We start from the raw sequence: 55469 nt of genomic DNA, 5'->3' as shown, positions 1-55469 counted from the left end.
GGACAGACCGGCCGAGCGGGCGGCCACCGTCTTGTTGCCCGCGGCGTCCAGATAACCGCGCAGGGTCGCCACCAGGTCGGTGCCGTGCCGGGCGTCGTGGTCGAGCAGCGGGCCCAGCCGCCGTTCCGCGTAGTCCTGGACGCGGAAGTCGTCGCGCAGCGCGTACAGCAGGCGGCGCAGCCCGATGTCGGACCGCTCGTGGAAGGAACGGCCGGACGGGAGGGGCCGGCCCGGTTCGGTGGCCTCGGCCACCCGGGCCGCCTCACGGAACGAGCGCGCCGCGTCGGCGAGGTCCTCGGTGGGCGAGCCCACGCTCACCGTCGCATCCGGGGCCGCGTCCAGGGCGGTGCGGCCCACCCGCTCGACGGCCTCGCGCCACGGCCGGGACGGGCACAGCGCCAGCAGCACGCCGAGGCGGGTAGGGGACAGCAGCCCGACGAGGGCCCGCGCCCCCGTCCCGGACAGTTCCTCGGAGAGCCGGGTCTCGGCCGCCCCGGTGTCCGGCTCGGACGGCAGGTCCGCGAGGACGGCGACGAACCGGACGTGCTCCGCGGGCAGTCCCAGCGCCGCGACGCGGGCCCGCGCGTCCGCGGGGGAGCGGTGCCGCCGCTCGACCAGGTCGCGCAGGGCGTTGCGGTGGGCGGTGCGCTCCCACGGCGTGGGACGGGTGAGACGGGAGATGGTGAGCGCCATCGCGGTCCGCTCCAGCACCGTGACGTCCTCCGGCCCGAGGGCCCGGCCGGGAAGCGCGGCGGGGAGCATGACCACCCGGCCCCACCGCTCGCCCTGGTACTCCACCGGCGCCACGAGCCAGCCGCCGGGGCCGGACACCTCGGCGCGGTCGGTGGCCGGCGTGGTGCGTGAGCGCCGTTCCCAGTCCGCGAGCGCGGCGCGGACCGTGGTCCCGGAGGGCTCGCAGACCAGCGCCCGGTGGACCAGGTTCTCCAGCACGACCGTACGGCCGCTCATCTCCGCCGCGACGCGCAGCACCTCCTCGGGCCCCGCGCCGCGCAGGGTGAGCGCGGTGAACGCCTCGTGCACGCGCTGGGTCCGGCGGATCGCGTCCGCCTGGTGGCCGACGATCAGGGTGTGCACGACCTGGGTGACCTCCAGGAAGTTGACGTCCCTGGCGAGCGTGACGAGGGGCAGTCCGTGCGTACGGCAGGCGTGGACCAGGGCGTCGGGCGGCCGATGGTAGCGGCGTACCAGCTCGATGACGAGGGCGGCGGCACCGACGGCGGCGAGCTCGTCGACGTAGCGGCGGACACCGGCGGGGTCGTCGGGCAGGGGCATGCCGGTGGTGAGGACCAGTTCACCGCCCTTGAGGAAGGAGGCGGGGTCCGTCAGTTCGGTGACGTGGACCCAGCGGACCGGACGGCCGAGGTGCTGCCCGCCGGTCACCACCCGCGGCTCCCCGCCCGCCAGCACCGGCAGGGCCAGCACGTCGGCCACGGTGGGCGAGCGGCCCGCCGGGCCCGGTTGCCGGTTCTCGCTCACGGTGCCTCCCTGTGTACTCACGTTACGCCGAACGCCTGACACATCGTCCGGACACGCTGCCCCGGCCGGACAGATCACGCGTTGGCGCGTCCGCCGGGGCGGGAAGGCTCCCGGGACCGCAGCAGTCCGACGAACAGGCCGGGAGACGAGCATGACCGCACTGTCGCCGCACCTTCGCCAGGCCACCCCCGTGGTGGCGGTCCGGGGCGAGGGCGTCCACCTCGACGGCGAGGACGGCCGCCGCTATCTGGACTTCACCGCCGGCATCGGCGTCACCAGCACCGGCCACTGCCACCCCAGGGTGGTGGCCGCCGCCCAGGAGCAGGTCGCCACCCTGATCCACGGCCAGTACACGACCGTCATGCACCCGCCGCTGCGGCGTCTGGTCGACAAGCTCGGCGAGGTACTGCCCCAGGGCCTGGACAGCCTGTTCTTCACCAACTCCGGCAGCGAGGCGGTCGAGGCCGCGTTGCGCCTGGCCCGCCAGGCCACCGGACGGCCCAACGTGCTGGTCTGCCACGGCGGCTTCCACGGCCGCACCGTGGCCGCCGCTTCCATGACCACCTCCGGCACCCGCTTCCGCTCCGGGTTCTCGCCGCTGATGAGCGGCGTGGTCGTCACCCCCTTCCCGACCGCCTTCCGCTACGGCTGGGACGAGGAGACCGCCACCCGCTTCGCCCTGAGGGAACTCGACTACGCCCTCCAGACGATCTCCCCGCCCGCCGACACCGCCGCCGTGATCGTCGAACCGGTCCTCGGCGAGGGCGGGTACGTCCCGGCGAACCGCGCTTTCGTCCAGGGACTGCGCGAGCGCGCCGACCGGCACGGATTCCTGCTGATCCTCGACGAGGTGCAGACCGGCGTCGGCCGCACCGGCCGGTTCTGGGGCCACGAGCACTTCGGCGTCACCCCCGACATCCTCGTCACCGCCAAGGGACTGGCCAGCGGCTTCCCGCTGTCCGGCATCGCCGCCCCCGAGGAGCTGATGCGCAAGGCCTGGGCCGGCTCGCAGGGCGGGACGTACGGCGCCAACGCGGTCGCCTGCGCGGCGGCCTGCGCCACGCTGGACGTCGTACGCGACGAGAAGCTCGTCGAGAACGCCGAGACGATGGGAGCCCGGCTGCGTCACGGCTTGGAGGCGGTGGCGTCCAGGACCCCGGCCATCGGCGACGTACGGGGCATGGGACTGATGCTGGCCAGCGAGTTCGTCACCGCGGACGGCGAGCCGGACCCGGAGACCGCCGCCCGGGTGCAGCGGGCCGCCGTCGGCGAAGGTCTGCTCCTGCTGCTGTGCGGGGCCTGGAACCAGGTGGTCCGGATGATCCCGGCCCTGGTGATCGACGAGACGGCCGTGGACGAGGGACTCCGGGCGTGGGCCGCCGCCGTCGAGGCCGGCACGGGGGCAGCGGAATGACGACGGCCGCGTACCGCCGCACGACCCGCCCCGTACCCACGACGCACCGGCGATCAGGAGGCACCCCATGACCGACACCCCGGCCGACACCCCCACGCGGCTGTTCCTCGGCGGTGCCTGGGTGGACGCCGCGGACGGCGCCGTCATGCCCGTGGACGACCCCGCGACCGGCGAGATCCTCGCCCACGTCGCCGACGCGGGCCCCGAGGACGCCCGGCTCGCCGAGGAGGCGGCGGTCCAGGCGCAGCACGAGTGGGCCCGGACGGCACCGAGGGCGCGCAGCGAGATCCTGCGCCGCGCGTACGAGATCGTCCTGGAGCGCACCGACGAGCTGGCCCGCCTGATGACCTCCGAGATGGGCAAGCCGCTGGCCGAGGCCCGGGGCGAGGTCGCCTACGCCGCGGAGTTCCTCCGCTGGTTCTCCGAGGAGGCCGTCCGGATCGACGGCGGGCACGGGATCCTGCCCGACGGACGCAACCGCATGCTCCTCTCGCGGCGCCCGGTCGGACCCTGTCTGCTGATCACCCCGTGGAACTTCCCGCTCGCCATGGGCGCCCGCAAGATCGGCCCCGCGATCGCGGCCGGCTGCACGATGGTGCTCAAACCGGCACCGCAGACCCCGCTCTCCAGCCTGGCGCTCGCCGCGATCCTCAAGGAGGCGGGGCTGCCGGACGGGGTGCTGAACGTCGTGACCACCTCCAGGGCGGGGGAGGTGTGCGAGCCGCTGCTGCGCGGCGGGCGGATCCGCAAGCTGTCCTTCACCGGTTCGACGGCCGTCGGCCGGCTGCTCCTCGCCCAGTGCGCGGACACGGTCGTGCGGACCTCGATGGAGCTGGGCGGCAACGCGCCGTTCGTCGTCTTCGACGACGCGGACCTGGACGCCGCCGTGGACGGCGCGATGGTCGCCAAGATGCGCAACATGGGCGAGGCCTGCACCGCCGCCAACCGCTTCTTCGTGCACCGCTCGGCGGCCCGGGAGTTCGCCGACCGGCTGGCCCGGCGGATGGGGGCGCTCGTCGTGGGCCCCGGTACGAGTGACGGCGTGGACGTCGGCCCGCTCATCGACGCCGCCGGGCGCGCCAAGGTCGAGGAGCTGGTCGCCGACGCTGTGGAGCGCGGGGCCCGGGTACTGGTCGGCGGCCGTACGCCGAAGGGCCCCGGCTGCTTCTACCCGCCCACGGTGCTCACCGACGTCTCCCCGGACAGCCGCCTGATGGCGACGGAGATCTTCGGTCCCGTCGCCGCGATCCTCACCTTCGACGACGAGGACGAGGTGGTCCGCCGTGCCAACGACACGCCCTGGGGGCTCGTCGGCTACGTCTTCACCGAGGGCCTGGACCGCGCCCTGCGGGTCAGCGAGCGCCTGGAGGTCGGCATGGTCGGCCTCAACACCGGTCTGGTCTCCAACCCCGCCGCGCCCTTCGGCGGCGTCAAGCAGTCGGGCCTCGGCCGGGAGGGCGGGCGGGCCGGGATCGAGGAGTTCCTGGAGTACCAGTACGTGGCGCTGCCGACGGGGTGACGCAGGCGACCCGGGACGGGGCTTTGCATGGTCATGCGTAATCATGCATACTCTTCCTATGTCCAAGGTCCTCACCTCCCTCCCCACCGGCGAGCGCGTCGGTATCGCCTTCTCGGGCGGCCTCGACACCTCGGTCGCGGTCGCGTGGATGCGTGACAAGGGCGCCGTCCCCTGCACGTACACCGCCGACATCGGCCAGTACGACGAGCCCGACATCGCCTCGGTGCCCAACCGCGCGAAGACCTACGGCGCCGAGGTCGCGCGCCTGGTCGACTGCCGCGCGGCGCTGGTCGAGGAGGGCCTGGCCGCGCTCACCTGCGGGGCGTTCCACATCCGCTCGGGCGGGCGTGCCTACTTCAACACCACGCCGCTGGGCCGCGCCGTCACGGGCACCCTCCTCGTCCGGGCGATGCTCGAGGACGACGTCCAGATCTGGGGTGACGGCTCCACGTTCAAGGGCAACGACATCGAGCGGTTCTACCGGTACGGCCTGCTCGCCAACCCGCAGCTTCGGATCTACAAGCCGTGGCTGGACGCGGACTTCGTGACCGAGCTGGGCGGCCGCAAGGAGATGTCGGAGTGGCTGGTCGCCCACGACCTGCCCTACCGGGACTCCACGGAGAAGGCGTACTCCACCGACGCCAACATCTGGGGCGCCACCCACGAGGCCAAGACCCTCGAGCACCTCGACACCGGCGTGGAGACCGTGGAGCCCATCATGGGCGTGCGGTTCTGGGACCCGTCGGTCGAGATCGCCCCCGAGGACGTGACCATCGGCTTCGACCAGGGCCGCCCGGTGACGATCAACGGCAAGGAGTTCGCCTCCGCGGTCGACCTGGTGATGGAGGCCAACGCCGTCGGCGGCCGGCACGGCCTGGGCATGTCCGACCAGATCGAGAACCGGATCATCGAGGCCAAGAGCCGCGGCATCTACGAGGCGCCCGGCATGGCCCTGCTGCACGCCGCCTACGAGCGCCTGGTCAACGCCATCCACAACGAGGACACCCTCGCCCAGTACCACACCGAGGGGCGGCGCCTGGGCCGGCTGATGTACGAGGGCCGCTGGCTCGACCCGCAGTCGCTGATGATCCGTGAGTCGCTGCAGCGCTGGGTCGGCTCGGCGGTCACCGGAGAGGTCACCCTCAGGCTGCGGCGCGGCGAGGACTACTCGATCCTCGACACCACGGGGCCGGCGTTCAGCTACCACCCGGACAAGCTGTCCATGGAGCGCACCGAGGACTCCGCGTTCGGCCCGGTGGACCGGATCGGCCAGCTGACCATGCGCAACCTGGACATCGCCGACTCCCGCGCCAAGCTGGAGCAGTACGCCGGGCTCGGCCTCATCGGCGCCGCCAACCCGGCCATCGGTGCCGCCCAGGCCGCCGCGACCGGGCTGATCGGCGCCATGCCAGAGGGCGGCGCGCAGGCCATCGCCTCCCGCGGCGAGGTCTCCGCCGACGACGAGCTGCTGGACCGCGCCGCGATGGAGTCCGGCACGGACTGATCCCCGCGTCCCCACTCCGGGGACCACGCACCGGCGAGGGCCGGCTCGACGCCTCAGGGCGCCGGGCCGGCCCTTGTGTTTGTCGCGTCTGTTGCTCCACCTCGTGCACGGCTTGCGCGACTTGCGGGCTTCGAACGGTCCTTCCGGCACCGTCCGGCCCTTTGTTGCCAGTTCACATGCAGCGCAAGTGCGTCGCAAACAACGTAAGGCGTTTGCGTGCCAATTCCCGCCTCAACCGCGACCGTTGACAAACCGGTGACGCGCTAGAAACCTGATGACGCACTTTCCGCAAAGAATCGACTGTCCTGCTCAATTGGCGCGCAGAGTCGGTGCTTCCCCCCAACTGCCGGACCGTCGCGCCCTCCCCGACTCCCCACGGAACAGAGGACCCCATGAGACGGAGATCTCTCGGCCGACGGACGCTCACGGGCGCCGCCGTCGCCGGGCTGATGACGGTCGGGCTGCTGCCACTGCCCCTCGCCGCCACCGCGCGGGCGGCGACGGCGCCGGTGACGGCCGCCGCCGACGTCAATCTGGCCCTCGGCCGCCCCGCCAAGGCGGGCGGCTCGCACGGCGCCTACCCGGCCGGCAACGCCACCGACGGGCAGCAGGCCACCTACTGGGAGGGACCGGCCGGCTCCTTCCCGCAGTGGCTGCAGGTCGACCTCGGCACCGCCCGCGAGGTGGACCGCGTGGTGCTCAAACTGCCCGCGGGCTGGGAGAGCCGGACCCAGACACTCTCCCTGCGGGGCAGCGCCGACGGCTCCACGTTCCGCAGCCTCGACGCCTCGGACGGACGGGCGTTCGGACCGGCGCAGGCCGGCACCGTCGCCATCGACCTCGACTCGCCCTCCGAAGCCCGCTACGTCCGCGTCGACATCACCGGCAACACCGGCTGGAACGCCGCGCAACTGGCCGAGGTCGAGGTGTACGGCGACGACGTGGACACCGGCCCGCCGCCCACCGGTACCAACCTCGCCCGCAACAAGCCGGCCGAGGCCACCTCCACGACCCAGAACTACGTCGCCGCCAACGCCACCGACGACTCCACCTCCACCTACTGGGAGGCCGCCGGCAACCCGGCCGACCTCACGGTCGAACTCGGCGCCGACGCCGACGTCAGCGGGGTGGTGGTCAAGCTCGATCCGGACCCGGTGTGGTCCGCCCGCACCCAGAGCATCCAGGTGTTCGGACGGGCGCAGGGCGAGAGCGGCTTCACCTCGCTGCGCGACCGCGCCGACTACGCCTTCAGCCCGGGCCAGGACAACGCGGTGACCATCCCGGTCAGCGGCCGGGTCTCCGACGTACGGCTCCGGTTCTTCTCCAACACCGGCGCACCCGGTGGCCAGGTCGCCGAGTTCCAGGTGCTCGGCAGCGCCGCTCCCGCGCCCGACCTCACGGTCACCGGCCTCGACTGGTCGCCCGCCGCGCCGAACGAGCGCGACGAGGTCACCGTGAACGCCACGGTCCGCAACGCCGGCACCGCGGCCTCGGCCGCGACCACCACCGAGGTCACCGTGGAGGGCCGGGCGGCCGGCAGCGCCGCGGTCCCCGCACTGGACCCCGGCGAGTCCGCCGAGGTCGCCGTCGCCACCGGCGCCCACGCGGCCGGCAGCTACGCGGTCGCCGCCGTGGCCGACCCGCGGGACACCGTCGCCGAACTGGACGACACCAACAACAGCCGCTCGGCCACCGACCGCCTCGTCGTCGACCGGGCGCCCGGACCCGACCTCGAAGTGCGCTCCGTCACCACCAACCCGGCCAACCCGGCGGTGGGCGCCGAGGTCTCCTTCACCGTCGCCGTGCACAACCGCGGCACCAGCGCCGTCGAGGCCGGCTCGGTGACCCGGGTCCAGGCCGGCTCCAGCACCCTGGACGGCACCACCGGACAGGTCGCGGCGGGCGCCACGGTGAACGTGCCGATCAGCGGCACCTGGAAGGCGACCGGCGGCGGGGTCACCCTCACCGCCACCGCCGACGCCACCGCACGGGTCGCCGAGACCAACGAGAACAACAACGTGCTCGCCAAGTCCCTCGTCGTCGGACGCGGCGCCGCCGTGCCGTACACCGAGTACGAGGCGGAGGACGGCCGGTACGACGGCACCCTGCTCACCACCGACGCCAAGCGGACCTTCGGGCACACCAACTTCGGCACCGAGTCCTCCGGCCGCGAGTCCGTCCGGCTCGACTCGACCGGCGAGTACGTCGAGTTCACGTCCACCACACCCACCAACTCCATCGTGGTGCGCAACTCCATCCCCGACGCCCCGGGCGGCGGCGGAGCCGAGGCCACCCTCAGCCTCTACGCCGACGGACGGTTCGTGCAGAAGCTGAACCTGTCGTCCAAGCACAGCTGGCTCTACGGCAGCACCGACGACCCGGAGGGCCTCACCAACCGGCCCGGCGGCGACGCCCGGCGCCTCTTCGACGAGTCCCACGCGCTCCTCGACCGGACCTTCCCGCAGGGCACCGAGTTCCGCCTCCAGCGCGATGCGGGGGACTCAGCGGCCTTCTACGTCATCGACCTGATCGACCTGGAGCAGGTCGCGCCCGCCAGGACCAAGCCCGCCGAGTGCACCTCCATCACCGAGTACGGTGCCGTCCCCGGCGACGGACTCGACGACACCGACGCCATCCAGCGTGCCGTGACCGACGACCAGAACGGCAGGATCGACTGCGTGTGGATCCCCGCCGGACAGTGGCGCCAGGAGCAGAAGATCCTCACCGACGACCCGCTCAACCGCGGCCAGTACAACCAGGTCGGCATCAGCGACGTCACCATCCGCGGCGCCGGCATGTGGCACTCCCAGCTCTACACCCTGACCCCGCCGCAGGAGGCGGGCGGCATCAACCATCCGCACGAGGGCAACTTCGGCTTCGACATCGACGACAACACGCAGATCTCCGACATCGCCATCTTCGGCTCGGGCACCATCCGCGGCGGAGACGGCAACGCGGAGGGCGGCGTCGGCCTCAACGGCCGCTTCGGCAAGGACACCAAGATCAGCAACGTGTGGATCGAGCACGCCAACGTCGGTGTCTGGGTCGGCCGCGACTACTCCAACATCCCCGAGCTGTGGGGCCCCGGTGACGGCTTGGAGTTCACGGGCATGCGCGTCCGGGACACCTACGCGGACGGCATCAACTTCTCCAACGGCACCCGCAACTCCAGCGTCTACAACTCCTCCTTCCGCACCACCGGAGACGACTCGCTCGCGGTCTGGGCCAACAAGTACGTGAAGGACACCTCCGTGGACGTCGGCCACGACAACCACTTCCGCAACAACACCATCCAGCTTCCGTGGCGGGCCAACGGCATCGCGGTCTACGGCGGCTACGGCAACACGATCGAGAACAACGTCGTCTCCGACACGGTGAACTACCCGGGCATCATGCTCGCCACCGACCACGACCCGCTGCCCTTCTCCGGGCAGACCCTGATCGCGGGCAACGCCCTGCACCGGACCGGGGGCGCGTTCTGGGGCGAGGCGCAGGAGTTCGGCGCCATCACCCTCTTCGCACAGGGCCAGGACATCCCGGGCGTGACCATCCGGGACACCGAGATCCTCGACTCGACCTACGACGGCATCCAGTTCAAGACGGGTGGCGGCACGATGCCGGACGTGAAGATCGAGAACGTCCGCATCGACAAGTCGAACAACGGCTCCGGCATCCTCGCGATGGGCGGCGCCCGCGGCAGCGCGACCCTGACCGACGTCACGATCACCAACTCGGCGAAGGAGGACATCCGGATCGAGCCCGGCTCCCAGTTCAAGATCAACCAGTAGGCCGGTCAGGCAGGAGCCGGTCGGGGGGAGACCGCCCGGCGGCGCGGAACACCACCGCGCCGCCGGGCTTCCGCCGCGCCCGGGAGCCGGCCGGGGGTGCGATCGACGGGGACGCGCGTGTCGTCCTCCAGGCGTTCGGCGTTGAGTTCGTTCACCGCTCCGATCGCGTCGCCGATCGTCGCGTAGTCCACCGCGATGAAGTTGACCGGTCTGCCGCGCTGCCGTTCACAGGTGTGCGCCCGCTCCAGCACCCGCTGCCGGGAGTTGACGACCCCGGCGTCGAGCCGCAGCCCGCCGCCCGCCGTGACGAAGTGGTTCAGCAGGAACAGCCGCTTGTCCGAACCGCCCCGGTTGGGCAGGCAGGACATCTCGTCCGGGCTGCGGAAGGCGAAGGGCGTCTCCATGCCGTACCGGTAGAGGTTCCGGTACCACGGCGCGGGCCCGTCCGCCTTCTCCGCGAAGACGACCAGCCGCCGACCGCTGTCGATCATGTCCCCGAGCTTCGGCCACGGACGGTCCGGGTCCGGTTCCGGCTCATAGAGCAGATCCGACAGCCCGGCCCGGACGAAGGCGTCCTGGGTCGTCGCCGCGTCCACGCCGTCCTGGAGGATCAGTGTGACGACCTCCGTGGGGTTGTCGCGCAGCCACTCACCGATCTGCCGCAGTGTCGGCTCCAGTTCGAGGGCGCCGGCGCCGCACACCGAGTGGCACAGCCACAGGCCGGGGTGGGGCGGGTTCACCCGTTTCAGGATGGTGGTCAGCCGACGGCGTTCGGCGGGGGAGAAGTCGGAGGTGCTCAACCGCTCCGCCACCTCCTCGGGCCGCTCCCAGCGGTGGGTGTCGAGCAGCAGGACCCGCGACCCGGCGCCCAGCTGGCCGACGATGTCCGGGTCCTGGAGGGGGCCGATGAACCGGTCGGCCGTCGTCGCCATCGCGTTGTGCGACGCGAGCTGGGCGATCTCGTCGTAACGGGCGTCGCACAGCTCGGCGCTGCCCTGGCAGATCCGCGGGGAGGAACCGGTGATCGCCACCGGCGCCAGCATCGTCCCGACGAGGGCGACGGCGGTGACGGTGAAGGTCAGCGCCGGGACGTGCCGCGGATCGGTGAGGACCGGCACGCTGGGCCGGGTCTGCCAGACCCAGCCGACGGTGATCAGCAGGGCGCCCGCGGCGAGCAGGATCACCGCGACGACGACGGCGGTGGTCAGCAGCCGGTCGAGCGCGGCGGCCTGGACGTCGGCGAGCAGCCCCGTGGCCGCCGGCGGCCACGACGTGGGGGTGCCGAACAGTGTGTCGCCCAGCGTGAGCCGCAGCACGAGCACGGTGAGCGCCAGGAGAGCGGCGGCGGCCGCCGGCACCCAGCCCAGCGGAATCAGCCGCCGCTTGGCGGGCGACGGCGTCAGGAACCACAGCAGGGTGAGCGCGGCGGCGCACAGCACGGCCGCCGCCGGTTCCACCACGTCCTGGAAGAGCCGGGTGACGTGGCGGGCGCGGTCCAGCGGGGCCAGCGCCTCGGTCCCGGGCTCGACGTCGACGGTGACGACCCAGGTGCCCTGCCTCGCCTCCCGCAACAACTCCTCGGCGGCGTCCCGGACCTGGTCGGTCAGGGCGACCGGGGCGATCGCGGCCAGGGCCGAGGCCACGTCGCCCCGGTCCAGCGCCGTCAGGACGGTGGATCTGACCGCGTCCTGCGCCGCGCCGTCCGGCACCAGCCGCATCAGGGCGTCCGTGGCCGCGACCGCCTGGCCGTGGGAGAGCGGCAGCGTCGGCAGCTCCTCCAGCGGCGCCTCGCCGGCCACCACCCGCGCCACCAGTTCCGACACGCGTTGCACGAAGGCCTGGAAATCGGGCTCGGACCGCTTCTGCAGCGCGGCGACGGCGTCACCGAAGTACGCCTGGCTGAGCCGTTCGACGTTCGCGACGACCGGCTCCAGATCGACCGTGATCCGCAGCCGGTCGGAGTCGCCCTCCAGGTAGTGGACCATCTCCGCGATCTGCCCGTCGCCCATGGTCCGCAGCGTCTCCGGCGGGATCACCACCTTGAGGTTCGAGGTGATGGTCGACTGCGGAACGGGCAGCCGCTCCAGCAGGTCGCTGGTGAACGGCGTACTGCCCGGGTCCACCAGCACCTCGTCGTAGAAGCGCTGGTAGGCGCGCTCGTCCTCCAGCACCTGACCGTAGAACCCGGGGTCCAGCACCGTACTGCGGACGACGGCCGCCGCGGCCAGGACGGTCAGGCTCAGCACCGCCACGCACCAGACCAGCACCTCGACCCAGCGCGGGTGCCGGACCAGTGCGTTCATGGACCCATTCTCGTGTCAGCCGGCCGCCGTGCCGCACGGCGTCGGGAGGGGCGTGCCCTCACACGCATGCCCCGCCCCGGGCCGGCCGATACGTGTCGGCCTGCGCACGCCGTCCGCCTTCCGGCGGCGGGTACGGCTCCTCACGGACCCTCCGGCACCCGGAACCGGCAACGGGACCCGATCAGGCCGCCGGAGCCGGGTACGTCGGGTACTCCACCCCGGAGACGTGCTGCACGACGCGGACGACCTGGCAGGAGTAGCCGAACTCGTTGTCGTACCAGAGGTAGAGGATCGCGTTGTCGCCCTCGACCTTCAGCGCGCCGGCGTCCACGATCGAGGCGTGGCGCGAGCCGATGAAGTCGCTGGAGACGGCGTCGGGCGCGCTGATGAAGTCGATCTGGCGCTTGAGCGGCGAGGTCAGCGACACCTCGCGCAGGTGGTCCACGACCTCTTCGCGGCTCGCCTCCCGGGCCAGCTGGAGGTTGAGGATCGCGATCGACACGTCAGGCACGGGCACCCGGATCGAGCTGCCGGTGATCCGCGCCTTCAGGTCGGGCAGCGCCTTGGCGACGGCGGAGGCGGCGCCGGTCTCCGTGATGACCATGTTCAGCGGCGCGCTGCGGCCGCGGCGGTCCGACTTGTGGTAGTTGTCCAGCAGGTTCTGGTCGTTGGTGAAGGAGTGCACCGTCTCCACGTGACCGCGCAGCACGCCGTACTCGTCCTCCATCGCCTTCAGGGGCGGGACGATCGCGTTGGTGGTGCAGGACGCGCAGGACAGGATCCGCTCGTCCGGCTTGACGGTGTCGTGGTTGACGCCGTGGACGATGTTGGGGACGTCGCCCTTGCCCGGCGCGGTCAGCACGACCTTGTCGATGCCCGGACGCAGGTGCTTCGACAGGCCCTCGCGGTCGCGCCACTTGCCGGTGTTGTCGATGAGGATGGCGTCCTTGATGCCGTACGCCGTGTAGTCGGCCTGGGACGGGTCGTCCGCGTAGATCACCCTGATGGCGTTGCCGTTGGCGAGGATCGTGCTGTTGTCCTCGTCGACGGTGATCGTGCCCTGGAACTGGCCGTGCACGGAGTCGCGGCGCAGCAGCGAGGCCCGCTTGACGATGTCCTCGGCTGCCCGGTCGCCCCCACCGCGGACGACGATGGCGCGCAGGCGCAGGCCGTTGCCCGAGCCGGCCTTCTCGATGAGCAGCCGGGCGACGAGGCGGCCGATGCGGCCGAAGCCGTACAGGACGACGTCGCGCCCCTCGCGCCGGTCGATCTTGTTGGCGCCGGTGGCCCCGGCGACGGCCTCGGCCGTGAACTCCTCGACCGACAGACCCCGGTCGTCGGTCCGGTAGGTCGCGGCGAGCATGCCGATGTCGATCTGCGAGGGCCCGAGGTCGAGCGTGGTGAGTGCCCGCAGGAAGGGCATCGTCTCGGTGACCGACAGCTCCGCCCCGGCGATCTGGCGGGCGAAGCGGTGGGTCTTGAGGATGCTGACCACCGACTTGTTCACCAGGGAACGGCTGTGCAGCAGGATCGTGACGTCCTGCTCCCGGTGCAGCTTCCCGATCATCGGGATCATCGATTCCGCGGTCTCTTCGCGGTGCTTCCAGTTGGTGAACGAGTCGTCGTTGACAGTCACGTCTCTATCTTTCGAGCTAGGCGGCGCTCATATGCTAACCCCACCGCGTTGATGATCGATCAAGTGGGCCCCCGGCCGATCAGATGAGTACGCAACCGGGAGTGCGTCTCGAACAGGATTGCGCCGTGGACGTACCGGGTACGCGAGGCTGGACCGTGTCCGCGCCGATCGTCCGCGTGGGCCGCAACACCGCCGCTACCAGGGAATCTGCCATGGAGACACCCGCGAACGACCACCCCGTCACGCCCGCCCAGCGGGCGCTGGACACGCTGGCCGAGGCCCCCGAGGCCGCCGACAACACGTCGGCGCTCGACACACTCGCGAGCAGCGACGTCCTCGTGCCGGTGCCCGACGACGCGAACGACCAGGACGCCGCCGACCCGGGCATGCTGGCGCTGCCGGTCCTGGAACAGCAGGGCGGCCGCCAGGTGGTGCCCGTGTTCACCTCGGAGCTGGAGATGGCCGACCTGCTGCCGTACGTCTCCCGCTACCGCATGGTGCCGCTGGGCGCCCTCGCCGCGCAGTGGCCTGCCGACGACCTGTCGCTGTCCATCGACGCCGGCTCGGAGCACCGCCTCACCCTCACGTCGGACGGCGTCCGCACCCTGCTGGCCCGCCCCTAGGAGCGAGGCCGGTGGCGAGGGCCTCCGCTTCCCGTCAGGGGCGGGGGCCCTCGTCGTCGTCGCCGAGCGTGCGGGCCAGCGCGGCCCGCTGCAGCGGCAGTATCTCGGCGTGCAGGTCCCGGCCCCTGGGGGTCAGCGTGACGTACACGCCGCGCCGGTCCTCCGCGCACATCGAGCGCTGCACCAGCCCGTCCTTCTCCAGCCTGGCGATCAGCCGGGACAGCGCGCTCTGGCTCAGGTGGACCCGGCCGACCAGGTTCTGCACCCGGCACCGGTCGCCGGCCTCGGGCCCCTCGGCCACGAGGAGGTCGAGCACCTCGAAGTCGCTCGCGCCCAGGCCGTACGGGTGCAGTGCCCGGTCGATCTCGCACACCGTGCGCGCGTGCAGCGACAGGATGTCCCGCCACCGTTCCTCGAGCCGCGCACCGGCCGTCCTGGCTCCCATGTGTGAACGGTAGCACCGCGAGCGATATTGGTTGAATGTGCAAATGGCCCGGTCGGCGGAGAACGGGCCCCGGCTGCGGGAAGGTGGAGGGCAACGGCAGGGCCGGGCTCGCGCGGAGGGAGGACGAGATGCTCAGGACCCCCGTGCACGGCACGCGTCTCGACATCCTGGAGTGGCTGGAGGACCCGGCCGCGCACTTTCCGCCGCAGCGTCACGTCGACCCCGTCGAGCACGGCGTCCACGCGGGTCCCGTGGCCGCGAAGCTCGGGGTGCCGCGCCGGGTGGCCGAGCCCACCTGGGCCTCCTCGCCGCCGTCGGCCTGCTCCGGGCCAGGAGGGTCCGGCGCCGCACGTACTACCGGCGCGACGAGGTGCGGATCGCCGAGGTGGCACGGATGTTCGAGAAGGGCTGGCAGGGCGGGTCCCCTCCCGGATGACCCGGATGCCGCCCCGGCGTTACGCTGAGCACCGGCCGCGGCCCGCAGGGGCGCGGCGCGGCGGTGGGGCCCGCCGTACCCGAACCGCGGCTCAGGCGCCGCCAACGGTCCCTACTTGACTTGCGCACGGGGGCACCCCCCTGCCCGGCGAGTAGGAGACGCACGACCATGACAGTCCCGAGGACCGGGCGTCCCGGCGGGATCCGGGCCACCGCCCCGACACGGTCCGGGTGGCGTACCCAGGCACCGGTCGTCGCGGTCGTGGCCCTCGGCGGCGGCACCGGCGCCGCCGCCCGCTACGCGGCCTCCCTGTGGTGGCCGACGCAGAGCGGGGGCTTCCCATGGACGACCTTCGGGGTCAACGTCACCGGCTGTGCCGTGATCGGGGTGTTCATGGTGGTCATCACCGAGATCCGGGCCGCCCACCGCCTGGTCCGGCCCTTCTTCGGCACCGGCGTGCTCGGCGGCTTCACCACGTTCTCCACCTACGCGGTCGACAGCCGCTCCCTGTTCGCCGACGGCCGGGTCCCCACCGGCCTGGCCTACCTCGCCGCGACCCCGCTCGCGGCACTCACGGCGGTGTGGCTCGCCGCATGGGCGGCCCGCCTGGTCCTGAAGTGGAGGCAGTCATGACGAGACTGACCGGCAGCGCCCTGCGCCTGACCGTCTTCGTCGGCGAGAACGACACCTGGCACCACCGCCCCCTGTACTCGGAGATCGTCCACCGCGCCCACGCGGCGGGGCTGGCGGGTGCCAGCGTCTTCCGCGGCGTCGAGGGCTTCGGCGCCTCGTCGCTGATCCACACCACCAGGCTGCTGTCCCTGAGCGAGGACCTCCCGGTGGCCGTGGTCGTCGTCGACACCGAGGAGCGGGTCCGGGACTTCCTGCCGCTGCTCGACGAACTCGTCACCGAGGGCCCGGTCACCCTCGACCCGTGCGAGGTCGTCAGGTACGAGGGCCGGAGGCCTTCGTGAACTGGCTGCTGGTCGTCGTGGGCGGCATGGTCGGCGCGCCGCTGCGCTACCTCACCGACCGGGCCGTGCAGTCCCGGCACGACTCCGTCTTCCCCTGGGGCACCTTCACGGTGAACGTGCTCGGCAGCCTGGTCCTCGGCCTGCTGACCGGCGCCGCCCTGGCCGGAGCGGCCGGCTCCGGGGCGCGGCTGCTGCTGGGGACCGGGCTGTGCGGCGCCCTCACGACCTACTCGACCTTCTCCTACGAGACCCTCCGGCTGACCGAGACCGGCGCGCGGCTGCAGGCCGCCGTGAACGTGGCGGGCAGTGTGGCGGCCGGCCTCGCGGCGGCGTTCGCGGGGGTGACGCTGGCCGACGCGCTCTGGACCTGACGCCGGGCACACAGCTTGGTGTAGTAGGAACTGGATGCCATGAGCGCCATCAGCATCGGTCAGGCCGTCGTCCTCGGAGCCGTCGAGGGGGTGACCGAGTTCCTGCCCGTCTCCTCCACCGGACATCTCAAGATCGTCGAGGGGCTGATGGGCATCCCGGTCGACGACGACGCCGTCATCGGCTTCTCCGCGGTCATCCAGGTCGGCGCGATCGCCGCCGTGCTCGTCTACTTCTCCAAGGACATCGCGCGGATCGTCTCCGCCTGGGCGCGCGGGCTGCGCGACCGCGAGGAGCGGTACCACCACGACTACAAGTTCGCCTGGTGGGTCATCTTCGCCACCGTCCCGATCGTGCTCGTCGGCCTGGCCGCCAAGCCCCTGATCAAGGGCCCCCTCGCCTCGCTGTGGGTGGTCGCGGGCTCCCTGATCGTCGGCAGCGGTGTGATGTGGTGGGCCGACCGCACCGGCCGGCACAAGCGGGGCGAGGACGACACGTCCTTCAAGGACGCGATGCTGGTCGGCGGCTCCCAGATCCTCGCCCTGCTCTTCCCGGGCTTCTCCCGCTCGGGCGCCACCATGTCCACCGCCCTGCTGCTCGACCTCGACCGGGTCGCCGCCACCCGGCTGTCCTTCTTCCTCGGCATTCCCGCCCTGACCGGGGCGGGCCTGTACGAGCTTAAGGACGCCCTGGGCACGGGAGCGGGCGCCGCGCCCCTGGCGGTCGGCACCCTGGTCTCCTTCGTGGTGGCCTACGCCTCCATCGCCTGGCTGCTGAAGTTCGTCGCCAAGCACTCCTTCAACGCGTTCGTGATCTACCGGATCGCGGTCGGCGTCCTGCTGTTCGGTCTGCTCGGCGCGGGAGTGCTGCACAGCTGACCGCCGAGCGCCGGCGGCCCGCCGCCTGCCGTTCAGCGGGCCTCGCGCAGCGGCTCCCCGACGCTCCTCATGTGCCGCAGGGCCTCGCGGTGCGAGGCCAGCAGCCCCGTCTGGTGGTACGGCACGCCCAGCTCGGCGCAGTACGCCTCGGTGATGGCCTGGGCGCGGCCGAGGGCGGGGGTCGGCATGCTGGGGAAGAGGTGGTGCTCGATCTGGTAGTTGAGACCGCCCATGAAGGCGTCGACGAGCCCGCCGCCCCGCACGTTGCGGGAGGTCAGGACCTGGCGGCGCAGGAAGTCCAGCCGCATGCCCTCCTCGATCATCGGCATGCCCTTGTGGTTGGGCGCGAAGACCGAGCCCAGGTAGATCCCGAACAGGCCCTGGTGCACGGCGAGGAAGACGAGCGCCTTGCCCGGGGAGAGGACGGTGAACAGGCCGCCGAAGTACAGGGCGAAGTGGGTGACGAGCAGCGTGCCCTCCAGAACCGGCCGCTTCACGGCCCGGCTGCCCAGGGCCTTGAAGCTGTTGAAGCTCAGGTTGAGGCCCTCCAGCGTCAGCAGCGGGAAGAACAGGGCGGCCTGGTGCTTGCCGACGAACCGCGGCAGCCCGGTCGCCCGGGCAGCCTGACCCCGGGACCACACCAGGATGTCGGGGGAGACGTCCGGGTCCTTCTCCTCGTGGTTCGGGTTCGCGTGGTGGCGGGTGTGCTTGTTCATCCACCAGCCGTAGCTCATGCCGAGCAGCAGGTTGGCCGTCAGCAGGCCGCCCGTCTCGCTGGGGCGGCGGCGCGAGAAGACCTGCCGGTGGGCGAGGTCGTGGGCCGCCAGCCCGAGCTGTCCGAAGACGACGGCGAGCGCCACCGCGACGAACAGCTGGCCCCAGCTGTCCCCCAGGGAGACGAACGCGGCGACACCGCCGGCGAGCGCGAGGGCGACGGCGCCGAAACGGACCGTGTAGTACAGCGGGCGGCGCCGGAGCAGCCCCGCGTCGGCCATGCGCCGGGAGAGTTCGGAGAAGTCGCTCCCCTTCTCGCGTCCCTTTTCCTGTGCGGGTGTGGGCAGGCTCTCGACGAGCACCGTTGATTCGACCATGTACTCGAGTATGTGAACGGCCGCCCGGCCGCAGAATGGCGTCCGCCCCCGAAACGGGGGTGAGGCCAGCACCACCCCTCAGCGGGGGTCCACCCGCCGTGAGCCCCGTGCCGCCCGGACCGGCCCGGAGGGAGAATGGCGATCATGAGCACACCGACGACCTTCCGGCCGGTCCTGGAACGCATCGCCGAGGAGATCGAACGGACCCCGGGCAGCGGCCGGCCCGCCGACTACATCCCCGCGCTCGCCGCCCGCGACCCGCGCCGCTTCGGCATGGCCGTCGCCGAACCGGACGGCACGGTCTACGGGGTGGGGGACTGGCGGGAGCCGTTCTCCGCGCAGTCCATCACCAAGGTCTTCACCCTCGCCCTCGACCTGGCCAGGGAGGGCGACGCCCTGTGGGAGCACGTGGGCCGCGAGCCGTCCGGCAACCCGTTCAACTCCCTGGTGCAGCTGGAGTACGAGAACGGCATCCCGCGCAACCCGTTCATCAACGCGGGTGCCCTCGTCGTCACCGACCGGCTGCACACCCGCACCGGTGACGCGGCCGGCGAACTGCTCGCCTTCCTGCGCGCGGAGAGCGGCAACCCGGACCTCACCCACGACGAGGAGGTCGCCGCCTCCGAGGCCGCGCACGGCGACCGGAACGCCGCGCTGGCGCACTTCATGGCGTCGTACGGGAACATCGACAACCCCGTGCCGGTGCTCCTCGAACAGTACTTCCGCCAGTGCTCCGTCACCGCGTCCTGCGCCGACCTCGCCCTGGCGACCGGGTTCCTGGCCCGGCACGGGATCCGGGCCGACGGCACCCGGCTGCTCAGCCGCAGCCGGGCCAAGCAGATCAACGCGGTCATGCTGACCTGCGGGACCTACGACGCGGCCGGCGACTTCGCCCACCGGGTGGGCCTGCCGGGCAAGAGCGGGGTCGGCGGCGGCATCATCGCGGTCGTGCCGGGGCACTGCACGCTGTGCGTGTGGAGCCCCGGCCTGGACGAGCGGGGCAACTCGGTGGCCGGAGTGGCGGCCCTGGACCGCTTCACGACGCTGACGGGGCTGTCGGTGTTCTGAACGTGTGCGACGCTCCCGTCAACTGCCGTCGTCCCGGACGATCTTGAGCCGCAGGGCGAGCGCCGTGACGCCCGCGCCGAGCGCCGCCACGCCCAGGATCGCGCCGGTCTCCGGCCAGCCCGGACCGTCCTCGGCCGGTTCCGCCGCGGTCGCCGCCGCGGGTACGGCCTGGGGCCCCTGCCGGGCCCGGACGCCCTCGTGGGCCAGCGATCCCACCGGGTCGACCTCCCCGTCCGCCTCGAAGCCCCAGTCGAGCAGCGCGCGGGCCTCCTCGTACACGGCGTGGCCGCCGCCCTCCTGAGGGTTCATCACCGTGACGACCAGAGTCCTTCCGTCGCGGCGGGCGGCGGCGATGAGCGTGTTCCCGGCGTTGCTGGTGTAGCCGTTCTTGACCCCGATCAGCCCCGGGTACGGCTTCACGCCGTCGGCCCCGGTGAGCAGCCGGTTGGTGTTCATGATCCCGTACGAGCTCCCGTCGCGGCCGGGGAAACTCGCGTCGACCTTGGCGCAGTACCGCGCGAAGTCGGGACGGCGCAGTCCCTCCCGGCCGAAGACGGCCAGGTCGTACGCCGACGAGACCTGGCCCGGGGCGTCGTAGCCGTCGGGCGAGCTGACGTGGGTGTCGAGGGCGCCCAGCGCCCGGGCCCGGGCCTGCATCCGGGCCGCCGTGGCGCTCCAGCCGCCGGTGAGCGAGGCGAGGACGTGCACGGCGTCGTTCCCGGAGTTCAGGAAGACGCCGTTCCACAGGTCGGAGACCCGGTACGTCTGGCCCTCGACGACGCCGACCAGGCTGCTGCCCGGCCCGATGCCGGACAGGTCCTCGGCGCCGACCTCGTGGCGGATGCCGCCCGGCAGGGCGGGCAGCACGGTGAGGGCGAACAGCGTCTTGAGGGTGCTGGCCGGCGGCAGCCTGCGGTGCGCGTCGTCCGCCGCCAGCACGTCGCCCGTCCCGGCGTCGGCCACGACCCAGGACAGGGCGGAGACATCGGGAACCCGGGGCGCTCCGGGATGCGGCCGGACCTGGGTGCCGGAGCGGTACAGCGGCGACGTCCGGGCCGCCGGGGCGCCGTCGGTCGGGCCGGGGTCCGGCCGCTCCGCACGGGCGGCCGCGGCGGCCGGCGCGAGCGTCAGCAGTCCTGCCACGCAGAGCATGCAGGTGGATCGCGCCGCCCGGGATGAGAATCCGATAGTCATACCGCAAACGTAGGAACGGCCCCCCGCACCGCCACGCTGACCGGGCCGGGTCCGCCGCGCAAGCACCCGGATGCCGTAGCGGAGGCCGACGGCCCGTGCCTGTCGGTGACCTCGGCGGGAGGGGGAGAACACCTCGGCGGAAGCGTCAGTCGGCGGGCAGCGTCGGCTGCACCTGCCGCAGGAACGTGGCGTTGTCCGGCGTCCGGCGCAGCCGCTCCAGCAGGGTCTCCAGGCCGGACAGCCCGTCCCGGGTCCCCAGGGCCCGCCGCAGCCCGCGCACGGCGTTCGCCTCGGCGGCGGAGAGCAGGAGCTCCTCGCGCCGGGTGCCCGAGCCGACCGGTTCGACGGCCGGGAAGACCCGGCGGGAGGCCGGCTCCCGGCTCAGCCGCAGTTCCATGTTGCCGGTGCTCTTGAGCTCCTCGAAGTAGAAGTCGTCGGCACGCGAGCCGGTCTCCACCAGCGCGGTGGCGAGGATGGTGAGGGAGCCGCCCTCCTCCGCCTTGCGGGCCGCGCCGAAGAATCGCTTGGGACCCAGCAGCGCCCCGGCGTCGACGCCGCCGCTGAGCGTGCGGCCACCGGAGGAGGCGGCGTTGTTGTGCGCCCTGCACAGCCGGGTGAGGGAGTCGAGGAGGATGACGACGTCCTCCCCGGCCTCGACGAGCCGCTTGGCCCGCTCGATCACCAGCTCGGCGAGCGCGATGTGCTGCTTGGCGCTCTGGTCGAAGGTCGAGGAGTACACCTCGCCGCGCACCGAGCGCCGCATGTCGGTGACCTCCTCGGGGCGTTCGTCGAGCAGCACCACCATCAGCCGGGACTCGGGGTGGTTGCCCGCCACCGCGGCGGCGATCTGCTGGAGGAGGACGGTCTTGCCGGTCTTCGGCGGAGCCACGATCAGGCCGCGCTGGCCCTTGCCGACCGGAGCGAGCAGATCGGTGACGCGTCCGGTGAGGCCGGCCGCCGGGTGTTCGAGCCGCAGCCGCTCGTGCGGGTGCAGCGGGGTCAGGTCGGCGAAGTGCCGCCGCGCGCCCCGCCGGTCGGGCGTACGGCCGTTGACGCGGACGACGTCGGTCAGGGCGTGCCGGTCGCCGCACACCCCCTCGACGAGGTCGCCCTTGCGCAGCCCGTGCCGGCGGATCAGCGCGGGGGAGAGGGCGGGGTCGGAGGGTTCGGGCTGGAGGTTCCTGCCCCGTAGGCGGCCCTTCCCGCCCGCTTCGATGTCGAGGACACCGCTCGCGATCTCGGTCGGGGACTGCTGCACAGGGGGGTGTTCGAGTGTGGTGGTCATGTTCGGTCCTTTCGAGGACACGGGCATGGGACATGCGGAGGGAAGGGGGGAAGCCGCGCGAGGGGTCGGACGACACGCCTCCGGACGGCGAGGAACAGCACCTCGGACACGGCGGGGATGAAGTCCCTGCTCACGAGGTTGTGCTGAGAAGCGGACACGCCGGTCGCACCAGGACGGGCGGGTCCGCGAACCGAGGGGAAACTGGCACCGGCGCCCCGATATCTGGAGGGGCGTACACAAGTGCTGACTGCACCCTACCACGGGACCGTGCGCCGTGGGCGGTGGTGGGGCGGGAGGGGTGACGTCCCACCCTCTCCAGCGTGGCCGGCGCGCAACCTGTTCCGTCTCGCGCTCTCCGTCTTCCGTTCCGCGATGTGCCCCTGCCGGGCTCAGCCGCCCGAACGTGCCCGAGGGGCCTTCGCTGCCTCCTGCGCGATCCGTTCGAACTGCGCGGCCATCGCGGCCTGAAGGGCCTGCGCCCCCGACAGCGGGCGCACCATCACCGTCAGTTCGTCGATCCGGCCGGACGCGTCCAGGTGCAGGAAGTCGCAGCCGCCGATCTCACGGTCGCCCACGCGCGCCGCGAAGACCAGTGCGTGGTCGCGGCCGTCCGCCTCGCCGATGACGCGTTCGTAGCGGAAGTCCTCGAAGACGCGCTCGACCGCGCGCAGGATCGCCGCCGTGATCGCCTTGCCGTGGTAGGGCTTGAAGACGACGGGGCTGGAGAACACCACGTCGTCGGCCAGCAGTGCTTCGACGGCGTCCATGTCGTGTGCCTCGACCGCCGCGCGGAATGCCCGCATCGCCACTCCTTCATACTGAACTATTTGAATAGGTGTGGAGTAGAGTAGTCGTGGTGGTCCGTGCTTGCTAGCGTGTCGACATGTCTCTCAAGTACGCCGTCCTGGCCGCCCTGCTGGAGGGCGAGGCCTCGGGCTACGAGCTGTCCAAGGTGTTCGACGTGTCGCTCGCCAACTTCTGGCCCGCCACGCCGCAGCAGCTCTACCGGGAGCTGGAGCGCCTCGCGGGCGACGGACTCATCGAGGCCCGGACCGTGCAGCAGGAACGCCGGCCCACCAAGCGGCTGTTCTCGCTCACCGGAGCGGGCCGGGAGCAGTTGGGCGCCTTCGCCGCCGAGCCGACCCGGCGACCCACCGCCGTCCGCGACGAGTTCCTGATCAAGATGCAGGCCCTGGACGGCGTCGACCCGGCGGCGGTGCGCGCGCTGGTCGAGGAGCGCAGGGCCTGGGCGCTGGGCAAGCTCGCCCGCTACGAGCGGGTGCGGGAACGCCTCCTGGACGGCCGCACCGAGGAGGAGCACCTCCGGGAGGCCGACCGTGTCGGGCCCTACCTGACCCTGGCGGCCGGGATCGCGTTCGAGCGGGAGAACGCCCGCTGGTGCGACCACGTGCTCACCGTGCTCGCCGAGCGCCGCGCTCCCGCGGGGCCCGCAGGACAGCCCTTAGGCTGACCGGATGTTCAGCCCCGAAGGCCCCACCCTGCGCGAACTCGCCGTCCAGGCGCTGTCGTCGGTCGAGCGCGGCTACGACCTGCTCGCCCCGAAGTTCGACCACACCCCGTACCGGACGCCGGACCGGGTGCTGGACGCCGTGGCCCGCGCGCTGGAGCCGCTGGGCCCCTTCACCACCGGACTCGACCTGTGCTGCGGCACCGGCGCGGGCCTGGACGTGCTGGCCCGGGTGTGCGAACGGGGCGTGACCGGGGTGGACTTCAGCGCCGGGATGCTGGAGGTCGCGCGCGGGCGCACCCTGCCGCCCGGCCCGGCGGTCTCCTGGGTGCGCGCGGACGCCCGCGCCCTGCCGTTCGGCCCCGCCTTCGACCTCGTGGTGAGCTTCGGGGCGTTCGGACACTTCCTGCCCCGCGAACTGCCGGGCCTGTTCGGCCAGGTGCGCTCCGTGCTGCGGCCGGACGGCTGCTTCGCCTTCCCGGTCGTCGCCCCGCCCCGGCCCGGCTCCCCGGGATACTGGACGCTGCTCGGCTTCGACGCCGCGATGCGGGTGCGCAACGCGCTGTGGCGGCCGCCGTTCGTCATGTACTACCGGACGTTCCGGCTCGGGGGCGTGGGCCGCGAACTGTCACGGGCCGGCTTCCGGACGGACCTGCACGCCCTGCCGGAGTTCGGACGCCGCCCCGACGGCAGCCCGCGGGTGCGGCTGGTCGTGGCCCGGCGGCTCCCGTAGGGCGCCGGGTCAGCCGGCCGCCGGCAGGGTGAACTCGTAGACCAGGGCGTCCTGCCGGGTGTCCACCAGGAGGTCGGTGATCTCCAGCGGCCGCGCGTACTGGTCGTGCACCCGCCGCACGACCCGGACCGACGCGATGTCGGGCTGGAGCGTGATGGTGTCCCGGTGGTGCAGCGTCAGGCCCGCCCGGCGCATCCAGTCGTAGGCCCGCCGCAGCTGCGCGCAGGCGGTCCCGTCGGCACGGTCGCGGTAGCGGGCCAGTTCCTCGACCTCGGCGAGCGCCACGGCGGAAAACGATGTCACGGCCGTGCGCCTGCCGTTGCCCCCGGCCGCCGCCGACGTGTAGCGGTGCATCAGGGTCGGCCGGCCCGGCACCAGTCCCAGCGCCGCGGAGTGCTCCGGCGGCGGCGCCCCCCAGACCACCGTGGCGCGGTCGCCGGCGCGGGGCTCCGCCGCCCGGGCGCCGACCGGGAAGACCAGGGGTGCCGGGCTCCCGGCCGGCGTCCCGGGCAGGGCGACATGGCTGCCCCGCCGGTCGGTGCTGAGCAGACCGTCCCTGCGCAGCACGTCCAACGCCTGCCGTACGGTCTCCCGGCTGACTCCGAAGTGCTCCGCCAGCCGGCGCTCGCCGGGCAGCCGCTCACCCGGTGGGACGGTCCCGTCGCGCAACTCGCCGAGCAGCTGGTCCGCCACCCGCCGGTACAGGGGCGGCCGGGTGGCGACGGGCGGCGGGCCGACGCGGGCCAGGTCGACGGGGGACGGGTCGTGCGGGGTGGTGCGGGCCATGCCGCGCCTCCTGTTGATGACGTACGGTAGCCGTGCGGGCTCGGTGCGCCACCAGGATTACCATTGGTCTAAACCAGCTGGGAAGACCGGTCCGCCGGTTCGGCCGAAACACCACCCACGTGCCTCAGGCCCGGCGGCTCAGCCAGCGCAGCTTGGCGGCCTCCTGGTACGGCCCGCCGCCCTCGTGATCGTTGAAGTCGTACACCTCGATCGTCTTGTCCTCGTGCGTCCAGGCGTTGAACGCGGCGAAAACGGTCGACGGCGGGCAGGTCTGGTCCTCCAGGGCTGCCGAGAACAGCGCCGGAGCCCGGCCCCGCGCGGCGAAGTGCGCACCGTCGAAGTAGGACAGCGTGCGCAGCGCGTCCTCGGTCCGGCCGCGGTGCGTCTTCAGGTACAGGCCGACCTCGCGGTAGGGGTGCCGGTCGGTGAGCGTGGTCGCGCGCGGGAAGTCGCACAGGAAGGGCACGTCCGGTGCGACGGCGACCAGGTCCGGCACGAGTCCGCCCACCGCGATCGTGATGCCGCCGCCCTGGCTCGCGCCCAGCGCGACCGTGCGGGACGGGTCGGTCAGCGGGTGGGAGCGGGCCGCCTCGACGGCGCGCACGGCGTCGGTGAAGACCCGGCGGTAGTAGTAGTTCTCCGGGGCGTCCAGGCCGCGGGTCATGAAGCCCGGGTACGCGGGCGTGCCGCCGACGGGGTCGGGGGTCCCGCCGCCGCCGCCCCAGGCGCTGCCCTGGCCGCGGGTGTCCATCACGAAGTGCGCCCGGCCGGTGGACGCCCACAGCAGGTGCTCGTGCGGCAGCCCGCGCCCGCCGCCGTACCCGACGAACTCCACCACCAGCGGCAACGGCTCGGCCGCCGCGGCCGGCAGGGTCAGCCAGCCCTTCACCGGGTGACCGCCGAACCCGGCGAACGTCACGTCGTACACCCGCACCGTGGACAGTCCCGTCTCGACCGGTTCGAAGCGGGCGTCCAGGTCGTGCTCGCGGGTCTCGGCGAGCGTCTTGCTCCAGAACGCGTCGAAGTCCTCGGGCTCGGCCGACGCGCTGCGGTAGGCGCGGAGTTCGTCGAGCGGAAGGTCGAACAGGGCCATCGATAACCGCCTTTGCGGGGAGACGCGTCAGACCGTACGGGTGATCACACGGTACGTGAGCGCCTCGGGGAAACGCCAGGTCGGGCCGTGCTCGACGTGCGCGGACAAGGGTGCCGTCAGGCCCGGCGGTGCGTCCACTGCGGCTCGGTGAGCGCCCAGTCGCGGTCCCACTCCGCCATGCGCCGGCGCAGCGCCACCGCGCGTACGGCGCGGTGCGCGAGCAGCACCGTGAGCGCCGTCCCGATGGTGGTGAACGAGCCGACGGTGGCGCTGTGCTGCCAGAGCTCGGCACCGTCCGACGGCGGGGGCACGCTCTGGCCGCGGGAGTCCAGCCACACCTCGACCCTGTCACCGTGCCGGGTGTCGGCCGGCACCCGGGCCGTGGTGCTCTTCTCCGTGCCGTCCGACGCCTTCCAGTGGACGGTCGCACGGTAGGACTGCTGCCCGCTCAGCTGACTCGTCGGCAGGGTGGCGGACTGCCGGTCCACGACCGTGGCACGGACGTGGTGCCGCTCGGCCCGCTGCTCCGCGACGATCGACCGCGCCTGCCCGTAGCCCCACCACGCGGTGGCGGCCCCCAGCAGCGGCGCGGCCACGAACAGCAGGAGGGCGACGATCACCGTGGTCCACGCCTCCACGACGTCCGACCGGCGCCGCAGCCGATTGCGCCGCCAGCGCCAGCCGCGTACCCGGGTTCGCATGTCGACCTCCCCGCGATCACCGCGACCGGAGGGGCGGACGGACGGCCGTCGAGCGCGGGGGCCGCCGCGCCTTCGTGTCGCGCCACGTGTGCGAGTGCCCGCACTGGACTGGTACCCAGTCCTGCGGGCCTCGCTCACGATCCGGGCGGGTTCAGCCGAAGCGTTCGATCCGGATCCGGTCCACCGGCTGTCCCGCCGCCACCAGCAGCCGCGACGCGTGCTCCGCGAACGCGTTGGATCCGCACACGTACGCCTCCCAGCCGCCGGCGGGCGGCTCTGCCAGGAGCGGCGCCAGGTGCGCGGAGGCCAGCCGGCCCACGGGCGTGCCGGCCGGCGCGGTGCGGGTGAACACGGGCGTCGTCTCCGCGCCGTACTCACGGGCGTAGATCAGTTCCTCGGGCCCGCGCGCGGACACCAGGAGCCGCAGCGGCACGGTGAGCCCCCGCGCCCGGTGGTGCCGCACCATCGACATCAGCGGGACGACGCCGGATCCCGCGCCGAGCAGCAGGGCGGGCCGGTCGCCCGGCCAGGCGAAGAAGCCGCTGAGCGGGCCGCGCACCTCGATCTCGTCGCCGGGCCGGGCCACCGTGTGGAACCAGCCGGACACCTCTCCGTCGGGCACCCGGTCGAGGGTCAGCTCGATGTGCCCGGACTCGTCCGGGGCGGACGCCAGGGAGTAGTGGCGCTGGGCCCGGTAGCCGTCCTCGGCGGTGAGCCGCAGCATCAGGTGCTGGCCGGGCAGGTGGCCCGCCCAGCCGGGCACGGCGAGGCGGAAGGTCGACGCGCGGGGCGTCTCGCGGCGGATCTCGGTGAGCGTGGCCGTCTGCCACGTCCCGGCCACCCGGCCGTTCACCTCGATCCGTCCGGGCACGGCGAACCGTGTCGGGGGAGTGAAGCCCCCTGCCGTGTGCGTGGCCGTCTCAGTCACCGGAGTACCGCTGCTCCTCCCAGGGATTGCCGCGCGCGTGGTAGCCGTTCCGCTCCCAGAAGCCCGGCTCGTCGTGGTCGAGGAGTTCGAGCCCCGCGATCCACTTCACGCTCTTCCAGAAGTACAGGTGCGGCACGATCAGCCGTGCCGGGCCGCCGTGCTCGGGGGCCAGCGGCTCTCCGCCGTACTCCCACACGATCCAGGCCCGTGTGCCGGTGAGGTCGGCGAGCGGCAGGTTCGCGGTGTAGCCGGTGTGCGCGTGGGCGACCGCATGCGTGGCCGACGGCAGGGGGCCCGCCGCGTCCAGGAAGGCGTCCAGGGACACGCCCCCGAACCGCACCCCGAACTTCGACCAGCCGGTGACGCAGTGGATGTCGCCCGCGTACCCCGACGACGGCAGCAGGCGGGCCTGCGCCAGGTCCCAGGTGCGGGGCTCGGCCACCAGACCGCCCACGCGGAAGGTCCAGTCGGCGGGCGCGATCTCGGGCGTGACCTCGGCGGACAGCACGGGCCAGTCGTCGCCCGCGTCGTACTGGCCGGGCGGCAGCCCCGGCCGGGCGGCGCGCGGGCGCCCGGTGAAGCCTCGGGTGGTGTTCATGCGGTGGTGCCTTTCGGGCCGCCGGGGCGGGCTGCCCGCGGCCGGCGTGATCAGTGCGTACCCGTCCACCGTACGTGCCCTTTGCGCCGCTCAGTCCCGCTCCCCGTCCGAGGCCGCGCCCGGCCACGCGTTGTACCGCTCCAGGTACGCGGCGAAGCGGAGCAGGTCCTCCTCGGGCCAGTCGGCGAGCCGCTCCCGGAAGGCGGTCCTGCGGCGTGCGGTGACCCGGTCCAGGGCGTCCCGTCCGGACTCCGTCAGGTGCAGGACCTGGACACGCTGGTCGTCCGGGTCGACGCGCCGCTCGATCAGCCCGGCGCGCTCCAGCGCGGACACCTGGCGGCTGACGGTGGACTTGTCCAGCGCGTAGTGCGCGGCCAGGTCCGTGGCCCGGCGGCCGTCCCGCTCCTCCAGATGGCCGAGCAGCGTGTACGAGACCAGCGACAGCTCCGGGTGCATGCGCCCCGCCGAGGCGCGGGCCCGGCGGGCGAAGACCGTCATCTCGCGCTGGATGGTCTCCACGGCCGCGTCCGCGGGGCGCCCGCCGGGGACGACGGTCCTCTCGTCCGGTGTCTCGGCAGCCGGCACGGTTCCTCCTCCGCATTGCTCGTTGTACAGTACAACTTTGCCTGAAAGGTTGCGCGAGTCAACTACTTGCGGAGGGCCGGCGGCGTCTGATCATTGGGGTAGTGTGACCGTCGGCCGCGGACCGCCCCGGCCGCCGGACGACTGGGAGGTGAGACCGATTACCGCTGTGTCGGCCCGGGTGCTCTCACCTCACGCCAGTGCGGTCACCGGAAACGAGTGACCGGGAGAGCGCCCTTCGGTTCCCGAAAGGCTCTCGGCTCCCATGCCTCCCACCTTCTCCGCCTCGCCCGCTCCCGCCTCCTCCTCTGCCCCCGTCTCCCTCTTCTCGGCGGCTCTCCCCTCGCCTGACGCCGTCGTGGCCGCGCTGCGCGCCGCCGGCTGCGTCTTCGCCGAGGACGAGGCCGCGCTCATCCTGACCGCCGCCCGCTCCGCCGCGGAACTCACCGCGCTGGTCGACCGCCGTGTCACCGGTCTGCCCCTCGAACTCGTCCTGGGCTGGGCCGAGTTCCGCGACCTGCGCATCGCGGTCGCCCCGGGTGTCTTCGTGCCCCGCCGCCGGACCGAGTTCCTGGTGGCGACGGCCCTGGCCCATGCGCCGCACGCGAACGTCGTCGTGGACCTGTGCTGCGGGTCCGGGGCCGTCGGTGCGGCCCTGGCGGCCGCCCTCGACCGTCCCGAGGTGCACGCCGCCGACGTCGATCCGGTCGCGGTGCGCTGCGCCCGCGGCAACCTCGCGGGCGCGGGCGGCCGGGTGTACGCCGGTGACCTGTTCGACGCGCTGCCCGACGCCCTGCGCGGCCGGGTGGACATCCTCGCGGCCAACGTGCCGTACGTGCCCACCGGCGAGGTCGCTCTGCTGCCCGCCGAGGCCCGCGAGCACGAACCGCTGGTCGCCCTCGACGGCGGGAGCGACGGCCTCGACGTGCTGCGCAGGGTCGCGGCCGAGGCACCCGGCTGGCTCGCCCCGGGCGGCTGCCTGCTGGTCGAGACGAGCCGGCGACAGGCGCCCGACGCCGTCGAGGCCTTCACCCGGGCCGGTCTGACGACCCGCCTCGCGGTCTGCGAGGAGCTGTACGCCCATGTGGTGATCGGCGTCGGGGACTGACCGCCACCGCTCGGTGCCGCTACCGCACCGGCGGCGTGGCCCGGGCGATCAGCAGGGCCACGTCGTCGGAGTTCTCCGGCTCGTGCAGGGTGCGCAGCAGCAGGTCGCAGACCTCCTCCAGCGGGCGGTCCGGGCCCTCCAGCAGGGCGAGGAGCGCGTCCAGCCGCTCGTCCAGCGGGTGCCTGCGCGTCTCGACCAGACCGTCGGTGTAGAAGACCAGCCGGTCGCCCGGCTCCAGGCCGACCTCGGTGGTGGAGAAGGCGACGCCGCCCACCCCGAGCGGCACACCGGTGGGCAGGTCGAGCAGCTCGGGCGGACGGCCGGCCCGCAGGCGGACCGGGGGCAGATGCCCGGCGTTGGCGATCAGGCACCGCCGCCGGTGCGGGTCGTGGACGGCGTACAGACAGGTGGCGATGGCCTGGTCCAGACCCGCCGTGGTCCGCTCCAGGTGGCCGAGCAGCTGCGCGGGGTCCAGTTCGAGGGCGGCCAGGGTGTTCGTCGCGGTGCGCAGCCGCCCCATGGAGGCCGCCGCCGCGATACCGCTGCCCATCACGTCGCCCACCACGAGCGCGGTCCTGCCGCCGGCGAGCTCGATCACGTCGAACCAGTCGCCGCCGACCTCGCTGGTGCCCCCGGCCGGCTGGTAGCGGGAGGCGACCTCGAGACCTCCGGTCACCGGCGGATGGCTCGGCAGCAGACTGCGCTGCAGGGTGAGCGCGGTGTCGCGGGCGTTCTGGTACCAGCGGGCGTTGTCGATCTGCAGCGCCGCCCGCGCCGCCAGCTCCCCGGCCAGCAGCAGGTCGTCCCCGTCGAACGGCAGGGGGTTGGTGATCCGCTTCAGGTCCAGGGCCGAGCACCTCGCCCCGTGCGATCAGCGGCACGGCCAGGTACGAGTGGACACCCGCCCGGCGCAGCAGCTCGGCCGCCTCCGGCGAGCGGGCGACGCGTGACAGGTCCTCCCGCGTCACCCGCGCCACCATCACCGGCCGGCCGGTGCGCACGCACTCGGTGACCAGGCGGTCCGGTCCGTACCGGGCGACCCGGCCGGGCGGGTCGGCCGCCTCCAGCGCGTCCCGGGCGTCGTCGCCGGCACGCACGGCCAGCGCCCTGATCACCGCCGGTTCGGCCGGGCCCAGCGTGCTGCGCCGGCCCTCGACCACGGCGTCCAGCAGGTCCACCGCGGCGACGTCGGCGAGGCCGGGCACGGCCACGTCGGCCAGCTCGTACGCGGTGCGGTCCAGCCGCAGCGTGGTGCCGATCCGGGCGGAGGCGTCCGCCACGGCGGCCAGCCGGCGCCGCGCGGCCTCCGCCTCGGCGCTCGTCCGGTACTGCTCGGTGACGTCCACCACCGAAACGGCCACGCCCAGCACGGCGTCCATGGCGTCCTCCAGCCGGTACAGCGAGACCGACCAGGTGTGGTCCTCGTCCGGGTCGGCGGGGGTGCGGCCGGTCGCGGGCCGGTCGACGACCGGCCGCCCGGTCTCCAGCACCTCGCGTGCCGCCGCCTCCAGCGGGCCGGCGTCCACCTCCGGCAGCAGCTCACGGATCGTCCGGCCGAGGTGCTCCTCGGCCGGGATGCCGTTGATCCGCTCCAGGGCCGGGTTGACCGAGACGTACCGCAACCCGGTGTCCAGGACGGCCAGACCGATCGGGGACTGCATGATCACCCGCGTGGACAGGGCGACGTCCCGCTCCAGCCTGCGGACCATCGACTGGTCGGCCGCGAGCCCGAGGGCGTAGACGTCCCCGCGGTCGTCCAGCAGGCGCATGTTGCGGAACTCCACCAGCCGGGTGCCGCCGTCCTTGTGCCGGACGGGGAAGGCGCCGGCCCAGCTCCGGCCGGTCTTCATCACGTCCTCGAACAGCCTCACCACCAGGTCGAGATGGCGTTCGTCGACCATGATGCGGGCGGCGTACCGCCCCAGCGCCTCCGGCGCGGAATAGCCGAACAGCTCCTCGGCCTGCGGGCTCCACAGGACGATCCGGCCCTCGGCGTCCAGCACGATCGAGGCCACGTTCAGCAGGTCGAGCAGCCCGCTGGGGCGCACCGGGCCGCGCGGCGACGGCTCGCCCTCGAACCCGGCAGACCCCGCTGCACTCATCCCACGCCCCGCCTTCGCCGTCCGACGCGGCACGCCCTTCGATGCCGACCTCCTTGTTCTACCGCGTTCCACCGCGCACAGGGCCGGTTCGCCGGGGCTCCGCCGTCTCCTCCCAGCATCTCCCTGCGGGCCGGGGAACGCCGCACGAAGCGCGTCCGGAGTTGGTCTGTACATGACTCTGTGGACGGTCCAGACTGTGCGCCGAGTGCCTCACGCCCGCCCGTGCCGCCCGGCCACCCCCACCGAGGAGCCCCCATGCCCCTGCGTGCCCGGCAACGTTGTCACGCCTTCCTGACCGGCCTCGCCGTCCTCACCCTCTCCCTCTGCCTCGCGGGTCCGGCGGCAGCGGACGCCCCCGCGGCCGGAGCCCTCGCCGCCGACGTCTGGACCGAGGCCGGCTCCGACCGGGCCGACCCGCTGACCGAGAGCCAGGGTCTGGCGTCGGTGGAGGTGCCCGCGGGCAGCCCCAACCGCTACACCGGGATCGGCACCATTCCGCTCGGCCTCAGCACCCGCGGCTGGAACCACGTCGGCGACCCGGACGCCTCCTACGACGGCCACTACGTCGAGCCGTACCAGCGCGACGACGGGAACACGAAGATGTTCCGCGTTCAGGCACCGGACGGGAGCTGGTCGGAGTACGTGCACACGCTGAGCGCCGGGGAGGCGCTGAACAACTCCTGGTCCGCCGTCTCGCCCGACGGGCAGTGGATGCTGGCGGGGGAGTGGGGCACCATGAACCGCCTGCTGGTCTTCCCGACCCCCGGCGTCAACCCCGCCACCTCGCCCTCGGCGAACCTCCCGCAGGCGGCCACCGTCCACCTGGACCATGCCGTGCGCGATGTCCAGGGCTGCGACTTCCTGGACGCGACCACGCTGCTGTGCTCCTCCGACGACCCGGAGGGCGCGCTCTTCGGCCTCACCAAGCCGCTGCTGAGGATCGACCTGTCGGCCGCACCCAACGGCACCGCGGACGTCACCGGGCACGTCACCGCGCTGCGGCAGCTGCCCTTGCGCAGTGCCTGCTCCGGGAGCTTCGAGGCGGAGGGCGTCGACTACGACCGGCGTACCGGCACCCTGCGCGTGATCGTCGTGTCGCCCGGCTTCTGCGTGCTCACCGACAGCAAGACGTACAAGTTCACCCGGGGCTGACCCGGCCCCTTCGCGCCGGGCGGCAGGTGGTGCTTTTCTGGTGGTATCGGCCATGACCACGAGAGGGAGCGATCACGATGGACGGTGAGCGACTGCATCCGGAGTCCGTCTCGGTGGAGCTGAGCGGATGCAGCAAGGAGGACGCCCGGACCGTGTTCGACACCCTGTGCGCGTGCTTCACCTCCGACCGGCACGCGGGCGACGTGACCCGGGAGTACGACGAGGTGCGCCCCACCGTGTGGCTGGGCACCTTCGACGTGGCCGACGCCCTGCGGGGCGAGTGCGGTCCCGCCCGGCTCGGGGCCTCCGTGGAGGCCGACGCGCAGGGCGGCTACTGGGCGATCGAGAGGCTCCGGACGACCCTGGACTCCCTGTTCACCGTGCACGACCTGAGCCAGGCCTCCGGGGATCAGGAGCGGGAACTGCACGTCGTGCTCGAAAGTCGCTGAGCGGCGTCCCGCCGGGTGCGGTGAGGTGTGCGCCACCCCATTGTGCAACTAGTTGCACAATGGGGTGGCCGTCCTCTACAACAGAGGCACGTCACCGCGCACGGAGGGCCCGATGAGCCGTTACCCGCACCTGCTGAGCCCGCTCGACCTGGGCTTCACCACGCTCCCCAACCGGGTCCTGATGGGCTCCATGCACGTCGGCCTGGAGGAGGCCGAGCGCGGGTTCGAGCGCATGGCCGCCTTCTACGCCGCCCGGGCCCGCGGCGGAGTGGGCCTGATCGTCACCGGCGGCATCGCCCCCAACGACGAGGGCCGCCCGTACGAGGGGGGCGCCAAGCTCACCACCGAGGCGGAAGCGGAACAGCACCGGGTCGTCACCGACGCCGTGCACCGCGAGGGCGGCCGGATCGCCCTGCAGATCCTGCACTTCGGCCGCTACGCCTACCACGCCGACCTGGTCGCCCCGAGCGCGCTCCAGGCCCCGATCAGCCCGCACGTGCCGCGTGAGCTGACCGACGCCGAGGTCGAGCGCACGATCGACGACTACGTGCGCACCGCCCGCCTCGCCCGCGAGGCCGGGTACGACGGCGTCGAGATCATGGGCTCCGAGGGCTACCTCGTCAACGAGTTCATCGCCGCGCGGACCAACCAGCGCACCGACCGCTGGGGCGGCTCCTACGAGAACCGCACGCGATTCCCCGTCGAGATCGTCCGCCGGGTGCGCGAGGCGGTCGGCGAGGACTTCATCCTCGTCTACCGCCTCTCGATGCTCGACCTCGTCCCCGGCGGCTCCACCCTCGACGAGGTGATCACCCTCGCCAAGGCCGTCGAGACCGCCGGCGCCACCCTCATCAACACCGGCATCGGCTGGCACGAGGCCCGCATCCCCACCATCGCCACCTCCGTGCCCCGCGGCGCCTACACCTGGGTGACCAAGCGGCTGATGGGCCAGGTGTCGGTCCCGCTCGTCACCACCAACCGCATCAACACCCCCGAGGTCGCCGAGGCACTGCTCGCCGAGGGCACGGCCGACATGGTCTCGATGGCCCGTCCGATGCTCGCCGACCCCGACTTCGTCGCCAAGGCCGCGGCCGGCCGCCCCGAGGCCATCAACACCTGCATCGGCTGCAACCAGGCCTGCCTGGACCACACGTTCAGCGGCCGGATCACCTCCTGCCTGGTCAACCCGCGCGCCTGCCACGAGACCGAGCTGGTCCTGTCCCCGACCCGGCGGCGCAAGCGCGTCGCCGTCGTCGGCGCCGGACCGGCCGGGCTGGCCTGCGCGGTGAGCGCCGCCGAACGCGGCCACGAGGTCACCCTGTTCGACGCCGCGAGCGAGATCGGCGGCCAGCTGAACGTCGCCCGCAAGGTCCCCGGCAAGCAGGAGTTCGACGAGACGCTGCGCTACTTCCGCACCCAGCTCGCGGCACACGGTGTCGACGTACGCCTGGACACCCGCGTCGGTGCCGACGACCTCACCGGCCACGACGAGGTCGTCGTCGCCACCGGTGTCACCCCGCGCACGCCGGACATCCCCGGCATCGGCCACCCGTCCGTCGTCGGCTACCTCGACGTCCTGCGCGACGGCGCCCCCGTCGGCGAGCGGGTCGCGATCCTCGGCGCGGGCGGCATCGGCTTCGACGTCGCCGAGTACCTCACCGACGGCGGGGACAAGGCGCACGAGGACCCCGGGACGTACTTCCGTCTCTGGGGCGTCGACACCGACTACCGCGCGCCCGGCGGCCTCGCCGCGCCCGAACGCCCCGCGCCGCCGCGCACCGTCCATCTGCTCCAGCGCAAGACGTCCAAGGTCGGCGCCGGACTGGGCAAGACCACGGGCTGGATCCACCGCACCGAGCTGAAGCACCGCGGCGTCACCATGGTCCCGGGGGTCCGCTACGACCGGATCGACGACGCCGGGCTGCACATCACCGTCGGCGGCGAGTCCACCGTGCTGGAGGTCGACACGGTCGTCCTGTGCACCGGCCAGGAGCCGAGCCGGGGCCTGTACGACGACCTGGTCGCCGCCGGACACCGCGCGCACCTCATCGGCGGCGCCGACGTGGCCGCCGAACTGGACGCCAAGCGCGCCGTCAAGCAGGGCACCGAGCTGGCGGCGGCCCTCTAGAGGGCGGGCGCGGACGGAGGGCGGGCGCGGCGCGGGCCGTCCCTAGGATGAGCCCATGTCACTCCCGCACGCGATCCTCACCGCCCTGGTCGAAAAGCCGTCGTCGGGGCTGGAGCTGACCCGCCGGTTCGACAGGTCGATCGGCTACTTCTGGTCGGCGACGCACCAGCAGATCTACCGCGAGCTGGGAAAACTGGAAGCCGAGGGCCTGATCCGCGCGCTGCCCGACCAGCAGCCGGCCCGCGGGCAGAAGAAGTCCTACGAGGTCCTGCCCGCGGGCCGCGCCGAACTGTCCCGCTGGACCGCGACCCCGCAGGACCCCAAGCCCCTGCGGGACACGATGCTGCTGCGGCTGCGCGCCGCCGCCGTGGTCGGCACCGCCGGCGTGGAGGCTGACCTGCGACGCCATCTGGAGCTGCACGAGAGGCAGTTGGCCGAGTACGAGGAGATCGAGCGGCGCGACTTCCCGCCTGGCCGGGACAGCACCGAGGACCGGTTGCGGCACCTGGTGCTGCGGGCCGGCATCGACCTGGAGACGTTCTGGACCCAGTGGCTCCGGCACGCGCTGGCCCAGTTCGCCGAGCTGCCCGGCGACGGACCGGCCTGACCGGTCCGGCCGCCCCGCTCAGAACCGGTAGGGCTTCGAGCGGCGCCGCAGGAACCAGGCCGCGGCGATGACGCCGGTCCCCACCAGCGCGCCGCCCGCCACCAGGGTGGCCGTGCCGTAGTCCTGGACGGCTCCGCCCAGCCCGCCCATGACGCCGCCCGGCGACGCGGACGGGGCGGGGGTGGCGGAGCGGCTGGGCGAGGGGGAGGGGGAGGGGGCCGAGGAGACGATGACCGTCTGGGTGCCGGCGGTGCTGTTGTTCGAGCACATGACGATCACCGTGTACGTGCCCGGCGAGATTCCCGACCAGGCCGCGGACTGGCCCGAACCGCTGCCGGACAGCGCCACCTGACGTCCCTGGGCGAAGTCCCGCTGACTGCTGGTGAGCAGCGAGGCGGTGCCCCAGCTGCCGTTGAGCTGGGCACAGGCCGTGGTCGTGACCGACACGGTGGTACCGGTGGTGCTCACGGAGATCCCCGGTCCCGCCGCGGCCGTAGTGGCGGCCAGGGCGACGGGCAGCACGGCGGCGGCCGCCACGGTGGCACCGGAGCGGAGAAGTGGCGATGAGATGCGCATGTGGACTGCCCTCCGGCGGCACGGTCGGCGGTACATCCTTGCGCCGCCGGGATCGGGTACGCCCGTGCCCCCTCCGGCAGCCAACAGGGCACCGGCCGGGCCCGCATGCGGAGCGCGACCGCCCAGGTGACGCTCTCCCCGAGCCGGACGTACGTCAGCCGCCCGCGCCCAACGTCACCTTCCGCTCCGCCGAGAAGCCGCCCCACGTACCGTCGGCCAGCCTCGCCCGGACCCGCACCCGGTGCGTCACCCCGGCCTCGCGTCCGGCGTAGAAGCTGTACTCGGCGCGGTCGCGCGGCGCGTCCGCGCCGTAGACCAGCGACGTCGCCGCACGGCCGTCCAGATGGATCTGGTACTCGGTCACCGGGCTCTCGGCGCGCGGCGGGACCCAGGAGAGGTCCAGGTAGTAGGCCCCGTCGGCCCGGTGGGAGGCCGCGCGCAGCTCCGTGGGCGCGGTGGCGCGTCCGTCGTCGGTGCCCGGGGTGGTGAGCCGGACGGCGTCGCCCGCCGCGGAGACGTTGTCGGCGGCGTCCCGCGCCCGCACGGTGAACGAGTAGCGGGTGCCCGCCCGCAGCCCCGTGACCACGGCGGCCGTCTGGTTGCCACCGACGCTGTGGACCTTCGTGTCGCCCTGGTAGACGTCGTACGACACCACACCGCGGTCGTCCTTCGCGGCCGACCAGGTGAGCTGGACCGCCCTGCTGCCCGCCGCCCGGCCGTGGACGTCCCCCGGGCGGGTCGGAGCGGAGCCGTCGGCCACCGCGGCGGGAGTGGTCGCCCGCACCTCGCGGCTGAGCGGCCCGAGCCGCCCGTCGGCGTCCCGCGCCCGCACGGTGAAGACGTACGCCGTGGAGGGGCGCAGCCGGGTGACGTCCACCATCCGCTCGGTCGCCGGCACCTCCTTCACCAGCGTGCCGCCGCGGTACACCTCGTAGGTCCGCACGTCGTCGACCGCGTTCCACATCACGTGCACGGTGGTCGCGCTGCCGGCCTCGGCGGTGACGCCCGTGGGCACCGAGGGCAGCCCGCCGCCGTCACCGTCACCGTCATCGGCCGCGCCCCAGCCGCAGGACGTGAGCAGGAGGAGCGCCCCGCAGAGCAGGGCGCACCGGCGCGGGAGAGCGGGAACGGAAACCTCGCGCACGGCTCTGCCTCCCCGGTGGCGCCGGTGGCGACGCCGACGACTGTAAAGGTCCGGACCAATATGACGCCCGTGATGCGACCACATCAAGAGGGCCGTGGGTGAAGCGCACCCGGAAGGGTTACGTATGCTGGGGTACCTCACGGACGAACTCCCGGGAAGAACGGGGAAGTTCGGGCCGTTGGCGCGTGGACCGCTGTCGTCGCCATCCCGCGCCGGCACGGGCGGCCGGGCGGGCCGGAGCCGGACAGGCCCGGCCCGCCCGCCCCCGGTCGCGCCACCCCTGGGGACGCCGAGTGCACCTCGGGCGTGCACCGTCTGGCCCTGCGAAAGGTGGTCGCGTGAGCGATTCGGGGACACATGGGGCCGAGTGCCCGTCCCTGTCCCCGAGGAGAGGCCCACATCGTGCGTGTCCAGTCGCTGACACTGGTCGCGGCCAGCGCCGCCCTGATCGCCCCCACGACGTTCCCCGCCACTGCGCCCCCACCGCGCACCGATCCGCCGGCGCGGGTCCTGCTGCCCGGCGCTGTGGACCGGACCGGGGCCGTGCGCGCGGACCGGTCCGGAGTCCGGGTGGGCCCCGTCCCGCACGTCCCGGCCGGGCCATGGGCACCCCCCTCGCCGGACGGGCCGGCCCCCGGGTCCGAGGACCGTCCGCGGCAGGCCGGGAGCGAGGAGCCCGTCCGCGCCGCCGACCTGCTGGACAGGGTGCGGGAGTGCGAACCGGTCTCCTCCGGGCGCTACCGCAGCGACGCCGGAGCACCGGCGGACATCCCGGTGTGCGGCACACGCGAGGCCGTGTACTGGAAGGCCGACCTGGACGTCGACTGCGACGGGCGGCCCGGCGACCGCTGCAATGCCGGCACCGACCCGCACTTCAGCCCCGCCACCGCCTTCACGGAGTCCGACGGCCGCCCACTGGACGCCGAACGCCTGCCCTACGTCGTCGTGCCCGGCCCCAGCGACACCTGGGACCACCGCGAGGACGGCGTACGCGGCGGATCGCTCGCGGCCCTGGTCCACGGGGACCGGGTGCGGTACGCGGTCGTCGGCGACGTCGGCCCCGGCGAGCTGATCGGCGAGGCCTCCTACGCCGCCGCGCGTTCCCTCGGCATCCCGGCGGATCCCGAGGGCGGCGGCGTGGCCTCCGACGTCACGTACATCGTCTTCAAGGGCAGCGAGGTCGAGCCCATCGAGGACACGGCCGCGGCCGAGAAGGCGGGGGAGCGGCTGGCGCGGCGGTTCGTGGACGGGGACTGAGCGGACGGGGCGTGGGCCTTGCTTCCAGACCTCCTGATCGGACCTCCCGGTCAGACCTTCCGGTAGGAGTACGCCTCCGCGGCCGCCGCCTCCACGGCCGCGAGGTCGGCGCCCGTCGACGCCGTGACGACCGCCGCCACCGCGCCCTCGACGAAGGGCGCGTCCACCAGACGGGTGTTCTCCGGGAGTTCGTCACCCTCGGCGAGCAGCGCCTTCACGGTGAGCACGGCACTGCCCAGGTCGGTGAGGACGGCGACGCCCGCGCCCCGGTCCACGGACGCGGCGGCGGCAGCGACCAGTTCCGAACTGGTCCCGAACTCCCCGGACGCGGTACCGCCGGCCGGGGCGACGGCCACCGCGCCGGCACCGCCCGACAGGGCCTTGGCCAGCTCCGCCACCGACGCGGCGACCTCGGCGCTGTGCGACACCAGCACGATGCCCACCCGCTTGTCGTCACTCACCGGCCGTCTCCTTCAGTGCCTCGAACAGCAGTGCGGTCGAGGTGGCCCCCGGGTCCTGGTGTCCGATGCTGCGCTCGCCCAGATAGCTCGCCCTGCCCTTGCGTGCCTGCATGGGCGTGGTCGCCTCGGCTCCCTCCAGGGCCGCCGTGCCGGCCGCCGCGAAGGAGTCGCCCAGGGCGTCCACGGCGGGCACCAGGGCGTCCACCATCGTCTTGTCCCCCGGGGCGGCACCGCCGAGCGTCCGGACGGCGTCCACGCCCGCCCGCAGCGCCTCGGCCAGCTGCTCCGCGCTCACCTCGGGGGAGTCCCCGAGTGCCTTGCCGGTACGGCGCAGCAGCGTCCCGTACAGGGGCCCCGAGGCGCCGCCGACCGTGGAGATGAGCCGGCGTCCGGCGAGGATCAGGACGGCGCCGGGGGTGTCCGGTGCCTCCTTCTCCAGCGTGTCGGCCACGGCCGTGAACCCGCGCTGGAGATTGCTGCCGTGGTCGGCGTCGCCGATGGGTGAGTCGAGGGCGGTGAGCCGTTCCGCGTCGCGGTCGACCAGCGCGGTGGCCGCCGTCATCCAACGGCGGAAGAAGTCGGCGTCGAGCACAGGTTCTCCTTGCCTGGTAGGTACGTCGGGATTCTTCCCCCGTCGGCCGTCACATGCCCCACCGCAGACCAGGGGTACTGACCGGGGCGTCCCACAGCCCGAGCAGTTCCTCGTCGATCTCGCACAGGGTGACCGAGGCGCCGGCCATGTCGAGGGAGGTGACGTAGTTGCCGACGAGGGTGCGGGCGACGGCGACGCCCCGCTCGCCCAGGACCCGCTGCACCTCGGCGTTGAAGCCGTACAGCTCGAGCAGCGGCGTCGCGCCCATGCCGTTGACCAGGACCAGGACGGGGCTGCGCGGGGCGAGGTCGGTCAGCACCGCCTCCACGGCGGCGTCGGCGATCTCGCCCGAGGTCATCATCGGGCGCCGCTCCCGGCCGGGCTCCCCGTGGATGCCGATGCCCAGTTCCAGCTCACCGGCCGGGAGGTCGAAGGTGGGGCTGCCCTTGGCCGGCGTGGTGACGGCGCTGAGCGCCACCCCGAAACTGCGGGAGCTGTCGTTGACCCGGCGGGCGATCGCCTCCACCTGCTCCAGCGGCCGGCCCTCCCGCGCCGCCGCCCCGGCGATCTTCTCGACGAACAGGGTCGCCCCCGTGCCGCGCCGGCCGGCGGTGTAGAGGCTGTCCGTCACCGCGACGTCATCGTTGACCAGCACCTTCGCGACCCGGATGCCCTCGTCCTCGGCCAGTTCGGCGGCCATGTCGAAGTTGAGCACGTCACCGGTGTAGTTCTTGACGACGAAGAGCACCCCGGCCCCGCTGTCCACGGCCGCCGCGGCCCGCACCATCTGGTCCGGCACCGGTGAGGTGAACACCTCACCCGGACAGGCGGCCGACAGCATCCCGTCACCCACGAACCCGCCGTGCAGCGGCTCATGCCCGGAGCCCCCTCCCGACACCAGGGCAACCTGCCCCGGCACGGGGGCGTCCCGCCGCACGATCACCCTGTTCTCGACATCCACGGTCAACTCGGGATGGGCGGCCGCCATACCGCGCAGCGCGTCCGCGACGACGGTCTCGGGGACATTGATGAGCATCTCCATGGGATACCTCCTGGGAAGGCCGGCAAGCCGGTCGCTGACCTGTGTCTTTGCTGGTCGGAGTGGGTTGGTGCGATATGTGGCCTCGGCGGTCCGTGACGGGATGTCGGCTCGGTCGGACGGGCGGGTGGGACTTGATCGGAACGCCGCTGTCGGCAGTATCGGCCTTGCGGCAGCGAAGGTCACGTGCGGACGCATGGGCGCGCCCCTTCCGAACGAAAAGTCGCCGGATGCCGGCGTCCTACCGGCCCTGAAGCGTCTTCTCGTCGTCAAGGGGCGTCGCCGCGCCCCGGTGCGAGTGAGAAGGCGCGGGCGCCGGGTGCCAGGGCGGCGGCGGCGGGCGCCGCGAAGCAGACGAGCGCGCAGCCCGCGAGGACCGCTGTGGCGCCGAAGGCGTCGATGGCCGGGGCGATGAGGGCGAGTCCGAGCGGGGCGAGGCCGTAGGACAGCAGGAAGTCCAGGGAGGAGACACGGGCCAGCTTGTCCGGGGCGACCTCGCGCTGGGCGGCGGTGAACCAGGGCACGTTGAACAGTTCGATGCCGATGCCCGCGACGGCGTAGGCGGCCATCACGAGGACCGGGTGCACGGGGAACACCAGGCTGAGCGGAGCGAAGCCATAGGCGGCCAGACCGGTCAGGGCGGCCCAGCCGGGCAGGCGCGGGCGCCAGCGGGCCATGAGCAGCCCGCCGCCCAGCGCTCCCGCGGTGTAGGCGGTCATCGCCCCCGCGAGCACGACCTCGGTCCCGTACTCGTCCCTGCTGACCATGGGAAGGGCGACGCCGGTCGCGGAGTAGCCGGTGGCTATCACGGCCGTCAGCGCGCCCAGACCGGCGAGGAACCAGGGGTGCCTGCGCGCCTCGCGGACACCCTCCGCGAACTCGGCCGGGAAGGATGCCCCGACCGTTCCGGCCGAAGGCCCCGGCGTCTCTTCCGCGGCCCCGGGTCGCGCACAGGTCACGGGTGCGCAGGCCGCGACCAGCCAGAGCAGCCCGATGCCCACCAGCAGTGCCCGGACGTCCAGGAAGACGGCGAGCAGCGCGGCCGAAGAGGGACCGACGAGTGTGGTGACCCGTACCGCCAGGGTCATGGCGGCGTTGGCCTGCTGCCTGCGCCCGGCGTCGACCACTTCGGCGGTGAGCGCCTGGTAGGCGGGTCGGCAGGCGCCCTGGCCGGCTCCCGCCACCGCGGCGGCCACCGCCATCAGCGGCACCGAGCGTCCCAGCCCCGCGGCGATCACCGGTGCTGCGGCTCCGGCGGCCAGCCCCGCCCACAGTGCGACGCCCCGGCGGGAGTGCCGGTCGGCCAGCACCCCGGCCACGGGCACCGCGGCGAGGAATCCGACGGTGCGCGCCGCGAGCAGCAGGCCGAGGTCGGTGGCGGCCAGGGTCCGGTCGAAGACGGCGAGGCCGAGGACGAAGGGCAGGGCCCAGGTGGCCAGGCCCGACGCGGTGGCGCCCGTCCAAAGGCGCAGGAAGGCCGAGTCGAGCAGGATCGAGGGCTGTTTCGCGGGAGGGGACTGGGCGGCGGTGGGAGGGGCGGAGGGAGTGGGCACGAGGGGGTGCTCCTGTCGTGTCGGCGGCGAGGGATCGGACGCGTACCGGCCGCAACAGCTTTGCCCCGCGGTGAGGTTGGGCGACGGGGACGGCCGTGGCACCGGGCGGGAGGCGCGACGCGGCGACAGACTATCGCAGTGATAATCATTTCCATTAGAGTGCTGCCGGTCGTCGTCCTGCGAGGGGTGTGGGGTTTCCGCGTATGAACATGTGTTCCATTTATGAGGGCCAATGAAGCTACCGCACATGCCTGCGCCCTCGGCCTCGGTGTCCTCGGCCGACGAGGACACGGGGGACCCGGCGGAGGTGGAGGCGCCCCGGCCCGCAGCGGCTGGACGAGGCCGACTCGCGTCACGGAAAGCGCTGCCGCTCACCTGCGCGGCGCTGGCCGCCCTCCTGGTGGTGTCCGTCGTCGTCGCCATCGGACTCGGTCCCGCCGTCGTCACGCCGCGGGAGACGGCCCGCCATCTGTGGGCCGCCCTCAGCGGCGGGCGCATCGGCCCCGACGAGGTGACCACGTATCAGATCATCTGGCAGATCCGTACGCCGCGCGTGCTGCTGGCGGCCCTGGTGGGGGCCGGGCTGAGCGCGGTCGGAGCGGCGATCCAGGCCATGGTGCGCAACGCGCTGGCCGACCCCTTCGTCCTCGGGGTCTCCTCGGGCGCCTCCGTAGGTGCCGTCGGGGTCACCGTCACGGGAGGGCTCGCGGCACTCGGCATCCACGCCGTCTCCGTCGGCGCCTTCCTCGGCGCACTCGTCGCCTCGCTCCTGGTGTACGCGGCATCCTCCAGCAGGGGCGCGCTGTCACCGCTGCGCCTCGTGCTGACGGGCGTGGCCATGTCCCTGGGGTTTCAGGCCGTCATGAGCCTGATCGTCTACTTCGCGCCGGACAGCGAGGCGACGAGCATGGTCCTGTACTGGACGATGGGCAGCTTCGGCGCGGCGACCTGGGGCGCGCTGCCCGTCGTCTCCGTCGTGGTGCTGGCCGGACTCGCGGCCCTGTACCGGTACGGGAGGGCGCTCGACGTCCTCTCCCTCGGCGACGAGACCGCCGCGAGCCTCGGCTTCGACCCCGACCGGCACCGCAAGGTGCTGCTGGTGCTCCTATCGCTCGTCACGGGCGTCATGGTCGCCGTCAGCGGTGCCATCGCCTTCGTCGGACTCGTCATGCCGCACGTGGTGCGGATGGTCGTCGGTGCCACGCACGCCCGCGTGCTCGCCGTGGCTCCACTGGTCGGAGCGGTCTTCATGGTGTGGGTCGATCTGGCGGCACGGACCCTGGTGGCCCCGCGCGAGCTGCCACTGGGAGTCATCACCGCGCTCGTGGGGGTGCCCGTCTTCATCGCCCTCATGCGACGCAGGGGCTACACCTTCGGAGGCCGTTGACGTGGACCTGAAACTCGATGAACTCTCCGTGGTGACGGACGGCGAGAGTCTCGTGCGCGGGCTGTCCCTGCAGGTGCCGGACGGGCAGGTCGTGGGCCTCGTGGGGCCCAACGGAAGCGGCAAGTCCACCGCGCTGCGGTGCGTGTACCGCGCGTTGCGGCCCAGCTCCGGAACCGTCTGGGTGGGCGAGCGGGATCTGACGCGGCTCCCGCTGCGCGACAGCGCCCGCACCGTCGCGGCCATGACCCAGGACGGCGGCGTCGACTTCGACTTCACGGTCGAGGAGGTCGTCGCCCTCGGACGCGCGCCCCACCTGCGCGGGAACCAGGCACTCAGTGGCCGGGAACGCGACCTGTGCGAGCGGGCGATGGACCGGCTCGACATCGGGCACCTCGCACACCGGGGCGTCCTGACGCTGTCGGGCGGTGAGCGCCAGCGCGTCCTGCTGGCCCGTGCGCTCGTCCAGGAACCGCGGATCCTCGTCCTCGACGAGCCGACCAACCACCTGGACGTCCGGCACCAGGTCGACCTGCTCTCGCTGCTGCGCGGGTCCGGACTCACCGTCCTCGTCGTCCTGCACGACCTCAACCTCGCCGCGGCGGCCTGCGACCGGATCGGCGTCCTCTCCCACGGCCGCCTGGTCGCCTCCGGCACACCCGCGGCCGTGCTCACGGCACAGCTCGTCGGCGATGTCTTCGGCGTCAGGGCCAGCGTCGTCCCCCACCCGCTGACCGGCGATCCCCAACTCCTGTACTCGCTCAACTCCACCCGCTGAAAGGCTGCTCACGCATGCGCACAACCCGAACCCCCGCCGCGCTTTGCCGGCCCGCCGCGCTCGGCTCCGTCCTGGCGGCCGCCCTGCTGCTCGGCGGATGCGGCGCCGAGGTCGAGTCGGACGCAAAGGAGTCCGGCAAGGTCACCGTCAAGCGTTGCGGTGAACCCGTCGAGTACACGGTGCCCGAGCGGGCCGTCGCCTATGAAGGCGGCAGCGCGGACAAGCTGTTCGCCCTCGGACTGACCGAGCACGTGCACGGCTATGTGATGCCTCCCGCGAATCCGCCGGTGAGCGAGTCCCCGTGGGCGTCCGAGTACGCGAAGGTCGAGATGCTCAGCGACGATCTCCTGAACAAGGAGGTCGTGGTCGAGGCCGAGTCGGACTTCGTCGTGGCCGGCTGGAACTCCGGCTTCAAGGACGAGCGGGGCATCACGCCCGAGATCCTGGACAAGCTAGGCATCCAGAGCTTCATGCACACCGAGAGCTGCTTCAACTACCCGGGACACCCCGAGAAGATGAGCCCGTTCGAGGCGCTCTACACCGACCTCGAACGCCTCGGCAGGATCTTCCGGGTCGAGAAGAAGGCCGCAGACGTCGTCGACGGGCTGAAGAAGCGCGTGTCGGCCGTCGAGGCCGAGGCCCCCGAGGGCGATCCGGTGCCCGTCTTCCTCTACGACTCCGGCACCGACCAGCCGTTCACCGCGGGCAACCAGGTGCCTCCCAACGACATCATCAAGACGGCCGGTGGCAGGAACGTCTTCGACGGACTCGACGAGCGCTGGACCCAGGTCAACTGGGAATCCGTCGCCGAGGCCGAGCCGGAAGTCGTCGTCATCCTCGACTACGGCGACCAGCCCGCCCAGAAGAAGATCGACTTCCTGCGGAAGTCCCCCCACACCAAGGGGCTCCCCGCCGTGAAGAACAACAACTTCTTCATCCTCGACTACAACGAGGGCATCAGCGGGCCGCGCAACATCGACGGCCTGGAGAAGTTCGCCACCTACCTGCGCGAACTCAAGGGCTGAGCCACCGCGTGCCACCCCCTCGCACCGACAAGGAAAGGACACCATGGACCGCCACGCGATCGGCCGCGCCCTCGTCGAGCAGTTGCCCCCACCGCTTCCCGCCGACCGGATCATCGCCCTCAACCAGCCCAAGGAGGACCTGCACACCACTCGCTCCTACGAGTGGAACGGCTGGACGTTCGACGTTCCACCCGGCGTCTTCATACCCGGCTGGACCAGCCGCCTGATCCACGAGCGCCCGCGCGACGGCCGTATCGAGACCCGCGGCCTGCGGTACGCCGCCATGGGCGTCGGCCTGGGCGTCGAGGCCGTGACGGCAGGCATCCGGGGCGCTCGGGAGATCCACGCGCTCGACGTCCACCCGGAGAGCGTGGCCGCCGCCACCCGTCACTACCGCCGCTTGGCCGGCGAACGCCCGGACACCCTGTTCGCCCCCGCGGTGAGTGACGTCTTCGACGCCCTCCCCGAGGATGCCCGGCTGGACGTGGTCACCTTCAACCCGCCCGCCGTCAGCCAGACCGTCAGCGACGACCCCGACGTCGTACGCAACGTCTGCCTGGGAGCGCCGCTGCTGGCGAGGTTCTTCGCCCAGATCGCCAAGAAGGACCTGCTGGCCCCCGGCGGCGCGGTCTACGTCATCGCCTCGAACACCGCGGACCTGCGGGCCCTGGTCCAGCACGCCCTGGACCACGGGCTCAGCCCTCGGATCGACCACCTCCACGACTGGTGTGACGGCGTGCTGACCTTCCTCTTCCGCATCACCCACGACACGCCCCGCACCGGAGGACAGCGATGAAGCACACCGAGGAACTCCTGGCCGCCGTCCGGGCGGGCGAGCACGGACCCCGCCCCGCCGGCCTCGTGGCCACCAGCGTGTTCTGGGTGCACCACGGCACCCGGCTGGCCGGCGGGAACACCACCTACCTCAACCAGTACGTCCTCGTCCGCCTGGGCGACTCCTTCGGCGGCTGTGCCTTCGAGGCCGGCGAAGTCGACCCGTCCATATGCCGCGACGCCTCCGGTGCCACCCTCGACACGCTGCTGGCCGAGGCGCCCCGCCCCCTGCGGATCGCCGCGCTCGACGCCTACCTCGGCTCTCTCCGCCCGCACCGGGAGGCGACCGGGGCCGAACCGGTCACCCTGCCCGCCGGGACACCCGAGACCCGCGCACTGGCCCGGGACGCGGCCATCGCCGGGCTCCTCGACATCGACGCCGGGGCCAAGGTCGGTCTGATCGGGGTGGTCAACCCACTCGTCGCCGCGATCCGCGAGCGCGGCGGTGACCCCCTGCTCTGCGACTTCAACCTGCGCACCACCCAGTGGGGCGACCCGGTCACCGACGACATGCACGAGGTCCTCGACTCCGCCGACACCGTCGTGGCCACCGGCATGACCCTCGGCAACGGCAGCTTCGACACCGTCCTGGCCCGCTGCCGCGAACGCGGCGTGCCTCTGGTGGTCTACGCGCAGAGCGGCAGCGCCGTGGCGCGCGCCTTCCTCGGACAGGGCGTCACCGCTCTGTCCGCGGAGCCCTTCCCCTTCTCCCAGTTCAGCGCCGAACCCACCACCCTGTACCGCTACCGGGTGGCGGCCGACGCATGAGCCGCACCCGCCCGCCGGAGGCCTCCGTCCTCGGGACGGAGGGCACCGGACGCGCCGCCTGCCATCACGGCGAGATCCTGCAAGGCGTCTTCCTCGACGAGCGGCGTCGCCCCGTCCACGGGCTGGTCACGCTGCCGATGAACGGACCGGGCAGCACCGCCCGGTTCGCGCGCCGGCCCGGCAGCGCGCCGGACGCGGTGACGGTGACACCCGCCGGCCGGACCAAGGCACGGGCGGCGGCCGTCCTCGCCGTGGGGGAGTGCGCGGCACGCCGTGACGCGGAGCCCTGCGGCGGGGACCTGACCCTCACCGGGGACCTCCCCGTCGGCCTCGGGATGGGCTCCTCCACCAGCGACGTCATCGCCACCGTGCGGGCGGTAGCCGACTCCTGGGGCGTGCGGCTGCCGGCCAAGACGATCGCCGGGATCGCGGTGCGCGCCGAAGGCGCCAGCGACCCTCTGATGCACGGCTCGCGCCCCCTGCTCTTCGCACAGCGTGAGGGCCGTGTCCTCGAAGTACTGGGCTCCGCACTGCCGCCCGCCGTGGTGGTCGGATGCACGCTCGCCAAGGGCGCACCGGTCGACACCCTCGCCCTGCCCGCCCTCCACCACGACGAGGACCTCACCGCCTACGCACACCTGCGCGGCATGCTCCGCCGCGCGGTGACCACTGCCGACACCGCCCTGCTCGGCCGGGTCAGCACCTCCAGCGCCCGCCTGCGCCAACGCGTCCTGCGTCACGAGGAGTTCCCCACCCTCGCCGCCATCGCCGCCGGCACGGGCGCCGTCGGCGTGCAGATCGCCCACAGCGGCAACGTCGCCGGCGTCCTCTTCGACCCCCGCACTCCCGGCCTGCACCACGGAGTGCGCCGGTGCACCCGCGCCCTGGAACGCGCGGGCCTCACACCGACCCGGACCTTCACCACCTTCGCGTCCCCCATCAGCGAGGAGTTCCCGTGGACGAACACATCTCGGACGCCATCGGCCGCCCGGACCTGATACGTCTCGACGACGGCCTCCTGTGCCTCCGCTTCGAGACCATGAAGGTCGTCTCCGCCCTCGCCGCCGTACGCCACCTGCTCGACACCGGAGCCGTACGACGCGGAGACACCCTCATCGACAGTTCCAGCGGCATCTACGCCTACGCCCTCGCCCTCGCCTGCCACCGCTACGGCATGCGCTGCCACATCGTCGGCTCCACCACCGTGGACCACAGCCTGCGCACCCAGCTCGACGTACTCGGCGCCCACCTGGAGCAGATGCCGCCCAGCAGCAGCCTCGAACTCGACCAGAACCGCCGTGTCGCCCGGGTCCGCGAGATCCTGCGCGAGAATCCGCACTACCACTGGATGCGCCAGTACCACGACGACATCCACTACCTCGGCTACGAAGCCGTCGCCGAGCGGATACACGACCGGATCGGCGGCGACCGCCTCACCTTCGTCGGCGGAGTGGGCTCCGGGGCCTCTACCGGCGCCCTCACCCACTACCTGAGGAAACGCTCCGTCGACGTACGACTGGTGGGCGTCCAGCCGTACGGGAGTGTCACCTTCGGCAGCGAGCACGTCGCCGACCCGGAGATCATCATCGCCGGCATCGGCAGCTCCATCCCCTTCGGCAACGTCCGCCACGACCTCTACGACGTCCTGCACTGGCTCGCCTTCGACGCCGCCCTCGCCGGCAGTGTCGACCTGCTGCGCCGGCACGCCGTGTTCGCGGGCCTGTCGACCGGAGCCGCCTATCTCGCCGCCCAGTGGGAACGTCGTGAAGTGACCGGCGGAGCGGTCGTGTTCATCGCCGCCGACACCGGTCACCGATACGTCGACACCGTGTTCGCCCGGCATCGCGAGGCCGCCCGGATCGATGCCCTGGCCCCGCGGCCGGTACGCGGCACGGACGAACTGGCCCTCCCGTGGTCACGTATGAGCTGGAACGGGTCACCCGCGCCGGAGGGAGCGGTCGCCGAGCAGGACCTCACGGTGACGTGGCGTCACGGCGGGACCGGGTCCCGGCGCCACCCGTAGGGGTCCGGCGGCGCGGCGCCACCGGCCCGGTCCGGTCGCTTCACGAGGGCTGCCAGAGATGGGACAGGGCCTGCGGGGTGAGTACCCCCTCGGGCGGGCCCTGCCCCACCAGCCGCCCCTCCCGCAGGAGCAGGCAGGCGTCGGCCGAGCGAGCGGCCTCCAGGTCGTGCGTGGCCTGGACGACGGTCGTGCCGTCGGCGACCAGGTCCGTCAGCAGCGCCGTGATGCGTTCCCGGGCCTCGGGATCGAGTCCGGTGGTCGGCTCGTCCAGGAGCAGCAGGTCGGACTGCTGGGCCAAGCCCTGCGCGATCAGGACGCGTTGGCGTTGTCCGCCCGACAGATCGCCGAGCTGGCGGGCGGCGAGGTCGTGGACGCCCAGTCGTTCCATGGCGGAGTCGACCACGGTTCGGTCCCGGTGGGTCAGCCGCCGCCACGGGCCCCGCTCGTTCCAGCGGCCCATCTCCACGGTCTGCCGGACCGTGAGGGGGAGTGTGTCGCCGACGGCGCCGCGCTGCGGGACGAAGGCCGGAGGGCGGCCTTCCGCGTACCGCAGCTGCCCGGATGTGGCATCGATCACGCCCGCGAGTACGCCGAGCAGCGTGGACTTCCCGCTGCCGTTCGGCCCGACGAGTGCCGTCATGGCCAAGGCCGGTATGTGTGCGGTGAGTTGACGCAGTACCGGACGGCCGGAGTAGCCCGCCTCCAGTTCGCTGAACCGGACGCGTTCGGTCCCTGGCTCCTCGCCGGGCAGTCGCGATGAATGTTTATTGAACATGATTGTCATTGTAGGGTCTGCGTATGGAGTGGTTGACGGCCCCTTTCGAGGTGGCCTTTGTGCAGCGGGCCCTGTGGGCCGGGGTCCTGGTGTCGGCGATATGCGCCCTGGCGGGGACGTGGGTGGTGCTGAGGGGGATGGCCTTCCTCGGCGACGCCATGTCCCACGGCCTCCTGCCGGGCGTCGCGGTCGCTGCACTGCTCGGAGGCAATCTGCTGGTGGGGGCGGTGGTGAGCGCGGCCGTGATGACGGCCGGCGTCTCCGCCCTCGGCCGCACTCCGAGGCTGTCCCAGGACACCGGCATCGGCCTGCTGTTCGTCGGCATGCTGTCCCTCGGCGTCATCATCGTGTCGCGCTCCCAGTCGTTCGCCGTGGACCTCACCGGGTTCCTCTTCGGTGACGTCCTCGCGGTACGCGAGAGTGACCTGTTCCTGCTCGGGGTCGCGCTGCTCCTGGCGCTGGTCGTCTCGGTGCTGGGCCACCGGGCCTTTCTGGCCCTCGCGTTCGACGACCGCAAGGCCAGGACGCTCGGCCTGCGCCCCCGTCTCGCACACGCGGTGCTGCTGGGCCTGCTGGCTCTGGCCATCGTGGCCTCGTTCCACATCGTGGGCACGCTGCTCGTCCTCGGCCTGCTCATCGCCCCACCGGCGGCGGCCCTGCCCTGGGCACCAAGTGTGCGCGGCGTCATGCTCCTCTCTGCGGTCCTCGGCGGGGCCGCCACCTTCGGCGGCCTGCTGCTCTCCTGGCATCTGGGCACCGCGGCCGGTGCGACCGTCTCGGCCCTCGCGGTCAGCCTCTTCTTCCTGTCCCACCTGGCGTCGGGAGTCCAACACCGACGTCGTGCACACCGCGACGGCCCTGCCGCCCGAGCCGCCGCGTTCACCGCGCACACCCCCACGACCCGACCGAACGAAACCTGAGGCGATCTCCTTGTTCGTCCGAAGCAAAGCCACCCCCCTGATACCGGCACTCCTGTCCGTGGCCCTGCTGACCGCGGGGTGCGCGGGCCAGGAGGGCGCCGAGTCCGGGCCCGGAAGCCCTTCCGCCTCCGCCACCCCCCACGGCTACGTCGAGGGGGCCACCGAGGCCGCCGAGCAGCAGTCCCGGCTCCTTCTCGGCGACCCCGGCACCGGCGACACCCGGGTGCTGGACCTGATCACCGGCAAGGTCCACGACACGGCGCGCAGGGCCGGCGCCACCGAACTCACCACGGACGGCCGCTTCGGCTACTTCCACGGCGCGGACGGCACCCGCATCCTCGACAGCGGCGCGTGGATGGTCGACCACGGAGACCATGTGCACTACTACCGCGCGAAGATCCAGGAGGTGGGCGAACTCCCGGGCGGCTCCGGCACGAGCGTCCGCAGCGACGCGGGCGCGACGGTCGTCACGGCGGCGGACGGGAAGGCGCGTGTCCACTCCCGTGCCGATCTGGAGAAGGGCACCCTCGGCACCCCCCGCCGGATCCCGGGCACCTACGCCGGGCCCGTCGTGCCGTACGCGGAACATCTGATCGCCCTCACGCGTGACGGTGACGCTCCCGCGAAGGCCGTCGTGCTCGACCGGTCCGGCAAGCACGTCGCCGCCCTCGCGTCCGAGTGCGAGGATCCGGAGGGCGACGCCGTCACCCGGCGGGGGGTCGTCCTCGGCTGTGCCGACGGCGCTCTCCTCGTCCGGGAGGAGGACGGCACCTTCACCGCCGAGAAGATCGCCTACGGCGAGGACGTGCCGGAGCCGGAGCGGGCCGCCGAGTTCCGGCACCGTCCGGACAGCGGCACCCTCACCGCGTTCGCGGGAGGGAACGCCGTCTGGGTCCTGGACGTCACGAAGAGGGCCTGGACCCGAGTGGAGACCGGCCCCGTGGTCGCCGTCAACACCGCGGGCGAGGGCTCGCCGCTGCTGGTCCTGGAGACCGACGGAGCACTGCACGGCTACGACATGTCCACCGGCAAGGAGACCACGGTCACCGAACGCCTGCTGACGGACGCCCCCGAGAGGGCCACCGGCGAGGCCCCGGCACCGGTGATCGAGGTCGACCGCAGCCGGGCCTACCTCAACGATCCCACGGGCAAGCGCGTGTTCGAGATCGACTACAACGACGGCCTCCGTGTCGCCCGCACCTTCGACCTGGACGTCCGGCCGTCCCTGATGGCGGAGACGGGCCGATGAGCGCGCGCGTGCGGGCGGCGCGGCTGCGGGCCCTGCTGCTCACCCTGGTCACCTTCTTCGTCCTCGCCGGCACCGCGACCGGTTGCGCGAGCGGCGGCGACGAGCGGCCGCGGGTGGTGGTGACGACCAACATCCTCGGTGACATCACCCGGGAGATCGTCGGGGACGAGGCGGACGTCAGTGTCCTCATGAAGCCCAACGCCGACCCGCACTCCTTCGGCCTGTCGGCCGTGCAGGCCGCCGAGTTGGAGAACGCGGACCTGGTCGTCCACAACGGCCTCGGCCTGGAGGAGAACGTACTGCGGCACGTGGCGGCGGCCCGGGCATCGGGAGTGGCCACCTTCGCGGCCGGCGAGGCGGCCGACCCGCTCACCTTCCACGTCGGCGAGGAGGGCGGTCCCGACGACGAGGCGGGCGAGCCCGACCCGCACTTCTGGACCGACCCCGACCGCGTGCGCAAGGCGGCCGGTCTGATCGCCGACCACGTCGTGGAACACGTCGACGGCGTGGACGAGAAGGCGGTCCGGGACAACGCCGAACGCTACGACGGACAACTCGCCGCCCTCACCGCCTGGATGGAGAAGTCGTTCGCCGCCGTCCCGGAGGACCGCCGCGCCCTGGTGACCAACCACCACGTCTTCGGTTACCTCGCCGACCGCTTCGGCCTCCGCGTGATCGGCGCGGTCATCCCCAGCGGCACCACACTCGCCTCACCCAGTTCGTCCGACTTGCGCTCCCTCACCCGGGCCATGGAAGAGGCCAGGGTGCGGACCGTCTTCGCCGACTCCTCCCAACCCTCCAGGCTCGCCGAGGTACTGCGCCAGGAGATGGGCGGCGACGTGGACGTCGTCCCGCTGTACTCCGAGTCGCTGACCGAGAAGGGCAAGGGCGCCGCCACCTACCTGGAAATGATGCGCGCCAACACCTCGGCCATGGCCGAGGGCCTCAGCGACGGCTGACCGGCTTCCCAGGGCCGGCGCACTGGCCGCCGGCCCTCCCCTCCACCCCACAACCCCGTGCCCTCAGGGCCGGAAAGGACACACCATGAACAGCTCGACACGCCTCACAACGCTCACCGGGACGGCCCTCGCCCTGACGGCGGCCATGGCGCTGACCGCCTGCGGCGGCGACGACGCCTCGTCCGACGCCGAGCCGCGGAAGCAGACGAAGACCAGCGAGGCCGCCGCGGTGAGGAATCCGCTCGTCGCCTCCTACGACGGGGGACTGTACGTCCTGGACGGCGAGACACTGAGGCTGGCGAAGACCGTCGAGCTGCCCGGATTCAACCGGGTCAACCCGGCGGGCGACGAGGACCATGTCATCATCTCCACCGACAGCGGCTTCCGCGTGTTCGACGCGGCCCGGCAGACCTTCACGGACGCCGAGTTCAAGGGCTCGAAGCCCGGTCACGTCGTGCGGCACGGCGGCAGGACGGTGCTGTTCACCGACGGCACGGGCGAGGTGAACGCCTTCGACCCCGCGGACCTGGCCGACGGGAAGCAGCCGCGGGGCCGGGCCTACACCTCCGCCGAGCCCCACCACGGCGTCGCCATCGAACTGGCCGACGGCGAACTCGTCACCACCCTGGGCACCGAGGAGAAGCGCACCGGCGCGATCGTCCTGGACCGCGACAACAAGGAGACCGCGCGCGCCGAGAACTGCCCGGGTGTCCACGGAGAGGCCGCCGCCGAGGGCGAGGTGGTCGGTCTCGGCTGTGAGGACGGCGTCCTGCTCTACAAGGACGGCCGGTTCACCAAGGTCGACGCCCCCGGCGACTACGCCCGCACCGGCAACCAGGCCGGCAGCGACGCCTCCCCGATCCTCCTGGGCGACTACAAGACCGACCCCGAGGCGGAACTGGAGCGGCCGACCCGCATATCGCTGATCGACACCCGTACGGCGAAGATGAAGCTGGTCGACCTGGGCACCAGCTACTCCTTCCGCTCGCTCGCCCGCGGCCCCCACGGCGAGGCCCTGGTGCTCGGCACCAACGGTGTCCTCCACGTCATCGACCCGGAGACCGGAAAGGTGGAGAAGAAGATCGAAGCGGTCGGCGACTGGACGGAGCCCCTGGACTGGCAGCAGCCCAGGCCCACCCTGTTCGTCCGCGACCACACGGCGTACGTCTCCGAGCCGGGCAAGCGTCGACTGCACGCCTTCGACCTCGACTCGGGGCAGAAGGTGAGGTCCGTGACGCTGCCGAAGGGCACCAACGAACTGTCCGGCACGGTGGCCGGTCACTGACCGGCCCGCTCGTACTACCGAGGGGTGGCCGGCTGCGGGCTGCGGAGGACCAGCAGGGTGATCTCGCTGGGGGCGAAGACGCGGAACGGCGGGCCCCAGAAGCCGGTGCCGCGGCTGGTGTAGAGGAGGGTGCGGGCGCCGTGTCGGCTGAGGCCGGCCAGGGCGGGCTGGTCGAGCCGGACCAGGTGGTGGAAGGGCCAGATCTGGCCGCCGTGGGTGTGGCCGGAGAGCTGGAGGTCGACGCCGGCGGCTGCCGCCCGGTCGACGAACGCGGGCTGGTGTGCCAGGAGCAGGACCGGGAGGTCGGGGTCGGCGCCGCTCAGGGCTCCGGCGAGGTGGGCGCGGTGACCCGCAAGACCGGACGATTCGGCGGTGACGTCGTCCACGC

Annotated in this window: 51 protein-coding genes and 2 pseudogenes (2 of these 53 only partly in view); 30 read left to right on the top strand and 23 right to left on the bottom strand. The window is 72.8% G+C overall.

Annotation, left to right across the window (positions count from 1 at the left end):
• Nucleotides 1-1497, bottom strand: partial view of a PucR family transcriptional regulator gene (locus ACZ6IM_RS05985; protein WP_469554500.1) — the 5' portion only. 180 nt of this gene lie to the left of the window's left edge; only the first 1497 of its 1677 coding nucleotides appear in the window; it begins with the start codon at nt 1495-1497; the stop codon falls past the left edge of the window.
• Between the two features lie 151 nt (nt 1498-1648).
• Here ACZ6IM_RS05985 and ACZ6IM_RS05980 point away from each other — a divergent pair, with 151 nt between their 5' ends.
• From ACZ6IM_RS05980 to ACZ6IM_RS05965, 4 genes are all read left to right on the top strand, one after another.
• On the top strand, nt 1649-2911 hold the full coding sequence (locus ACZ6IM_RS05980) for an aspartate aminotransferase family protein (protein WP_469554499.1): 1263 nt from the start codon (nt 1649-1651) through the stop codon (nt 2909-2911).
• A 67-nt stretch (nt 2912-2978) separates the two neighbouring features.
• Nucleotides 2979-4430, top strand: a complete 1452-nt coding sequence (locus tag ACZ6IM_RS05975; protein WP_052837196.1) for an NAD-dependent succinate-semialdehyde dehydrogenase — start codon at nt 2979-2981, stop codon at nt 4428-4430.
• A gap of 58 nt (nt 4431-4488) precedes the next feature.
• On the top strand, nt 4489-5934 hold the full coding sequence (gene argG / locus ACZ6IM_RS05970) for an argininosuccinate synthase (protein ID WP_052837197.1): 1446 nt from the start codon (nt 4489-4491) through the stop codon (nt 5932-5934).
• Nucleotides 5935-6326: 392 nt separating this feature from the next.
• On the top strand, nt 6327-9722 hold the full coding sequence (locus ACZ6IM_RS05965) for a CARDB domain-containing protein (protein ID WP_469554497.1): 3396 nt from the start codon (nt 6327-6329) through the stop codon (nt 9720-9722).
• A 5-nt stretch (nt 9723-9727) separates the two neighbouring features.
• On the opposite strand, the gene ACZ6IM_RS05960 is transcribed toward ACZ6IM_RS05965, so the two are convergent.
• Together ACZ6IM_RS05960 and ACZ6IM_RS05955 are read right to left on the bottom strand one after the other, a co-directional pair.
• Complete coding sequence (locus tag ACZ6IM_RS05960) at nt 9728-12025, bottom strand: PI-PLC domain-containing protein (protein WP_469554496.1); 2298 nt, start codon at nt 12023-12025, stop codon at nt 9728-9730.
• Nucleotides 12026-12206: 181 nt separating this feature from the next.
• Entirely contained in the window at nt 12207-13661 is a 1455-nt protein-coding gene (locus ACZ6IM_RS05955) for a glyceraldehyde-3-phosphate dehydrogenase (protein WP_469554493.1), read from the bottom strand.
• A 212-nt stretch (nt 13662-13873) separates the two neighbouring features.
• Here ACZ6IM_RS05955 and ACZ6IM_RS05950 point away from each other — a divergent pair, with 212 nt between their 5' ends.
• Complete coding sequence (locus ACZ6IM_RS05950) at nt 13874-14284, top strand: SseB family protein (RefSeq protein WP_052837201.1); 411 nt, start codon at nt 13874-13876, stop codon at nt 14282-14284.
• A 34-nt stretch (nt 14285-14318) separates the two neighbouring features.
• Here ACZ6IM_RS05950 and ACZ6IM_RS05945 read toward each other — a convergent pair whose 3' ends face one another.
• On the bottom strand, nt 14319-14729 hold the full coding sequence (locus ACZ6IM_RS05945) for a MarR family winged helix-turn-helix transcriptional regulator (RefSeq protein ID WP_052837202.1): 411 nt from the start codon (nt 14727-14729) through the stop codon (nt 14319-14321).
• A 128-nt stretch (nt 14730-14857) separates the two neighbouring features.
• On the opposite strand from ACZ6IM_RS05945, the pseudogene ACZ6IM_RS05940 reads away from it, so the two are divergent.
• From ACZ6IM_RS05940 to ACZ6IM_RS05920, 5 genes and pseudogenes are all read left to right on the top strand, one after another.
• A pseudogene (locus ACZ6IM_RS05940) lies at nt 14858-15165 on the top strand (ArsR family transcriptional regulator).
• Between the two features lie 168 nt (nt 15166-15333).
• Nucleotides 15334-15798: a fluoride efflux transporter CrcB gene (gene crcB / locus ACZ6IM_RS05935; protein WP_052837203.1), complete on the top strand. Its 465-nt coding sequence runs from the start codon at nt 15334-15336 to the stop codon at nt 15796-15798.
• Nucleotides 15795-16139 carry a DUF190 domain-containing protein gene (locus tag ACZ6IM_RS05930; RefSeq protein ID WP_469554491.1) on the top strand — a complete coding sequence of 115 codons (345 nt, stop codon included), beginning with the start codon at nt 15795-15797 and terminating at the stop codon, nt 16137-16139. Before crcB (ACZ6IM_RS05935) ends, ACZ6IM_RS05930 begins: the two co-directional genes overlap by 4 nt.
• Entirely contained in the window at nt 16136-16510 is a 375-nt protein-coding gene (crcB, locus tag ACZ6IM_RS05925; RefSeq protein WP_052837205.1) for a fluoride efflux transporter CrcB, read from the top strand. Before ACZ6IM_RS05930 ends, crcB (ACZ6IM_RS05925) begins: the two co-directional genes overlap by 4 nt.
• Nucleotides 16511-16549: 39 nt before the next feature.
• Nucleotides 16550-17386 (top strand): undecaprenyl-diphosphate phosphatase, encoded by an 837-nt coding sequence (locus ACZ6IM_RS05920; protein ID WP_052837206.1) that lies wholly within the window; start codon nt 16550-16552, stop codon nt 17384-17386.
• Between the two features lie 32 nt (nt 17387-17418).
• Here ACZ6IM_RS05920 and ACZ6IM_RS05915 read toward each other — a convergent pair whose 3' ends face one another.
• Nucleotides 17419-18477: a fatty acid desaturase family protein gene (locus ACZ6IM_RS05915; RefSeq protein ID WP_469554488.1), complete on the bottom strand. Its 1059-nt coding sequence runs from the start codon at nt 18475-18477 to the stop codon at nt 17419-17421.
• Nucleotides 18478-18612: 135 nt separating this feature from the next.
• On the opposite strand from ACZ6IM_RS05915, the gene ACZ6IM_RS05910 reads away from it, so the two are divergent.
• Nucleotides 18613-19545: a glutaminase gene (locus ACZ6IM_RS05910; protein WP_052837208.1), complete on the top strand. Its 933-nt coding sequence runs from the start codon at nt 18613-18615 to the stop codon at nt 19543-19545.
• Nucleotides 19546-19563: 18 nt separating this feature from the next.
• On the opposite strand, the gene ACZ6IM_RS05905 is transcribed toward ACZ6IM_RS05910, so the two are convergent.
• The 3 genes from ACZ6IM_RS05905 to ACZ6IM_RS05895 form a co-directional block, all read right to left on the bottom strand.
• Nucleotides 19564-20739 (bottom strand): D-alanyl-D-alanine carboxypeptidase family protein, encoded by a 1176-nt coding sequence (locus tag ACZ6IM_RS05905; RefSeq protein ID WP_469554486.1) that lies wholly within the window; start codon nt 20737-20739, stop codon nt 19564-19566.
• Nucleotides 20740-20884: 145 nt separating this feature from the next.
• A complete protein-coding gene (gene rho, locus ACZ6IM_RS05900) occupies nt 20885-22024 on the bottom strand; it encodes a transcription termination factor Rho (protein ID WP_052837210.1) in 1140 nt (379 codons plus the stop codon).
• 389 nt (nt 22025-22413) lie between these two features.
• Nucleotides 22414-22827 carry a nuclear transport factor 2 family protein gene (locus ACZ6IM_RS05895; RefSeq protein ID WP_052837211.1) on the bottom strand — a complete coding sequence of 138 codons (414 nt, stop codon included), beginning with the start codon at nt 22825-22827 and terminating at the stop codon, nt 22414-22416.
• A gap of 80 nt (nt 22828-22907) precedes the next feature.
• Between ACZ6IM_RS05895 and ACZ6IM_RS05890 the strand changes: the two genes are divergently transcribed.
• Together ACZ6IM_RS05890 and ACZ6IM_RS05885 are read left to right on the top strand one after the other, a co-directional pair.
• Nucleotides 22908-23495 carry a PadR family transcriptional regulator gene (locus tag ACZ6IM_RS05890; protein WP_052837212.1) on the top strand — a complete coding sequence of 196 codons (588 nt, stop codon included), beginning with the start codon at nt 22908-22910 and terminating at the stop codon, nt 23493-23495.
• Nucleotides 23496-23499: 4 nt separating this feature from the next.
• The gene (locus ACZ6IM_RS05885; protein WP_052837213.1) at nt 23500-24225 is read left to right on the top strand and encodes a class I SAM-dependent methyltransferase; all 726 of its coding nucleotides are present in this window, start codon (nt 23500-23502) and stop codon (nt 24223-24225) included.
• 9 nt (nt 24226-24234) lie between these two features.
• Here ACZ6IM_RS05885 and ACZ6IM_RS05880 read toward each other — a convergent pair whose 3' ends face one another.
• The 6 genes from ACZ6IM_RS05880 to ACZ6IM_RS05855 form a co-directional block, all read right to left on the bottom strand.
• Nucleotides 24235-25011 carry a GntR family transcriptional regulator gene (locus tag ACZ6IM_RS05880; RefSeq protein WP_469554484.1) on the bottom strand — a complete coding sequence of 259 codons (777 nt, stop codon included), beginning with the start codon at nt 25009-25011 and terminating at the stop codon, nt 24235-24237.
• 124 nt (nt 25012-25135) lie between these two features.
• Nucleotides 25136-26104: an acetylxylan esterase gene (locus ACZ6IM_RS05875; RefSeq protein WP_469554482.1), complete on the bottom strand. Its 969-nt coding sequence runs from the start codon at nt 26102-26104 to the stop codon at nt 25136-25138.
• 116 nt (nt 26105-26220) lie between these two features.
• A complete protein-coding gene (locus ACZ6IM_RS05870) occupies nt 26221-26805 on the bottom strand; it encodes an Rv1733c family protein (RefSeq protein ID WP_469554481.1) in 585 nt (194 codons plus the stop codon).
• 151 nt (nt 26806-26956) lie between these two features.
• Nucleotides 26957-27733 carry a ferredoxin reductase gene (locus ACZ6IM_RS05865; RefSeq protein ID WP_469554479.1) on the bottom strand — a complete coding sequence of 259 codons (777 nt, stop codon included), beginning with the start codon at nt 27731-27733 and terminating at the stop codon, nt 26957-26959.
• Nucleotides 27726-28331, bottom strand: coding sequence for a sulfite oxidase-like oxidoreductase (locus ACZ6IM_RS05860; protein WP_469554477.1), 606 nt, complete (start codon nt 28329-28331; stop codon nt 27726-27728). Before ACZ6IM_RS05860 ends, ACZ6IM_RS05865 begins: the two co-directional genes overlap by 8 nt.
• A 90-nt stretch (nt 28332-28421) precedes the next feature.
• On the bottom strand, nt 28422-28829 hold the full coding sequence (locus ACZ6IM_RS05855; protein WP_469555234.1) for a MarR family winged helix-turn-helix transcriptional regulator: 408 nt from the start codon (nt 28827-28829) through the stop codon (nt 28422-28424).
• A 349-nt stretch (nt 28830-29178) separates the two neighbouring features.
• Here ACZ6IM_RS05855 and ACZ6IM_RS05850 point away from each other — a divergent pair, with 349 nt between their 5' ends.
• Nucleotides 29179-30021 (top strand): putative protein N(5)-glutamine methyltransferase, encoded by an 843-nt coding sequence (locus ACZ6IM_RS05850; RefSeq protein ID WP_469554475.1) that lies wholly within the window; start codon nt 29179-29181, stop codon nt 30019-30021.
• Nucleotides 30022-30040: 19 nt separating this feature from the next.
• On the opposite strand, the pseudogene ACZ6IM_RS05845 reads toward ACZ6IM_RS05850, so the two are convergent.
• Nucleotides 30041-32123: pseudogene (locus ACZ6IM_RS05845) on the bottom strand (SpoIIE family protein phosphatase).
• 255 nt (nt 32124-32378) lie between these two features.
• Here ACZ6IM_RS05845 and ACZ6IM_RS05840 point away from each other — a divergent pair.
• The 4 genes from ACZ6IM_RS05840 to ACZ6IM_RS05825 all read left to right on the top strand — a co-directional run bounded on the left by ACZ6IM_RS05840 (nt 32379) and on the right by ACZ6IM_RS05825 (nt 36459).
• Entirely contained in the window at nt 32379-33275 is an 897-nt protein-coding gene (locus tag ACZ6IM_RS05840) for a hypothetical protein (protein ID WP_469554473.1), read from the top strand.
• A 77-nt stretch (nt 33276-33352) separates the two neighbouring features.
• Complete coding sequence (locus tag ACZ6IM_RS05835) at nt 33353-33724, top strand: hypothetical protein (protein WP_469554472.1); 372 nt, start codon at nt 33353-33355, stop codon at nt 33722-33724.
• A gap of 112 nt (nt 33725-33836) precedes the next feature.
• The gene (locus ACZ6IM_RS05830) at nt 33837-35852 is read left to right on the top strand and encodes an FAD-dependent oxidoreductase (protein ID WP_469554470.1); all 2016 of its coding nucleotides are present in this window, start codon (nt 33837-33839) and stop codon (nt 35850-35852) included.
• Between the two features lie 55 nt (nt 35853-35907).
• Nucleotides 35908-36459, top strand: a complete 552-nt coding sequence (locus tag ACZ6IM_RS05825) for a PadR family transcriptional regulator (protein WP_052837222.1) — start codon at nt 35908-35910, stop codon at nt 36457-36459.
• A gap of 18 nt (nt 36460-36477) precedes the next feature.
• Here ACZ6IM_RS05825 and ACZ6IM_RS05820 read toward each other — a convergent pair whose 3' ends face one another.
• Together ACZ6IM_RS05820 and ACZ6IM_RS05815 are read right to left on the bottom strand one after the other, a co-directional pair.
• A complete protein-coding gene (locus tag ACZ6IM_RS05820) occupies nt 36478-37035 on the bottom strand; it encodes a hypothetical protein (protein ID WP_052837223.1) in 558 nt (185 codons plus the stop codon).
• Between the two features lie 154 nt (nt 37036-37189).
• Nucleotides 37190-38179, bottom strand: a complete 990-nt coding sequence (locus tag ACZ6IM_RS05815) for a fibronectin type III domain-containing protein (protein WP_052837224.1) — start codon at nt 38177-38179, stop codon at nt 37190-37192.
• Nucleotides 38180-38581: 402 nt separating this feature from the next.
• Here ACZ6IM_RS05815 and ACZ6IM_RS05810 point away from each other — a divergent pair, with 402 nt between their 5' ends.
• On the top strand, nt 38582-39436 hold the full coding sequence (locus tag ACZ6IM_RS05810) for a glycoside hydrolase family 75 protein (protein ID WP_052837225.1): 855 nt from the start codon (nt 38582-38584) through the stop codon (nt 39434-39436).
• A 50-nt stretch (nt 39437-39486) separates the two neighbouring features.
• Here the strand turns inward: ACZ6IM_RS05810 and ACZ6IM_RS05805 are convergent, their stop codons facing one another.
• From ACZ6IM_RS05805 to ACZ6IM_RS05790, 4 genes are all read right to left on the bottom strand, one after another.
• The gene (locus ACZ6IM_RS05805; RefSeq protein WP_052837226.1) at nt 39487-39897 is read right to left on the bottom strand and encodes a PTS-dependent dihydroxyacetone kinase phosphotransferase subunit DhaM; all 411 of its coding nucleotides are present in this window, start codon (nt 39895-39897) and stop codon (nt 39487-39489) included.
• Nucleotides 39890-40489: a dihydroxyacetone kinase subunit DhaL gene (gene dhaL / locus ACZ6IM_RS05800; RefSeq protein WP_052837227.1), complete on the bottom strand. Its 600-nt coding sequence runs from the start codon at nt 40487-40489 to the stop codon at nt 39890-39892. Before dhaL ends, ACZ6IM_RS05805 begins: the two co-directional genes overlap by 8 nt.
• A 49-nt stretch (nt 40490-40538) precedes the next feature.
• The gene (gene dhaK, locus ACZ6IM_RS05795; RefSeq protein WP_052837228.1) at nt 40539-41531 is read right to left on the bottom strand and encodes a dihydroxyacetone kinase subunit DhaK; all 993 of its coding nucleotides are present in this window, start codon (nt 41529-41531) and stop codon (nt 40539-40541) included.
• Nucleotides 41532-41797: 266 nt separating this feature from the next.
• Nucleotides 41798-43000, bottom strand: a complete 1203-nt coding sequence (locus ACZ6IM_RS05790) for an MFS transporter (RefSeq protein ID WP_469555232.1) — start codon at nt 42998-43000, stop codon at nt 41798-41800.
• 328 nt (nt 43001-43328) lie between these two features.
• On the opposite strand from ACZ6IM_RS05790, the gene ACZ6IM_RS05785 reads away from it, so the two are divergent.
• Genes ACZ6IM_RS05785 through ACZ6IM_RS05755 form a run of 7 tightly spaced genes read left to right on the top strand, consistent with a single transcriptional unit; the run spans nt 43329 to nt 49893 of the window.
• Nucleotides 43329-44468 (top strand): FecCD family ABC transporter permease, encoded by a 1140-nt coding sequence (locus ACZ6IM_RS05785; protein WP_469554465.1) that lies wholly within the window; start codon nt 43329-43331, stop codon nt 44466-44468.
• Nucleotide 44469: 1 nt separating this feature from the next.
• The gene (locus ACZ6IM_RS05780; RefSeq protein WP_052837230.1) at nt 44470-45243 is read left to right on the top strand and encodes an ABC transporter ATP-binding protein; all 774 of its coding nucleotides are present in this window, start codon (nt 44470-44472) and stop codon (nt 45241-45243) included.
• Nucleotides 45244-45257: 14 nt separating this feature from the next.
• Entirely contained in the window at nt 45258-46268 is a 1011-nt protein-coding gene (locus tag ACZ6IM_RS05775; protein ID WP_052837231.1) for an ABC transporter substrate-binding protein, read from the top strand.
• 43 nt (nt 46269-46311) lie between these two features.
• Nucleotides 46312-47064 (top strand): class I SAM-dependent methyltransferase, encoded by a 753-nt coding sequence (locus tag ACZ6IM_RS05770; RefSeq protein WP_469554462.1) that lies wholly within the window; start codon nt 46312-46314, stop codon nt 47062-47064.
• The gene (locus ACZ6IM_RS05765) at nt 47061-47870 is read left to right on the top strand and encodes a Rossmann-like domain-containing protein (protein ID WP_052837233.1); all 810 of its coding nucleotides are present in this window, start codon (nt 47061-47063) and stop codon (nt 47868-47870) included. The genes ACZ6IM_RS05770 and ACZ6IM_RS05765 overlap by 4 nt, the downstream gene beginning before the upstream one ends.
• Nucleotides 47867-48868: a GHMP family kinase ATP-binding protein gene (locus tag ACZ6IM_RS05760; protein WP_469554460.1), complete on the top strand. Its 1002-nt coding sequence runs from the start codon at nt 47867-47869 to the stop codon at nt 48866-48868. The genes ACZ6IM_RS05765 and ACZ6IM_RS05760 overlap by 4 nt, the downstream gene beginning before the upstream one ends.
• On the top strand, nt 48826-49893 hold the full coding sequence (locus ACZ6IM_RS05755) for a pyridoxal-phosphate dependent enzyme (RefSeq protein ID WP_052837235.1): 1068 nt from the start codon (nt 48826-48828) through the stop codon (nt 49891-49893). Before ACZ6IM_RS05760 ends, ACZ6IM_RS05755 begins: the two co-directional genes overlap by 43 nt.
• A 40-nt stretch (nt 49894-49933) precedes the next feature.
• On the opposite strand, the gene aztA is transcribed toward ACZ6IM_RS05755, so the two are convergent.
• Nucleotides 49934-50677 carry a zinc ABC transporter ATP-binding protein AztA gene (aztA, locus tag ACZ6IM_RS05750; RefSeq protein WP_469554459.1) on the bottom strand — a complete coding sequence of 248 codons (744 nt, stop codon included), beginning with the start codon at nt 50675-50677 and terminating at the stop codon, nt 49934-49936.
• A 14-nt stretch (nt 50678-50691) separates the two neighbouring features.
• On the opposite strand from aztA, the gene aztB reads away from it, so the two are divergent.
• From aztB to aztD, 4 genes are all read left to right on the top strand, one after another.
• A complete protein-coding gene (aztB, locus tag ACZ6IM_RS05745; protein WP_469554457.1) occupies nt 50692-51588 on the top strand; it encodes a zinc ABC transporter permease AztB in 897 nt (298 codons plus the stop codon).
• 10 nt (nt 51589-51598) lie between these two features.
• Nucleotides 51599-52837 carry a PQQ-binding-like beta-propeller repeat protein gene (locus tag ACZ6IM_RS05740; RefSeq protein ID WP_469554456.1) on the top strand — a complete coding sequence of 413 codons (1239 nt, stop codon included), beginning with the start codon at nt 51599-51601 and terminating at the stop codon, nt 52835-52837.
• Nucleotides 52834-53796: a zinc ABC transporter substrate-binding protein AztC gene (gene aztC / locus ACZ6IM_RS05735; RefSeq protein WP_052837238.1), complete on the top strand. Its 963-nt coding sequence runs from the start codon at nt 52834-52836 to the stop codon at nt 53794-53796. The genes ACZ6IM_RS05740 and aztC overlap by 4 nt, the downstream gene beginning before the upstream one ends.
• A gap of 85 nt (nt 53797-53881) precedes the next feature.
• Nucleotides 53882-55081 carry a zinc metallochaperone AztD gene (gene aztD, locus ACZ6IM_RS05730; protein WP_469554455.1) on the top strand — a complete coding sequence of 400 codons (1200 nt, stop codon included), beginning with the start codon at nt 53882-53884 and terminating at the stop codon, nt 55079-55081.
• Between the two features lie 14 nt (nt 55082-55095).
• Here the strand turns inward: aztD and ACZ6IM_RS05725 are convergent, their stop codons facing one another.
• Nucleotides 55096-55469 carry the final stretch of a metallophosphoesterase gene (locus ACZ6IM_RS05725; protein WP_469554454.1) on the bottom strand. The gene runs 847 nt beyond the window's last position, so 374 of the gene's 1221 nt are visible here — the last part of the coding sequence; its start codon lies beyond the right edge, outside the window — the gene reads right to left on this strand; the stop codon is at nt 55096-55098.

It is taken from the genome of Streptomyces sp. NPDC042336, from assembly GCF_055581985.1.
Note: the sequence above shows the minus strand (reverse complement) of the source record. Positions and strands in the feature narration are given on the sequence as shown.

What these genes read in the sequence shown, in the direction of transcription:
- ACZ6IM_RS05820 (WP_052837223.1), bottom strand. Translation starts at nt 37,035, where the DNA reads ATGCGCATCTCATCGCCACTTCTCCGCTCCGGTGCCACCGTGGCGGCC.
- ACZ6IM_RS05920 (WP_052837206.1), top strand. Translation starts at nt 16,550, where the DNA reads ATGAGCGCCATCAGCATCGGTCAGGCCGTCGTCCTCGGAGCCGTCGAG.
- argG (WP_052837197.1), top strand. Translation starts at nt 4,489, where the DNA reads ATGTCCAAGGTCCTCACCTCCCTCCCCACCGGCGAGCGCGTCGGTATC.
- aztC (WP_052837238.1), top strand. Translation starts at nt 52,834, where the DNA reads ATGAGCGCGCGCGTGCGGGCGGCGCGGCTGCGGGCCCTGCTGCTCACC.
- aztB (WP_469554457.1), top strand. Translation starts at nt 50,692, where the DNA reads ATGGAGTGGTTGACGGCCCCTTTCGAGGTGGCCTTTGTGCAGCGGGCC.
- ACZ6IM_RS05875 (WP_469554482.1), bottom strand. Translation starts at nt 26,104, where the DNA reads ATGGCCCTGTTCGACCTTCCGCTCGACGAACTCCGCGCCTACCGCAGC.
- ACZ6IM_RS05850 (WP_469554475.1), top strand. Translation starts at nt 29,179, where the DNA reads ATGCCTCCCACCTTCTCCGCCTCGCCCGCTCCCGCCTCCTCCTCTGCC.
- ACZ6IM_RS05760 (WP_469554460.1), top strand. Translation starts at nt 47,867, where the DNA reads ATGAGCCGCACCCGCCCGCCGGAGGCCTCCGTCCTCGGGACGGAGGGC.
- ACZ6IM_RS05910 (WP_052837208.1), top strand. Translation starts at nt 18,613, where the DNA reads ATGGCGATCATGAGCACACCGACGACCTTCCGGCCGGTCCTGGAACGC.
- ACZ6IM_RS05770 (WP_469554462.1), top strand. Translation starts at nt 46,312, where the DNA reads ATGGACCGCCACGCGATCGGCCGCGCCCTCGTCGAGCAGTTGCCCCCA.
- ACZ6IM_RS05980 (WP_469554499.1), top strand. Translation starts at nt 1,649, where the DNA reads ATGACCGCACTGTCGCCGCACCTTCGCCAGGCCACCCCCGTGGTGGCG.
- ACZ6IM_RS05950 (WP_052837201.1), top strand. Translation starts at nt 13,874, where the DNA reads ATGGAGACACCCGCGAACGACCACCCCGTCACGCCCGCCCAGCGGGCG.
- ACZ6IM_RS05960 (WP_469554496.1), bottom strand. Translation starts at nt 12,025, where the DNA reads ATGAACGCACTGGTCCGGCACCCGCGCTGGGTCGAGGTGCTGGTCTGG.
- ACZ6IM_RS05835 (WP_469554472.1), top strand. Translation starts at nt 33,353, where the DNA reads ATGGACGGTGAGCGACTGCATCCGGAGTCCGTCTCGGTGGAGCTGAGC.
- ACZ6IM_RS05915 (WP_469554488.1), bottom strand. Translation starts at nt 18,477, where the DNA reads ATGGTCGAATCAACGGTGCTCGTCGAGAGCCTGCCCACACCCGCACAG.
- ACZ6IM_RS05975 (WP_052837196.1), top strand. Translation starts at nt 2,979, where the DNA reads ATGACCGACACCCCGGCCGACACCCCCACGCGGCTGTTCCTCGGCGGT.
- ACZ6IM_RS05785 (WP_469554465.1), top strand. Translation starts at nt 43,329, where the DNA reads ATGCCTGCGCCCTCGGCCTCGGTGTCCTCGGCCGACGAGGACACGGGG.
- ACZ6IM_RS05945 (WP_052837202.1), bottom strand. Translation starts at nt 14,729, where the DNA reads ATGGGAGCCAGGACGGCCGGTGCGCGGCTCGAGGAACGGTGGCGGGAC.
- crcB (WP_052837203.1), top strand. Translation starts at nt 15,334, where the DNA reads ATGACAGTCCCGAGGACCGGGCGTCCCGGCGGGATCCGGGCCACCGCC.
- ACZ6IM_RS05775 (WP_052837231.1), top strand. Translation starts at nt 45,258, where the DNA reads ATGCGCACAACCCGAACCCCCGCCGCGCTTTGCCGGCCCGCCGCGCTC.
- aztA (WP_469554459.1), bottom strand. Translation starts at nt 50,677, where the DNA reads ATGACAATCATGTTCAATAAACATTCATCGCGACTGCCCGGCGAGGAG.
- ACZ6IM_RS05965 (WP_469554497.1), top strand. Translation starts at nt 6,327, where the DNA reads ATGAGACGGAGATCTCTCGGCCGACGGACGCTCACGGGCGCCGCCGTC.
- ACZ6IM_RS05895 (WP_052837211.1), bottom strand. Translation starts at nt 22,827, where the DNA reads ATGCGGGCATTCCGCGCGGCGGTCGAGGCACACGACATGGACGCCGTC.
- ACZ6IM_RS05905 (WP_469554486.1), bottom strand. Translation starts at nt 20,739, where the DNA reads ATGACTATCGGATTCTCATCCCGGGCGGCGCGATCCACCTGCATGCTC.
- ACZ6IM_RS05830 (WP_469554470.1), top strand. Translation starts at nt 33,837, where the DNA reads ATGAGCCGTTACCCGCACCTGCTGAGCCCGCTCGACCTGGGCTTCACC.
- ACZ6IM_RS05930 (WP_469554491.1), top strand. Translation starts at nt 15,795, where the DNA reads ATGACGAGACTGACCGGCAGCGCCCTGCGCCTGACCGTCTTCGTCGGC.
- ACZ6IM_RS05840 (WP_469554473.1), top strand. Translation starts at nt 32,379, where the DNA reads ATGCCCCTGCGTGCCCGGCAACGTTGTCACGCCTTCCTGACCGGCCTC.
- dhaK (WP_052837228.1), bottom strand. Translation starts at nt 41,531, where the DNA reads ATGGAGATGCTCATCAATGTCCCCGAGACCGTCGTCGCGGACGCGCTG.
- rho (WP_052837210.1), bottom strand. Translation starts at nt 22,024, where the DNA reads ATGACCACCACACTCGAACACCCCCCTGTGCAGCAGTCCCCGACCGAG.
- aztD (WP_469554455.1), top strand. Translation starts at nt 53,882, where the DNA reads ATGAACAGCTCGACACGCCTCACAACGCTCACCGGGACGGCCCTCGCC.
- ACZ6IM_RS05765 (WP_052837233.1), top strand. Translation starts at nt 47,061, where the DNA reads ATGAAGCACACCGAGGAACTCCTGGCCGCCGTCCGGGCGGGCGAGCAC.
- ACZ6IM_RS05890 (WP_052837212.1), top strand. Translation starts at nt 22,908, where the DNA reads ATGTCTCTCAAGTACGCCGTCCTGGCCGCCCTGCTGGAGGGCGAGGCC.
- ACZ6IM_RS05870 (WP_469554481.1), bottom strand. Translation starts at nt 26,805, where the DNA reads ATGCGAACCCGGGTACGCGGCTGGCGCTGGCGGCGCAATCGGCTGCGG.
- ACZ6IM_RS05825 (WP_052837222.1), top strand. Translation starts at nt 35,908, where the DNA reads ATGTCACTCCCGCACGCGATCCTCACCGCCCTGGTCGAAAAGCCGTCG.
- ACZ6IM_RS05880 (WP_469554484.1), bottom strand. Translation starts at nt 25,011, where the DNA reads ATGGCCCGCACCACCCCGCACGACCCGTCCCCCGTCGACCTGGCCCGC.
- ACZ6IM_RS05855 (WP_469555234.1), bottom strand. Translation starts at nt 28,829, where the DNA reads ATGACGGTCTTCGCCCGCCGGGCCCGCGCCTCGGCGGGGCGCATGCAC.
- ACZ6IM_RS05860 (WP_469554477.1), bottom strand. Translation starts at nt 28,331, where the DNA reads ATGAACACCACCCGAGGCTTCACCGGGCGCCCGCGCGCCGCCCGGCCG.
- ACZ6IM_RS05885 (WP_052837213.1), top strand. Translation starts at nt 23,500, where the DNA reads ATGTTCAGCCCCGAAGGCCCCACCCTGCGCGAACTCGCCGTCCAGGCG.